This window comes from Tateyamaria sp. LSS28 (genome assembly GCF_059611725.1).
This window is the reverse complement of record NZ_JCAPFI010000005.1, coordinates 169,144-226,365: the sequence shown is the minus strand read 5'-3', so window position 1 is coordinate 226,365 and position 57,222 is coordinate 169,144. Positions and strand designations below refer to the sequence as shown.

Annotated in this window: 56 protein-coding genes (2 of these 56 cut by a window edge); 22 read left to right on the top strand and 34 right to left on the bottom strand. The window is 58.9% G+C overall.

Annotation, left to right across the window (positions count from 1 at the left end):
- The 3 genes from AC53L6_RS16760 to AC53L6_RS16750 all read right to left on the bottom strand — a co-directional run.
- Positions 1-273, bottom strand: partial view of a biotin transporter BioY gene (locus AC53L6_RS16760; RefSeq protein WP_496908683.1) — the 5' end (the start) only. 327 nt of this gene lie to the left of the window's left edge; only the first 273 of its 600 coding nucleotides appear in the window; the start codon lies at positions 271-273; the stop codon falls past the left edge of the window.
- Between the two features lie 91 nt (positions 274-364).
- A complete protein-coding gene (locus AC53L6_RS16755; RefSeq protein ID WP_496908682.1) occupies positions 365-772 on the bottom strand; it encodes a DUF6314 family protein in 408 nt (135 codons plus the stop codon).
- Complete coding sequence (locus AC53L6_RS16750; protein WP_496908681.1) at positions 762-1,094, bottom strand: hypothetical protein; 333 nt, start codon at positions 1,092-1,094, stop codon at positions 762-764. The genes AC53L6_RS16755 and AC53L6_RS16750 overlap by 11 nt, the downstream gene beginning before the upstream one ends.
- 81 nt (positions 1,095-1,175) lie before the next feature.
- Here AC53L6_RS16750 and purB point away from each other — a divergent pair, with 81 nt between their 5' ends.
- The 6 genes from purB (at position 1,176) to AC53L6_RS16720 (ending at position 6,553) form a co-directional block, all read left to right on the top strand.
- Positions 1,176-2,483 (top strand): adenylosuccinate lyase, encoded by a 1,308-nt coding sequence (gene purB / locus AC53L6_RS16745; RefSeq protein WP_496908680.1) that lies wholly within the window; start codon positions 1,176-1,178, stop codon positions 2,481-2,483.
- A gap of 149 nt (positions 2,484-2,632) precedes the next feature.
- Positions 2,633-2,797 (top strand): carbohydrate-binding module family 14 protein, encoded by a 165-nt coding sequence (locus AC53L6_RS16740; protein WP_299206715.1) that lies wholly within the window; start codon positions 2,633-2,635, stop codon positions 2,795-2,797.
- An 86-nt stretch (positions 2,798-2,883) separates the two neighbouring features.
- Positions 2,884-3,489, top strand: coding sequence for a tetratricopeptide repeat protein (locus AC53L6_RS16735; protein ID WP_496908679.1), 606 nt, complete (start codon positions 2,884-2,886; stop codon positions 3,487-3,489).
- A 71-nt stretch (positions 3,490-3,560) separates the two neighbouring features.
- Positions 3,561-4,640, top strand: coding sequence for a flagellar motor switch protein FliG (locus tag AC53L6_RS16730; protein ID WP_496908678.1), 1,080 nt, complete (start codon positions 3,561-3,563; stop codon positions 4,638-4,640).
- A gap of 133 nt (positions 4,641-4,773) precedes the next feature.
- Positions 4,774-5,631, top strand: a complete 858-nt coding sequence (locus tag AC53L6_RS16725) for a DMT family transporter (RefSeq protein WP_496908677.1) — start codon at positions 4,774-4,776, stop codon at positions 5,629-5,631.
- Positions 5,632-5,656: 25 nt separating this feature from the next.
- Positions 5,657-6,553: a lysophospholipid acyltransferase family protein gene (locus AC53L6_RS16720; protein ID WP_496908676.1), complete on the top strand. Its 897-nt coding sequence runs from the start codon at positions 5,657-5,659 to the stop codon at positions 6,551-6,553.
- A 7-nt stretch (positions 6,554-6,560) separates the two neighbouring features.
- On the opposite strand, the gene AC53L6_RS16715 is transcribed toward AC53L6_RS16720, so the two are convergent.
- Positions 6,561-7,253, bottom strand: coding sequence for a DUF1223 domain-containing protein (locus tag AC53L6_RS16715; protein WP_496908675.1), 693 nt, complete (start codon positions 7,251-7,253; stop codon positions 6,561-6,563).
- A 251-nt stretch (positions 7,254-7,504) separates the two neighbouring features.
- On the opposite strand from AC53L6_RS16715, the gene acnA reads away from it, so the two are divergent.
- The 3 genes from acnA to AC53L6_RS16700 all read left to right on the top strand — a co-directional run bounded on the left by acnA (position 7,505) and on the right by AC53L6_RS16700 (position 11,829).
- Entirely contained in the window at positions 7,505-10,192 is a 2,688-nt protein-coding gene (acnA, locus tag AC53L6_RS16710) for an aconitate hydratase AcnA (RefSeq protein WP_496908674.1), read from the top strand.
- Between the two features lie 63 nt (positions 10,193-10,255).
- Entirely contained in the window at positions 10,256-10,957 is a 702-nt protein-coding gene (locus AC53L6_RS16705; RefSeq protein WP_496908673.1) for an SDR family NAD(P)-dependent oxidoreductase, read from the top strand.
- Between the two features lie 197 nt (positions 10,958-11,154).
- A complete protein-coding gene (locus tag AC53L6_RS16700) occupies positions 11,155-11,829 on the top strand; it encodes a VPLPA-CTERM sorting domain-containing protein (RefSeq protein ID WP_496908672.1) in 675 nt (224 codons plus the stop codon).
- A 59-nt stretch (positions 11,830-11,888) separates the two neighbouring features.
- On the opposite strand, the gene AC53L6_RS16695 is transcribed toward AC53L6_RS16700, so the two are convergent.
- The 10 genes from AC53L6_RS16695 to yajC form a co-directional block, all read right to left on the bottom strand.
- The gene (locus AC53L6_RS16695) at positions 11,889-12,428 is read right to left on the bottom strand and encodes a DsbE family thiol:disulfide interchange protein (protein ID WP_496908671.1); all 540 of its coding nucleotides are present in this window, start codon (positions 12,426-12,428) and stop codon (positions 11,889-11,891) included.
- Positions 12,421-12,576, bottom strand: a complete 156-nt coding sequence (ccmD, locus tag AC53L6_RS16690) for a heme exporter protein CcmD (protein ID WP_496908670.1) — start codon at positions 12,574-12,576, stop codon at positions 12,421-12,423. Before ccmD ends, AC53L6_RS16695 begins: the two co-directional genes overlap by 8 nt.
- Complete coding sequence (locus AC53L6_RS16685; RefSeq protein ID WP_496908669.1) at positions 12,576-13,328, bottom strand: heme ABC transporter permease; 753 nt, start codon at positions 13,326-13,328, stop codon at positions 12,576-12,578. Before AC53L6_RS16685 ends, ccmD begins: the two co-directional genes overlap by 1 nt.
- A gap of 47 nt (positions 13,329-13,375) precedes the next feature.
- Positions 13,376-14,032 carry a heme exporter protein CcmB gene (ccmB, locus tag AC53L6_RS16680; protein WP_496908668.1) on the bottom strand — a complete coding sequence of 219 codons (657 nt, stop codon included), beginning with the start codon at positions 14,030-14,032 and terminating at the stop codon, positions 13,376-13,378.
- Entirely contained in the window at positions 14,029-14,643 is a 615-nt protein-coding gene (ccmA, locus tag AC53L6_RS16675) for a heme ABC exporter ATP-binding protein CcmA (protein ID WP_496908667.1), read from the bottom strand. Before ccmA ends, ccmB begins: the two co-directional genes overlap by 4 nt.
- A 116-nt stretch (positions 14,644-14,759) precedes the next feature.
- Positions 14,760-15,113, bottom strand: a complete 354-nt coding sequence (locus tag AC53L6_RS16670) for an Mth938-like domain-containing protein (RefSeq protein ID WP_496908666.1) — start codon at positions 15,111-15,113, stop codon at positions 14,760-14,762.
- A complete protein-coding gene (locus AC53L6_RS16665; RefSeq protein WP_496908665.1) occupies positions 15,103-15,873 on the bottom strand; it encodes a TSUP family transporter in 771 nt (256 codons plus the stop codon). The genes AC53L6_RS16670 and AC53L6_RS16665 overlap by 11 nt, the downstream gene beginning before the upstream one ends.
- A gap of 70 nt (positions 15,874-15,943) precedes the next feature.
- Positions 15,944-16,912 (bottom strand): protein translocase subunit SecF, encoded by a 969-nt coding sequence (gene secF, locus AC53L6_RS16660; RefSeq protein ID WP_299206744.1) that lies wholly within the window; start codon positions 16,910-16,912, stop codon positions 15,944-15,946.
- A 1-nt stretch (position 16,913) separates the two neighbouring features.
- A complete protein-coding gene (gene secD, locus AC53L6_RS16655; protein ID WP_299206746.1) occupies positions 16,914-18,578 on the bottom strand; it encodes a protein translocase subunit SecD in 1,665 nt (554 codons plus the stop codon).
- A complete protein-coding gene (yajC, locus tag AC53L6_RS16650; protein ID WP_299206748.1) occupies positions 18,578-18,856 on the bottom strand; it encodes a preprotein translocase subunit YajC in 279 nt (92 codons plus the stop codon). Before yajC ends, secD begins: the two co-directional genes overlap by 1 nt.
- 59 nt (positions 18,857-18,915) lie before the next feature.
- On the opposite strand from yajC, the gene AC53L6_RS16645 reads away from it, so the two are divergent.
- The gene (locus AC53L6_RS16645) at positions 18,916-20,502 is read left to right on the top strand and encodes a pentapeptide repeat-containing protein (RefSeq protein ID WP_496908815.1); all 1,587 of its coding nucleotides are present in this window, start codon (positions 18,916-18,918) and stop codon (positions 20,500-20,502) included.
- Positions 20,503-20,807: 305 nt separating this feature from the next.
- Positions 20,808-22,100 (top strand): serine--tRNA ligase, encoded by a 1,293-nt coding sequence (serS, locus tag AC53L6_RS16640; RefSeq protein WP_496908664.1) that lies wholly within the window; start codon positions 20,808-20,810, stop codon positions 22,098-22,100.
- Here the strand turns inward: serS and AC53L6_RS16635 are convergent.
- The gene (locus tag AC53L6_RS16635; RefSeq protein WP_496908663.1) at positions 22,097-23,170 is read right to left on the bottom strand and encodes a T6SS phospholipase effector Tle1-like catalytic domain-containing protein; all 1,074 of its coding nucleotides are present in this window, start codon (positions 23,168-23,170) and stop codon (positions 22,097-22,099) included. The genes serS and AC53L6_RS16635 overlap by 4 nt on opposite strands.
- A gap of 90 nt (positions 23,171-23,260) precedes the next feature.
- On the opposite strand from AC53L6_RS16635, the gene AC53L6_RS16630 reads away from it, so the two are divergent.
- Positions 23,261-23,956: a TspO-related membrane protein gene (locus AC53L6_RS16630; protein ID WP_496908662.1), complete on the top strand. Its 696-nt coding sequence runs from the start codon at positions 23,261-23,263 to the stop codon at positions 23,954-23,956.
- Positions 23,957-24,016: 60 nt separating this feature from the next.
- On the opposite strand, the gene der is transcribed toward AC53L6_RS16630, so the two are convergent.
- From der to AC53L6_RS16615, 3 genes are all read right to left on the bottom strand, one after another.
- A complete protein-coding gene (der, locus tag AC53L6_RS16625; protein WP_299206757.1) occupies positions 24,017-25,474 on the bottom strand; it encodes a ribosome biogenesis GTPase Der in 1,458 nt (485 codons plus the stop codon).
- Positions 25,475-25,548: 74 nt separating this feature from the next.
- Positions 25,549-26,877: an outer membrane protein assembly factor BamB family protein gene (locus AC53L6_RS16620; protein WP_496908661.1), complete on the bottom strand. Its 1,329-nt coding sequence runs from the start codon at positions 26,875-26,877 to the stop codon at positions 25,549-25,551.
- 32 nt (positions 26,878-26,909) lie between these two features.
- Complete coding sequence (locus AC53L6_RS16615) at positions 26,910-27,581, bottom strand: hypothetical protein (RefSeq protein ID WP_496908660.1); 672 nt, start codon at positions 27,579-27,581, stop codon at positions 26,910-26,912.
- A 246-nt stretch (positions 27,582-27,827) separates the two neighbouring features.
- Between AC53L6_RS16615 and AC53L6_RS16610 the strand changes: the two genes are divergently transcribed.
- From AC53L6_RS16610 to AC53L6_RS16600, 3 genes are all read left to right on the top strand, one after another.
- Positions 27,828-29,129: an efflux RND transporter periplasmic adaptor subunit gene (locus AC53L6_RS16610; RefSeq protein ID WP_299206763.1), complete on the top strand. Its 1,302-nt coding sequence runs from the start codon at positions 27,828-27,830 to the stop codon at positions 29,127-29,129.
- Entirely contained in the window at positions 29,126-33,016 is a 3,891-nt protein-coding gene (locus AC53L6_RS16605; RefSeq protein ID WP_496908659.1) for an efflux RND transporter permease subunit, read from the top strand. The genes AC53L6_RS16610 and AC53L6_RS16605 overlap by 4 nt, the downstream gene beginning before the upstream one ends.
- A gap of 161 nt (positions 33,017-33,177) precedes the next feature.
- Positions 33,178-33,393, top strand: coding sequence for a hypothetical protein (locus tag AC53L6_RS16600; protein ID WP_496908658.1), 216 nt, complete (start codon positions 33,178-33,180; stop codon positions 33,391-33,393).
- Positions 33,394-33,401: 8 nt separating this feature from the next.
- On the opposite strand, the gene AC53L6_RS16595 is transcribed toward AC53L6_RS16600, so the two are convergent.
- Positions 33,402-35,261 carry an ABCB family ABC transporter ATP-binding protein/permease gene (locus AC53L6_RS16595; RefSeq protein WP_496908657.1) on the bottom strand — a complete coding sequence of 620 codons (1,860 nt, stop codon included), beginning with the start codon at positions 35,259-35,261 and terminating at the stop codon, positions 33,402-33,404.
- An 81-nt stretch (positions 35,262-35,342) separates the two neighbouring features.
- Positions 35,343-36,680 (bottom strand): LysM peptidoglycan-binding domain-containing protein, encoded by a 1,338-nt coding sequence (locus tag AC53L6_RS16590; RefSeq protein ID WP_496908656.1) that lies wholly within the window; start codon positions 36,678-36,680, stop codon positions 35,343-35,345.
- A gap of 126 nt (positions 36,681-36,806) precedes the next feature.
- On the opposite strand from AC53L6_RS16590, the gene AC53L6_RS16585 reads away from it, so the two are divergent.
- Positions 36,807-37,358 (top strand): LOG family protein, encoded by a 552-nt coding sequence (locus AC53L6_RS16585; protein WP_496908655.1) that lies wholly within the window; start codon positions 36,807-36,809, stop codon positions 37,356-37,358.
- Positions 37,359-37,413: 55 nt separating this feature from the next.
- On the opposite strand, the gene AC53L6_RS16580 is transcribed toward AC53L6_RS16585, so the two are convergent.
- The 6 genes from AC53L6_RS16580 to AC53L6_RS16555 form a co-directional block, all read right to left on the bottom strand.
- Positions 37,414-38,013, bottom strand: coding sequence for a superoxide dismutase (locus AC53L6_RS16580; protein WP_299603264.1), 600 nt, complete (start codon positions 38,011-38,013; stop codon positions 37,414-37,416).
- Positions 38,014-38,113: 100 nt separating this feature from the next.
- Positions 38,114-38,521, bottom strand: coding sequence for a hypothetical protein (locus tag AC53L6_RS16575; protein WP_496908654.1), 408 nt, complete (start codon positions 38,519-38,521; stop codon positions 38,114-38,116).
- A gap of 73 nt (positions 38,522-38,594) precedes the next feature.
- Positions 38,595-39,164 carry a sarcosine oxidase subunit gamma gene (locus AC53L6_RS16570; RefSeq protein WP_299748247.1) on the bottom strand — a complete coding sequence of 190 codons (570 nt, stop codon included), beginning with the start codon at positions 39,162-39,164 and terminating at the stop codon, positions 38,595-38,597.
- Complete coding sequence (locus AC53L6_RS16565) at positions 39,157-42,171, bottom strand: sarcosine oxidase subunit alpha family protein (protein WP_496908653.1); 3,015 nt, start codon at positions 42,169-42,171, stop codon at positions 39,157-39,159. Before AC53L6_RS16565 ends, AC53L6_RS16570 begins: the two co-directional genes overlap by 8 nt.
- Before the next feature lie 70 nt (positions 42,172-42,241).
- Positions 42,242-42,571 carry a sarcosine oxidase subunit delta gene (locus AC53L6_RS16560; protein ID WP_496908652.1) on the bottom strand — a complete coding sequence of 110 codons (330 nt, stop codon included), beginning with the start codon at positions 42,569-42,571 and terminating at the stop codon, positions 42,242-42,244.
- An 87-nt stretch (positions 42,572-42,658) separates the two neighbouring features.
- Positions 42,659-42,877: a hypothetical protein gene (locus AC53L6_RS16555; protein WP_299206782.1), complete on the bottom strand. Its 219-nt coding sequence runs from the start codon at positions 42,875-42,877 to the stop codon at positions 42,659-42,661.
- A 200-nt stretch (positions 42,878-43,077) separates the two neighbouring features.
- Between AC53L6_RS16555 and AC53L6_RS16550 the strand changes: the two genes are divergently transcribed.
- Complete coding sequence (locus AC53L6_RS16550; protein WP_299206784.1) at positions 43,078-43,263, top strand: hypothetical protein; 186 nt, start codon at positions 43,078-43,080, stop codon at positions 43,261-43,263.
- A 65-nt stretch (positions 43,264-43,328) separates the two neighbouring features.
- On the opposite strand, the gene AC53L6_RS16545 is transcribed toward AC53L6_RS16550, so the two are convergent.
- The gene (locus tag AC53L6_RS16545) at positions 43,329-44,573 is read right to left on the bottom strand and encodes a sarcosine oxidase subunit beta family protein (protein ID WP_496908651.1); all 1,245 of its coding nucleotides are present in this window, start codon (positions 44,571-44,573) and stop codon (positions 43,329-43,331) included.
- Between the two features lie 205 nt (positions 44,574-44,778).
- Between AC53L6_RS16545 and ccmI the strand changes: the two genes are divergently transcribed.
- From ccmI to AC53L6_RS16530, 3 genes are read left to right on the top strand one after another with little or no spacing between them, the layout of a single operon-like run.
- Positions 44,779-45,996, top strand: a complete 1,218-nt coding sequence (gene ccmI, locus AC53L6_RS16540) for a c-type cytochrome biogenesis protein CcmI (protein WP_496908650.1) — start codon at positions 44,779-44,781, stop codon at positions 45,994-45,996.
- Entirely contained in the window at positions 45,993-46,469 is a 477-nt protein-coding gene (gene ruvX, locus AC53L6_RS16535; RefSeq protein ID WP_496908649.1) for a Holliday junction resolvase RuvX, read from the top strand. Before ccmI ends, ruvX begins: the two co-directional genes overlap by 4 nt.
- Entirely contained in the window at positions 46,466-46,708 is a 243-nt protein-coding gene (locus tag AC53L6_RS16530) for a DUF1289 domain-containing protein (protein ID WP_299206792.1), read from the top strand. The genes ruvX and AC53L6_RS16530 overlap by 4 nt, the downstream gene beginning before the upstream one ends.
- Before the next feature lie 82 nt (positions 46,709-46,790).
- Here the strand turns inward: AC53L6_RS16530 and AC53L6_RS16525 are convergent, their stop codons facing one another.
- From AC53L6_RS16525 to AC53L6_RS16500, 6 genes are all read right to left on the bottom strand, one after another.
- Positions 46,791-47,522, bottom strand: a complete 732-nt coding sequence (locus tag AC53L6_RS16525; protein WP_496908648.1) for a hypothetical protein — start codon at positions 47,520-47,522, stop codon at positions 46,791-46,793.
- Positions 47,519-48,340 (bottom strand): sulfite exporter TauE/SafE family protein, encoded by an 822-nt coding sequence (locus AC53L6_RS16520; RefSeq protein WP_496908647.1) that lies wholly within the window; start codon positions 48,338-48,340, stop codon positions 47,519-47,521. Before AC53L6_RS16520 ends, AC53L6_RS16525 begins: the two co-directional genes overlap by 4 nt.
- A 29-nt stretch (positions 48,341-48,369) precedes the next feature.
- Positions 48,370-49,383 (bottom strand): tRNA dihydrouridine(20/20a) synthase DusA, encoded by a 1,014-nt coding sequence (dusA, locus tag AC53L6_RS16515; RefSeq protein WP_496908646.1) that lies wholly within the window; start codon positions 49,381-49,383, stop codon positions 48,370-48,372.
- Positions 49,384-49,488: 105 nt separating this feature from the next.
- Positions 49,489-50,886 carry a TRAP transporter large permease gene (locus AC53L6_RS16510; RefSeq protein ID WP_496908645.1) on the bottom strand — a complete coding sequence of 466 codons (1,398 nt, stop codon included), beginning with the start codon at positions 50,884-50,886 and terminating at the stop codon, positions 49,489-49,491.
- Positions 50,886-51,515, bottom strand: coding sequence for a TRAP transporter small permease subunit (locus AC53L6_RS16505; RefSeq protein ID WP_299209182.1), 630 nt, complete (start codon positions 51,513-51,515; stop codon positions 50,886-50,888). The genes AC53L6_RS16510 and AC53L6_RS16505 overlap by 1 nt, the downstream gene beginning before the upstream one ends.
- A 57-nt stretch (positions 51,516-51,572) precedes the next feature.
- A complete protein-coding gene (locus AC53L6_RS16500) occupies positions 51,573-52,589 on the bottom strand; it encodes a C4-dicarboxylate TRAP transporter substrate-binding protein (protein WP_299209179.1) in 1,017 nt (338 codons plus the stop codon).
- Positions 52,590-53,025: 436 nt separating this feature from the next.
- Between AC53L6_RS16500 and acs the strand changes: the two genes are divergently transcribed.
- A complete protein-coding gene (gene acs, locus AC53L6_RS16495; RefSeq protein WP_496908644.1) occupies positions 53,026-54,978 on the top strand; it encodes an acetate--CoA ligase in 1,953 nt (650 codons plus the stop codon).
- Between the two features lie 111 nt (positions 54,979-55,089).
- Positions 55,090-56,097 carry an AraC family transcriptional regulator gene (locus tag AC53L6_RS16490; protein WP_496908643.1) on the top strand — a complete coding sequence of 336 codons (1,008 nt, stop codon included), beginning with the start codon at positions 55,090-55,092 and terminating at the stop codon, positions 56,095-56,097.
- Here the strand turns inward: AC53L6_RS16490 and AC53L6_RS16485 are convergent.
- On the bottom strand, positions 56,094-57,222 hold the 3' portion of the coding sequence (locus AC53L6_RS16485) for an FAD-dependent monooxygenase (RefSeq protein ID WP_496908642.1). Its footprint extends 47 nt past the window's final position; only the last 1,129 of its 1,176 coding nucleotides appear in the window; its start codon lies beyond the right edge, outside the window — the gene reads right to left on this strand; the stop codon is at positions 56,094-56,096. The genes AC53L6_RS16490 and AC53L6_RS16485 overlap by 4 nt on opposite strands.

Below are 57,222 nucleotides of genomic sequence, written 5' to 3'. Positions count from 1 at the left end.
TCCGGCAAAGACGTCAAAGCCAAGCGCGCCGACAATCATGTAGCCAATGATCGTGACCAGACCCAGGCGCGCGCCATAGGCCGCGCCAATGGTCAGAACGGCAAAGGTCCCCATCGTGATCGGAACGGGCCACATTGGCACCTTGATTTTTGCTGCAACTGCAAGAAATGCAATGCCCAGCACCACTAGGGCCGCCTGCTTGATGCGCAGCGCCGTGCCCTCTGTCGCGCCGAACATATCGCTCAGCACCTTGTTATTCCACGTCGATTCCATGAAGCCTCACCTGTCAGGACAAAAAGAAGTGGGCGTGTTGTGCCAAGGCCGGACATTTTCTGCAAGCGCAAAGCCGATGTTTGCCATCACGTCAGACTTTCCTGCTGAATCGCGTCACACTGATGTAGCCCTTGCGCGGTCCACTCACGTTCCACGTCACATTGAATGAAGGCCAGGCCGTGAAATCATAGGTTCCGACATAAGTGTCCGGATCACAAAAGTGCTCGGTCCGACCGCCCGAGCACGGCACCCTGTGAAAGAAACGCCCATCGCCAAAGAATACGGACAGATCTTTTTTCCAGTGGTACTTGCGCTCCGCCTGCATCGGGGCGGCACCTTCCATCTGCAAGACACCTCTTTCGAAATAGTCCAACCCATCTGACACAGGCACCCATCGGGCTGTTCCTTCAAAGCGGGCCGCAGGCCCGACCGTGGGCGTGATCGTGCGTTCGATGGCCCACTCACCGGCAAAATCTGCCAACTTACGATCAGTCGGCATAGCTGGCTTCCGTGATATCTCCGTCCTGCCCAACAAAGCGCAACATGTCATTCTTGCGATCCATCGTGTAGCAGGACCACATGTCATTCGGCGGCCATTGACTGCAGTACCGATCATCTTCGATGCGCCAATATCCCCAGCTTTCACGCCCCTTGAATATATAAAGGGTCCGACCTGACATGCGAAAATCCTGCGTGGTGTCAGGATAGGCCAGCGTGCGCCCGGTCAGGGCGTCGCGAATCTGCTCGCCCGTCATCGCCTCCCAATCCTCGGCAGCAGCAGGACTGCCCATCAGGGTCAAGATCAGGGCAAAGCGTCTCATATGGGGGCCTTCGTCTTGTCGTTCGTCGGGCCTCAGTCTAAGGACGCGGCACGATATCCGACAGTCACAAAAAGGTGCCCCATGATCCCACGTTATTCCCGCCCCGACATGGTTGCGATCTGGGACCCGGCCACCAAGTTCCGCATCTGGTACGAGATCGAGGCCCACGCCTGTGACGCCATGGCCGATCTGGGCGTGATCCCCCGCGAAAATGCCGAAGCCGTGTGGAAAGCCAAGGATGTCGAGTTCGACGTCGCCCGCATTGACGAGATCGAAGCGGTGACCAAGCACGACGTGATCGCCTTCCTCACGCACCTGGCCGAACATGTGGGCAGTGATGAAGCGCGGTTCGTCCACCAGGGCATGACCAGCTCGGACGTACTTGATACCTGTTTCAACGTCCAACTCACTCGTGCCGCCGACGTTCTGATTGCCGATCTCGAAGGGTTGCTCGCCGCCCTCAAACGCCGCGCGTTCGAGCACAAGGATACCCCCCGCATCGGACGCAGCCACGGCATCCACGCCGAGCCGACGACAATGGGCCTGACCTTTGCCCGCTTCTATGCCGAAATGGACCGCAACCTGTCCCGGGTGCGCGATGCGCGGGCCGAGATTGCAACGGGCGCCATCAGCGGTGCCGTTGGCACCTTTGCCAATATCGACCCTGCTGTCGAAGAACATGTGTGCGACAAGCTGGGTCTCGTCCCCGAACCGATCAGCACGCAAGTCATCCCCCGTGACCGTCACGCCGCGTTCTTCGCAACTTTGGGCGTTGTTGCCTCCTCCATCGAGAACGTCGCCGTCGAAATCCGCCATATGCAGCGGACCGAGGTGCTGGAAGGGGCCGAGTTCTTCTCGATGGGCCAAAAGGGTTCATCAGCCATGCCGCACAAGAAGAACCCGGTTCTGACGGAAAACCTGACGGGCCTCGCCCGCATGGTCCGCTCTGCCGTGATCCCGGCGATGGAAAACGTGGCCCTTTGGCACGAGCGCGACATCAGCCATTCGTCGGTGGAACGGATGATCGGCCCAGATGCCACCATCACGCTCGACTTTGCCCTTGCCCGCCTGACCAGCGTTGTCGACAAGATGCTGATCTTCCCCGAGAACATGCTGGACAACATGAACAAGTTCCCCGGCCTGATGATGAGCCAGCGTGTGCTGCTTGCCCTGACCCAAGCCGGTGTCAGCCGCGAGGATGCCTATACCCTGGTGCAGCGCAACGCGTTGAAGGTCTGGGAACATCGTACAGATTTCAAAGAGGAATTGCTGGGCGATGCCGACGTGACGGCCGCGCTGAGCCCCGAAGAGATCGAGGAAAAGTTCGACCTTGGCTATCACACCAAGCATGTCGACACGATCTTTGCCCGGGTGTTTGCCGAAGGTTGACCTGCGGGGCGGACGACACGTCCGCCTTACTCATTTTTGATCACACAGCATGCAATAAGGCGCATCAGGATGCGCCTTACCTCGTTTTTGTTTTGCGGAACGGCATCTGTGCCCTACCCTTTGTCCACCCAAGATAAAGGAGAGGACAGATGAAGACCAAGACCCTTGTGGTGGCACTGGCGTTCACCCTCGCCCCCACGCTCACACTCGCCATGGGCTGCAACTATGGCAAACACGAACAGCAAGCGATGTCCTGCGCGTCTGGCACTGTCTACGATGCGGACACCAACAGCTGCGTGGCCACGACCGGATAACGCTCACGATTTCGTGATCGCATAAAAATCGGAGGCGCCGGGTTGTCTCTGCATCATACCCGACGCATCCAATACGGAGACTTCCCATGCTGCGCACCTTGATCCTGACCACGGCCATCGCCCTTCCGCTGGCCTTGCCCACAAGCAGCTTTGCCGCCGGCGGCAACGACAATGCAAAGCCCAAGAAAACCGAAACCACACAGAACTGTCTGCAGGTGCGCCAATGGGATCCCGACAAGAAAGCCTATGTTCGCTTTTCGCAGCCCGTGAACGGTGTGTGGGACGCGGCGATCGGCAAATGCGTGCGCCCCGACAAGACATCCTATCTGGATGCGGATGAGCTCTACAAAGCTGTGCGTGAACTGGCCTATGCGGGGCGCTACAACGAAGCCAACACCGTGCTCGACCAGATGCCCGACCAAGCGGAAGACCGGGTGCTGACCTATCGCGGCTTCACGGCGCGCAAAACCGGCCAGCTTGAACTGGCGAACGTCTACTACCAGCAAGCCATCGACGCGAACCCCGACAACATCCTGGCCCGGTCCTATATGGGCCAAGGCAAGGTCGTCGAAGGGGACAAGGTTGCCGCCCTGACCCAATTGCGCGAAATCCAGGCGCGCGGCGGTGCCGGCACCTGGGCCGAGCAAAGCCTGCGCGACGCCATCGAAAGCGGGACAACCTACAACTACTGATCCCGGGTCGGGGTTGAGGGATTCTCAACCTTTGCCTGCCACAACGACATCAAATCGTTTCGAGGCAGGACATGACTGATCTGGTACCCGTGTCCGCCACCCCTGCCCCGGTGCAGCAGGGTGGCGGTTTCTCTTCTACCCGCACGCCCCCCTCGCTGTCTCGTCGGGCCAAGGCTGCCATCGTGGTGCGCCTGCTTCTGAACGAAGGCGCGGATATCCCTCTCGAAGAACTGCCAGAAGACCTGCAGGCCCACCTGACCAAAGCGATGGGGTCCATGCGTGTGGTCGATCGCGACACGTTGCAGCTGGTGGCGGCCGAATTTGCCGAAGAGGTTGAGCGGATTGGCCTCAGCCTGCCGGGCAGCATGGCGGGCGCGCTGGATGCGCTCGATGGCAAGATCAGCGCACAAACAGCGGCACGCCTGCGCAAGGAGGCTGGTGTGAAACGCGGCGGCGATCCCTGGCAGCGCATCCGCGAGATGGGGCCAGACACGTTGTTGCCTGTGCTGGAAGAAGAAGCCGTCGAAATCGCAGCTGTCATGCTGTCGAAGCTGGATGTGACCAAGGCGGCGCAGCTTCTGGGTCTTCTGCCCGGTCCGCGCGCACGCCAGATTACCTACGCCGTGTCACAGACCGGGGCAGTGACGCCTGAGGCGGTAGAACGGATCGGCCTGTCGCTGGCCACGCAAATGGAGGCACAGCCGCTACGCGCCTTTGACAACGGGCCCGTCGAACGTGTCGGCGCGATCCTGAACTCCTCGACCTCGACCACACGGGACGAGATGCTGGCCGGGCTGGAGGAAACGGATGAAGGTTTCGCGACAGCCGTTCGCAAGGCCATCTTCACCTTCGAAAACATCCCGACCCGGATTGAGCCGCGCGATGTGCCGCGCATCCTGCGCAATGTGGAACAGGATGATCTGATCATGGCCTTTGCCGGCGCACCTGCCATGGGGCTCGACACATCGGTCGAGTTTGTCCTGACCAACATGTCTGCCCGCATGGCAGATCAGATGCGCGAAGAAGTGGAGGAAGCAGGTACGCCAAAACCGGCAGATGTCGAAACGGCCATGGGCAATGTTGTCAAAGCGATCCGCGATATGGAAGCAAGCGGCGACCTGATGCTGATCACCCAAGAGGAAGAAGATTAAGGTCAACACCCGTCTCCCTCATCTCGCCTCAGCACCACCACGCAAAACCGCCCGACGCAATGTTCGGCCCGCGCCAACTTTGCCGCGCAGTCACGCACTCGACACCGATTACGGCACCGCGTAAGCGGCACGGATGCAATCGCCAAATCCATCCCGTGCAATCCTCCTAACCATCACCGCCATCATCTGCTTTGGGATAATGGACGTGGCGGTGAAGGCGGTCTCCCCCGCCACAGGCACCCTACCCGCCTTGTGGGCGCGCTATGCCGGGCAAATGCTGATTGTGCTGATACTGATCGCGCCCCGTTTGCGACGGGTGGTGCGCAGCCGGTATCCCAAGTTGCAAATCGCGCGGTCCGTCCTGCTGATGCTGGCCACGTTCTTTTTCTTTTCGGCCCTCGGCCATATCGGTCTGGCCGAAGCGACCGCAGTCATGGCCCTGAACCCGGTGTTGATCACGCTCGGCGGGGCGCTGTTTCTGGGTGAAACGCTGGGACCACGCCGCATCGGCGCCATTGTGGCCGCACTTGTCGGCGCACTGATCATCATTCGGCCCGGAACGGACGTATTTCAACCCGCCGCCCTTCTTCCGCTTGTCGCCGCCTTCTGCTTTGCCAGCTACACGCTGATCACGCGACGTGTCGGCCCGGATGAAGATGTCTGGACCTCCCTGTTCTATACTGGGCTGATCGGGTCGGTGATTATCAGCGGTCTTGTCCCCTTTCACATGACCGTGCCGACCCTTAACTCCATCGCGCTGCTCGGGGTGATCGGCATCTTTGGAACGATGGGACAGTTGATGCTGATCCGCGCCCTGTCGCAGGCCGAGGCCGGACTGCTGGCACCATTCAACTACGTTGGCCTGATCACAGCGGTGATCTGGGGAATGCTCCTGTTCGATGAGTGGCCTGACGCGCCGACGCTTATTGGCGCGCTTGTGATCGCGGGGGCCGGGATTTATGTCTGGCATCGGGAAACGCGGGCCAACTGACGGCACGCCCAGAACACGGACCTCAATGCGATACGATCCCGAAGACCTGCCCTGGCGCGTCAAGCTTGCCTACCTCGCCACCAACGCGGTGGCGCGCACGTGTATCGGCGCGGCTCTGGCATTGCCCTATCGCTGGCGCGTGCCCTTCATGGGATGGATCATGTCGCGCGTGGTGGGACCTCCGGCAGGTTTCAATCGGCGTGCTTTTGAACATGTTGCATTTGCGATGCCGCATCTCTCACCTGCCGAACAACGGCGTATTGCACGCGACAGCCTTGAAAATGTCGGGCGCACCCTGATCGAAAACTATTCGACGCGCATCCTACTGGAACGTCAGAAAGACACTCCCATAACCGGCTCTGGATTTGACGCGATGGTCCAAGCCGCTGAAACAGGACAGCCCGTTATCCTCGTCACGGGACATTTCGGAAATTACGAAGCGCTACGCGCATCGCTTGTCGGGCGCGGGTTTAAAGTGGGCGGGCTCTACCGCGACATGTCGAACCCATATTTCAACGCTCACTATGTACGCACCATGCAAGCCTTTGGCGGGCCGGTCTTTCCGCAAGGACGCAAGGGTACGGCAGGGTTCGTCCGCCATCTGAAAGCAGGCGGCCAACTGGTTCTTCTCTTCGACCAGCACGTGTTTCAGGCACCAGTCCTGGATTTTCTCGGACACCCGGCCCACACAGCAGTTTCAGCGGCGGAACTGGCCCTTCGCTACAACGCATTGCTGATCCCGTTTTATGGTATTCGGAATGCGGACGGGTTGACCTTTGATTGCGTGATGGAGAGCCCAATTCCACACTCTGATCCGACAACAATGACGCAAGCCATGAACGACAGTATCAGCGCCCAGATCCAAGCGCATCCTGACCAATGGCTTTGGGTTGCACGCCGCTGGCGTGTCAAAATCCGCTGAACTGTGACTATCTGAGTTGTGCCGCCGCCAGAATGGGACCACTCAGCCCCTTCTGAACCATGACGACCAGTGGCTTTTCGCCGGGCGCATCCGCTTTGATGCTCAGGTCGGTAATGCCATCCCATTCCTGCAGAATTTTCCAATCCTCGGTCACATTGGCATAGGAAATGGTGTGGCCCGCGTTCTCACCCCGCGTGATGCGCGCCGTCCGTTCCGGCGTATAGCGCAGCATCTGCACAACCAGTGGACCGTTTGACGCGCTGCTCTGGGCGACGATCTGCACGCTTTCGCCATCGCGGGTAACTTCCAATGAAACGGGCGTCGACTTTTCCGCATATTCCATAATCAAACGCGACAATTCCATGGGGCGTGCGCCAACGATATCGGTCTGACCGTTGATGATCATCTGCGGGGTGTAGACAGACCGGCGCCCTGCCTCAACAGCGTAACCGCGCTGACGCTTGGCATAAGCCGGGTCCGCAAACTCGTCCTTCCAGCCGATGTAGTCCCAGTAGTCCACGTGCAGCGCCAGGGCGATGACATCGTCCCGCTTGGCCAGCTCATGCATCAGCTTGTCAGCCGGGGGGCATGACGAACACCCCTGCGAGGTGAACAGTTCGACCACCACGGGCGACTGCGCTGCCGCGGGACTGATCAGACTTGCAAATGCCGCGAGGGCAACGGGGATCAAACGATGCATCAAGGGGGCGCACTACCTGTTTGGTTCGGTTTTGAACTGTACCGCCTAATTATGAAAGACTTTCACGATTCACCAATCAAGGTTTGTTGAGCGTATGTGACAGCTGGATCACGACAATGCGCACAGAAACTGTATGCAATGGTATACAAAATCGTTGCACACCCCCTAAATGCAGTTGATCGCAGACATCGTTTCAGGGCATGACAAACCCAAGTCATTGCCCCATCCGTTTCAGGAAAGGAAGATAGCCCATGCCCATCACCGTAGGTCAAGACACCGCAAAGACGCGCAAGACGCTGACCGTTGGCGATCAATCCATCGACTATTATTCGATCCCCGCAGCCACGGACGCGGGTCTGGGAGACTTTGCGAACCTGCCTGCCGCGCTCAAGGTAGTGCTGGAAAACATGCTGCGGTTTGAGGACGGCAAGACCGTCAGCGTCGATGACATCAAGGCGTTCGCCGAATGGGGTGCCAAGGGCGGCAAGAACCCCCGCGAGATTGCCTACCGCCCGGCCCGCGTGCTGATGCAGGACTTTACCGGCGTGCCCGCCGTTGTGGACCTTGCCGCCATGCGCGACGGCCTTGTGGCCCTCGGTGGTGATCCGGAAAAGATCAACCCGCTGAACCCCGTCGACCTGGTCATCGACCACTCGGTCATGATCGACGAATTCGGCAACCCTCGCGCCTTCCAAATGAACGTGGACCGCGAATACGAGCGCAACATGGAGCGGTACACCTTCCTCAAATGGGGCCAGTCGGCGTTCAACAACTTCCGCGTCGTGCCGCCCGGCACCGGCATCTGCCACCAGGTGAACCTTGAATATCTGGCGCAAACCGTCTGGACCGACACCGACCAAGACGGCAACGAAGTGGCCTACCCTGACACGCTGGTCGGCACCGACAGCCACACCACCATGGTCAACGGCGCCGCCGTTCTGGGCTGGGGCGTCGGCGGGATCGAAGCCGAGGCCGCCATGCTGGGTCAACCGATCTCAATGCTCATCCCCGAAGTGATCGGATTTGAACTGACAGGCTCCATGGTCGAGGGCACCACAGGCACTGATCTCGTGCTCAAGGTGGTCGAAATGCTGCGTGCCAAGGGCGTCGTAGGCAAATTCGTCGAATTCTACGGCGAAGGCCTGAACCGCCTGCCGCTGGCCGACCGGGCCACGATCGCAAACATGGCCCCCGAGTACGGTGCCACCTGCGGATTTTTCCCAATCGACAACGAAACCCTGCGCTACCTGCGCAACACGGGCCGGGACGAGGCGCGCATCGCGCTGGTCGAAGCCTATGCCAAGGAAAACGGGTTCTGGCGCGGCGATGACTACGCCCCGATTTACACCGACACCCTGCACCTCGACATGGGCACAATCGTGCCTGCCATCTCGGGGCCAAAACGCCCGCAGGATTACGTGGCACTGACGGACGCCAAAACCGCCTTCCACAAGGAAATGGAAGAGACCTTCAAGCGCCCCATGGGCAAAGAAGTCGCCGTGGACGGCGAAGACTACACCATGGAATCAGGCAAGGTCGTGATCGCCTCGATCACCTCCTGCACCAACACGTCGAACCCCTATGTGATGATCGGTGCGGGCCTTGTGGCACGCAAGGCGGCGGCGCTGGGTCTGGACCGCAAACCATGGGTCAAAACCTCACTCGCGCCGGGGTCACAGGTTGTGTCGGCCTATCTTGAGGCTGCGGGTCTCCAAGAAGACCTCGACAAGATCGGTTTCAACCTCGTGGGCTATGGATGCACCACCTGTATCGGCAATTCCGGCCCCATCCAGGCCGAACTCAGCAAAGCCATTGCAGACGGCGATCTGGTCGCCACCTCGGTCCTGTCGGGCAATCGCAACTTCGAAGGGCGCATTTCGCCCGACGTGCGCGCCAACTACCTCGCCTCCCCGCCCCTCGTAGTGGCCTATGCACTGGCAGGCACGCTAGACATAGATCTGACATCGGAACCGCTGGGACAGGACAAGGACGGCAACGATGTCTTCCTCAAAGACATCTGGCCCTCCAGCCAGGAAATCGCCGAACTGGTCGAAGCGACGGTCACGCGCGAGGCATTCCTGACCAAATACGCAGACGTCTTCAAAGGGGACGAGAAATGGCAGGACGTGGAAACGACCGATCAGAAAACCTATGATTGGCCCCCGACGTCCACCTATGTCCAGAACCCACCCTACTTCCAGAACATGTCACCCGAACCGGGTGTGATCACCAACATCGAAGGGGCCAAGGTTCTGGCCGTCCTCGGTGACATGATCACCACTGACCACATCTCGCCTGCTGGATCGTTCAAGGAAAGCACGCCCGCGGGCCGCTACCTGACCGACCGCCAGGTCGCCCCGCGCGAGTTCAACTCGTACGGTAGCCGTCGCGGCAACCACGAGATCATGATGCGCGGCACCTTCGCGAACATCCGCATAAAGAACGAGATGCTGGATGGCGTCGAAGGCGGCTATACCAAGGGCCCCGATGGCGAACAGACCTCGATCTTCGATGCGTCCATGGCGCACCAGGAAAACGGCACTCCGCTGGTGATCTTCGGTGGCGAACAATACGGCGCAGGCAGCTCACGCGACTGGGCGGCTAAGGGCACAGCCCTGCTGGGCGTCAAGGCAGTCATCGCGGAAAGCTTCGAACGTATCCATCGCTCAAACCTCGTTGGCATGGGCGTGATCCCGTTCGAATTCACAAACGGTGACACCCGCAAAACGCTGGGCCTAACCGGTGACGAAACGGTCAGCATCTCAGGTCTCGACACGATCCAACCCTTGCAAGAGGTGCCCTGCACCATCACCAAAGCGGACGGCACAGTGCACGAGATCATGCTGAAATGCCGGATCGATACCGCGATCGAGATCGAATACATCGAACATGGCGGCGTTCTGCACTACGTACTGCGCAACCTTGCATCTGCCGCGTAAGCCGGATTTTATACTACCAGAACGGGCGTCCCTCGGGGCGCCCTTTTTCGTTGGGAGACCGCTATGAAGACCGCACTTGTCACCGGCGCCGCACGCGGGCTGGGCCGTGCCATCGCCGCCGACCTCGCACAAGATCATCATGTCGCCGTCACATGGCGCGGCACCAATCCGGCGAGTCTACTGGCCGACCATCCCGACATTGCCGCCTTCCAAGTGGACCTTGCAGACCCCGGTGCCACAGCAGCCCTGCCCCGGAAAGTCATCGACCGGTTCGGTCACCTCGACCTGATCGTGAACAATGCGGGCAGCATCCTGACCGATGATGCGGAAAACTACGACGCCAAAACGGTCGAAACCAACTTCAATGTCAACGTGAACGCCCCCATGGGGCTGGTCGCGGCGGCCCGCGACCACCTGCAACCCGGTGCCGCCATCGTCAACATCTCTTCGCAAAACGCCCGCATGCCTGCAATGATCGCGCACAGCTATTCCGCCAGCAAAGCCGCCGTCGACACCTGGACCAGGATCGCAGCCAAGACCCTGGGCCCGAAAGGTATTCGCGTGAACGCGGTCGCCCCGGGTGCCGTCAACACACCCGAAGCGACCAGACCAGAGGACGTGACCGAAATGATCGCAAAGGACACAGCACTCGGCCGACTTGCCACACCCGAGGATATCGCCGCCGCCGTCCGCTTCCTCGCCTCCGACTCCGCAGCAGGCATCACGGGCGTCATCCTCGACGTCAACGCAGGCTACCGTCTCTGACACACACCCGTCGTTTTCATCGTTGCTGATCGCCCGTTGCGGATACGCACATCAATTGGGCAAAAAACAACAACCCAAAATAGAATTTCAAAGCACTGAATTGACCTGAAATACAAATCATTGCGAAAAACCCGGAATCAATTTAATAATTAAGTATAAAAAGACGTATTTTTTACTTTTTTTGACTGGGGAAGGTTATGAAAAAGCTATTTGCGACTGCTCTTTTCTGCACTGTTTTTGCAAGTGCAGCATCAGCAGTTACCATCAACTTCGACGACTTTGACGAAGGCGACGTACTTGGTATCGGTACGAACCTTGGTGGTGGTGTTCTTGCCGACGTCACAGCAATCGGGGGCATCGCACAAGCGGTTGTGTTCGACACTGACAGGGGGACCGTCAGCACCGGAAATGACCCGGACTTGACGTCGCCCTTCACCAATGCCGAGGACAGCAGCGATCGGCGCGGCTTTGGAAATGCGCTAATCGTTCAGGAAAACGCAACCGGTGGCCCGGACGATGTTGTCGGTGGCTCGCTGGTCTTCAATTTCGACGCGCTGTGGTCTTTCGCGTCGCTGTTCCTGCTTGACGCTGAAGTGGGCACAAGTGCGACCCTCTTCAACGGAAGAGACGAAGTGGCATCGTTCACGTTGGACAGAAGCAACGAGTCCGAAACCGGCGGCAATCCAAACAACAACGAATTCACGTTGCTTGGCTTCGCCGGGGCTGTCGGAGACACGCTTCGCATCGACTTCGCCGGGTCAGGCGCCCTTGGTGAGTTCGAAGTCAGCGCTGTGCCGCTTCCGGCAACGTTGTCGCTGCTTCTCGCTGGGCTCGGCGGGCTTGTAGTGTTGCGGCGGCGCCAAACGGCCTAGACAAACTCGGAATACAAACGAAAAACACCGCAGCATCGTCTGCGGTGTTTTGTTTTGCGCTATTTACCTTGGGCCGCCTCAAGCGCAGGGAGGAACCGGTTTTCGTAATCGGACCCCACGAGCGGCCCCTGGTAGCGGAACAGCACTGTCCCCTCACCGTCCAGGATGAAGGTCTCGGGCGGGGCCGTGACCCCCCAGTCAATGGCCGACCGCGCCGCCGGATCAAATGCGACAGCGACAAAAGGATTGCCATCCTCATCCAGATACTGGGAGGCCGGCCCCTCGGTATCGCGGAAATTCACCCCGATGATCGGAATACCATCCGCCGCCATCTCCAACAGCTTCGGGTGCTCGGCCCGGCATGGCGGACACCAAGAGGCCCAGAAATTCACCAGCGTCACCTCACCCCGCGCCAGATCCCCTTCGGCAACAGGTGTGAAATCGGCCAATTGCGCATCCGTCAGCGGCGGCGCAAGTGCGCCCACACGAGTGGACGGCAATTTGTCCGGGTTGTCCCGAAACATACCCACCGCGGCCAGGGCCACGAAGCCCGCAAAAATCCCGATTGGCGCCAACATGAGCGGAGAGATTTTAGCCATCCCGCCCGCTCCGCTTTTCCACAGCATCCATCTCGGCCCGCACCCGACGGCCGCGCCACAGGGTCAGCACTACAATGCCCACCAAGAGCAGGATCGACACAGCATAGGCCGACAGCACGGCATCCGCGTATTTCCCAAGATCAGGCATCACGCACCCTCCGCATGCAGCCCGGCGCTGCGCGCCTCCCGTGCGATCAACGCCCGCGTCCGACGCAGTCGAATTTCGGTCCCCGTGCGGTACAGGACCAGCGCCAAAAACAGCAGGACAAAGCCCCCGATGCAAACCAGCAGCGGGAAATAGAATACGTCAGCCACGTTCTCTTCCTTGTCCAACGACAGCGACGCCCCTTGGTGCAAACCTTGGTTCCAGAACAGCACCGCATAGCGGCTCAATACGGCAAAGACGGTGCCCACCAGGCACAGGATCGAGGTCAGGTCAGCCGCCGTATCGGGGTCCTCGATCGCCTCCCACAAAGCCACGTAGCCAAGATAAAACAGGAACAGGATCAGAAAGGATGTCAGGCGCGGGTCCCACGCCCACCATGTCCCCCACATCGGCTGCCCCCAGATCGCGCCGGTGAACAGTGCAATCAACGTCATCACGATGCCCACCGGGGCCGCAGCTTTGGCGGCCAGGGCCGACACATGATGTCGCCGGATAATCCAGATCAGCGACGCCACCAGCATCATGAACCAGGCATTGATTGCCATCAGCGCTGCAGGCACATGCAGATAGATGATCTTGACGGTTGATCCCTGCCGGAAGTCATCCGGCGTGAAAAAGAACCCCCAGACCAGCCCGACAGCCAGGCATATTGCGGCCCCGGCCCACAGCCACGGCATAACCCGCTCGCTCAGGCGCAAAAACTTGACCGGATTGGCATATTCCCAAAGTGACATGGCTTGTTCCTAAACCCTCGCTTGTCCCTTCTCAATCGACATCAACGTTACCGCAGGTTCACCCGCAGCACAGCCCCTGCGGCAAATGGCATCGCCGCAAGCACGGCCAGAGTGATCCCGGCCAAAAGAAACAGCGGCGTATTGGGATCAAGGCCTTGCGCCGCCCGCCGCGCCGCCTCGGCCCCAAAGATCAACGTCGGCACATAAAGCGGCAACACTAAGAGCGACAACAGCAGCCCGCCTCGCTTGATCCCCACGGTCAATGCCGCACCAAAGGCCCCGATCATCGACAAGGCAGGCGTGCCAAGGGCTAGGCTCAACACCAAAACTCCATAGCCCGAAGGCGCAAGGTTGAGAAGCACACCCAACACGGGCGCGGCCAGAACCAACGGCAACCCGGTTGTCACCCAATGCGCTGCCGCTTTCACCGCGATGATGCCCTCCAACGGCAAGGGCGACGTCGCAAGCAAATCCAGTGCCCCGTCCTCCCAATCCACGGCCAACAACCGGTCCAAGGACAACAGGCAGGCCAAGAGAGCCCCCAACCACAACACTCCCGGCGCAATCTGGGTCAGCAGCGCAGATTGCGGCCCCACGCTGAACGGCACCAACACGACAACAATCAGGAAGAACGCGAGCCCCAGGCCAAAGCCGCCCCCGGCACGCAGTGCCAGCGCCAGATCACGGAAAAACAGCGCCCTCACAGAAACGCCTCGTCGGCCGACGCCACATGCGCCGCCGCCGCGCGAAAGCTCGACACATCCAACGTCTCGGCCTCGATCCTCAGATCGATATGCGTCGCCATCAACGCCGACCCGCCACGCGCCAAATGCCCTCGCACCGCATCAGCAAACAGCGCAACCGAAGCGGCATCCAAGGACACCGTCGGCTCATCCAGAACCCACACATCACGGCCCGTCACCATCAACCGCGCAAGACCCAAACGCCGCTTCTGCCCCGCCGACAACTGTCCAGCCCGGCGCTCCACCAAATCCTCCAGATCAAAGGCAGCCAAGGCAGGCGCAATATCCGATTGCCCAAACACAGACGCCCAAAACCGCAGGTTCTCGGCCACCGTCAATGCTGCCTTCAACCCATCCGCATGGGCGGCATAGGCGATCCTGTCTTCGGCCCCATGCACCTGCCCGGCCATCGGCACCTGCAAACCAGCCACGGTGCGCAACAACGTGGTCTTGCCCGACCCGTTCGGCCCCCGCAACACCAGCGCCTGTCCCCCCGGCAGGGAAAAAGACACACCAGCCAGCACCGGCACACCGCCACGGCCCACGGCCAGATCAGTGACTTTCAATTCCATGCCACAGCCGTAACCTATTGCGCGCAAGCACAAAACCCCGCGCGGTCCTTCCCTGTTTCAAAAAAATCCTCGGGGGGATGCGTCAGCATCGGGGGCAGACAGCCCCCTCTCCGCTCTCAAACAGGCAGAACGGCCAGCGCAATGCGCCGTCCTTCACTCAAAAGCATGTTATAGGTCCGTGCCGCCGACGGGGATGACATCACCTCGACCCCCAGACCGGCCCCCTCCAATTGGGACCGCAGCTCAGACGGAATATGCGCAATCTCTGCCCCGGTGCCCATAAACAGGACATCCACCTGCCCGGCCAGGTCAAGCAGCGGCTCAAGGTCATCATACCCACCCCAACCGCCGGTCCCGGTCGGCGCAGTCAACAAACCACCCTCTACGACCTTTCCGCCAATGCGGAAAAAGCCGGGGCCATAGCCCTCGACAGGCTGGGCGTCGGTATACGTGATCTCGTTAAGGCGCATGCCCCATCTCCCAAATCGGCAGGCCAAGAATAGCGGAAGCCGCAATGACGATATAGGCCACGGTGCGAAAAAGTCGCTCGGCCTTCGGGTCAAACAGCCACGCGCCCGCAACATTGGCGACCATGTAAAGCGGCACTAGCACCAGCCCGATCAGCACGGCCTGCGCGTCCAGCAATCCGAACACCACGAAGATGCCCAGCATCATCACGTCGATGCCCAGAAGGTACAAAAGAAAGTTGGCGCGGATGACAGCGATGGACTTGGCCGACGCCATGTACAGCAGGATGACCGGCGGCCCCGGAATACCGGCCAAACCACCCAGAAACCCGCCAAAGGTGCCGACCCCCGCAATCATGCGCGGCCCCATAGGCCCGGAATAGCGCCAGCCCGACAGCAAAGCGCCCAGCAGGATCAAAATGGCGACCGACACGCCCCAGCCGAACATCTCCGGCTCGACAAAGGACAAGGTCCACAGCCCAACAGGCAAACCGACAGCCACGCCCAGCAACAAGAATTTCGCTTCGTTCAGATCTCCGTCGCGCCACGCGGCGCGCAGGTTGGGCAACGGTCCCCACAGCTCGACCACGACAAGAAACGCAAGGGCGGCAAAGGGCGACAGAACCGAACTGGCCGCTGCCATGATGATCATGCCCGACCCGAACCCGGCAAAGCCGCGCACCAGTCCCGCCGCAATGATCGCCACCACCAGCCACCATAGACCGGGCAACGCCAGTGTTTCCGTGATCAGTTGCGCCATCATACCCTACGCTCGCAGCGTTGCGCGCTTGGGCCTAGGGCCAGTTTGGGAACGTGACTAAGCCAGGGAGGCTTCAAGCGTCCACATTCGCAAACTGGTTTCCCGCATTGGCATCCGGTTTGGACCAATCCCGCTTGACGCCCAACCACAACAGTATGGTCGATGCGACAAAGACGGAGCTATAGGTCCCCACGATCACACCCCAGATCATCGCAAACACGAACCCACGGATCACGTCACCACCGAGCACGTACAGCGAAATCAGTGCCAGAAGTGTGGTGACCGACGTCATAACCGTCCGGCTCAGCGTCTCGTTGATCGAGATGTTTAACACCTCGTTCAGCGGCTTCTTCTTGTACTTGCGCAGGTTCTCCCGCACCCGGTCAAAGACCACGACCGTGTCGTTCAGCGAATAGCCCACGATGGTCAGAAGAGCCGCGATAATGGCGAGGTCAAATTTGATCTGCAGCTCCGAAAAGACACCGATGGTAAGTATCACGTCATGCACCAGCGCGGCCACGGCCCCCAATGCAAATTGCCATTCAAAGCGCAGCCAGATGTAAATCAGAACCGCCCCGATGGCGAGGATCACGGCAATCGCCGCTGTCTGGATCAACTCACCCGACACTTTCGGGCCCACGGATTCCACCGACACAAATTTGATATCGGGCACTGCAGCAGACAGCGCGGCCTGCACGTCACGAATGGTCTCAGGCGTTACCGCCTCTTGACCTTCTTGCGCCTGGATACGGATCATCGCCACGTTCTGATCGGCGTCAAAGGTCGGGTCAAACACCTCGGTGATTGAAATATCTCCCAGCTCCAGCACAGCCATCGCGTCGCGGTACACACCGATGTCGACCGGTTGCGTGCTTTCGGTCCGCACCGTGGTGCCCCCCCGAAAGTCGATGCCAAAGTTCAAACCCTGAATGGCAAAGGACGCAAAGCCCACCACCATCATCAACGCCGAAATACCCAGCCACAGCTTCCACCGGCTAAAGAAATCGAAATTGGTGCCCTGTTTGACCAGCTTCAGTCGCATCTTACACCTCGATTGTCTTGGGGCGGCGGCGTTCAAACCACATCACCACCATCAGCCGCGTCACGAAGATCGCGGTAAACACGGACGTCAAAATGCCCAGACCCAGCGTGATCGCAAAGCCGCGCACCGGCCCAGAGCCCATGGCAAACAGGATCACGGCCGTGATGAAGGTCGTTATGTTGGCATCCAGAATGGCCGACAGCGCCTTCTCGTACCCAAGCTCAATCGCCCGCGCAGGCCCCCGCGCCGACTTCAACTCTTCGCGTATCCGCTCGAACACCAGCACGTTGGCGTCCACTGCCATACCGACGGTCAACACGATGCCCGCAATCCCCGGCAAGGTCAGCGTGGCCCCAATCATGCTCAAAAGGCCAAAGATCAAACCAATGTTGATGATCAGCGCGATATTGGCAAACAGCCCAAACAGACCATAGCTCAGCCCCATGAACACCAGCACCGCGGCAAAGGCGATCATGGTCGCGATCTTGCCCGCATCAATGCTGTCCTGCCCCAGTTCCGGCCCAATGGTCCGTTCCTCAAGGAAGGTCAGCTCTGCAGGCAAAGCCCCCGCACGCAACAGAATGGCAAGGTTCGTCGATTCCTCGACATTGAAGTTGCCGGTGATGATCCCCGACCCACCCGGAATATGGCTCTGGATCACAGGGGCGCTCACCACCTCATCATCCAGCACAATGGCAAAGGGCGACCCAATATTCTCGGCCGTGTAGTCCCCAAACCGACGCGCACCCGTGGTGTTGAATCGGAACGACACCGCGGGGCTGCCATTCTGGTCAAAGCTCGGCTGCGCATCCACCAGATCCTCGCCCGTCACAACAGGCGCGCTCTCGATGACATAAAACAGACCCGGCTCGTCCAGCGACGGCACCAGCTTGTTACCAATGCCCGGCGCGGCATTCTCGTCCGAGGTCCGGTTCACAACCGGGTTGAACGTCAGCTGGGCCGTGGTGCCAATGATCTCTTTCAACTCGGCGGCTGATCCGATGCCCGGCACCTGGATCAAAATCCGCTGCGATCCCTGCCGTTGGATGGTCGGCTCCCGCGTGCCGACCTCGTCAATCCGTCGGCGCACAATCTCCAGCGATTGCTGCACCGTCCGCTCGTCGCTTGCCAGCTTTTCCTCGTCGCTCAAGCTGACAACAATCACGTCTGCCCCATCGGCACGGACCACAATGTCATTCGCGCCCACACCGGTCAGGGTTTGCACCGGCTGCGCCAACGTCCGCACCACCTGCAAGGCACGCTGCAAGCCCGCAGGCTCGCCAATGCGAATGCGCAGCTCGTCAGATGCCGAAGGCTGCAATCGGATGGTGCCAATGGTCGCCCGCTCAGGGCGCAGAATATCCCGGATCTCGGGCCAGCTCGCCTCCATGCGGCTTGCATAGACATCCTCGACCTGCACCTCGGCCAGCAAATGCGCCCCGCCCCGCAGGTCCAAACCAAGGTTCACCAGCGCCGACGGCATAAAGCCCGGCCACTGCGCCAGTATCTCCTGGTTCTCGGGCGTATCAGCGCCCAACTCGATGGCCTGCGCGGCATCATTGTGCTGCTCAACCCGGGTATAAAACCCGTTCGGCAGGGCCAGGATCAGGCCAAGCGCACACAGCGCCCAGATCAGAACCCGTTTCCAGCTCTCGATCTGAAGCATTACTTCGCGGGCTCGGTCTTGTTCAGAACCTGCGCGATGGTGGATTTGACGACGCGCACTTTCACGCCCTCGGCCAGCTCCACCTCGACCTCATTGTCTTCCTTGACCTTGGACACTTTGCCGATCAGGCCACCTTGGGTGACGATCTGATCACCCCGGCGCAGTTGCTCCACCATGGCGGCATGCTCTTTGACTTTCTTTTGCTGAGGGCGGATCAGCAAGAAATACATGATCGCAAAGATCAGGATCAGGGGAATAAACTGGCCGATGGCTTCCATGGGAATTGTCCTTGGTCTTGGGGCGGATTCTAGGCCCGCTTCAGAGTTTGGCAGAACCTATGGGCGGGGGCGGGTCAGCGCAAGGCACAAAGGGGTTTTCAGGGGCGACAGATCATCCCGACAATGTCAAAAGTCTTTTGCCCGACGCACATTCGCGTCAGAATGGTGGGATGGAGACGACCACGCTGACTATTCCTATGCCCCCATCACTGTTCTGGGGCTTCATTTCTCTCGCATCCATCGCCGGAGCGTCATGGCTTGTTTTTTCGATCTTGCCGGGACAGCAACGCGACCTGCCTTTCCTGACATATTTGCGCGAAAGGCTGGGTGTCCGAAGCATGCCTGTGTGGTCATTTATTCTTGGCACAGTCTTGTGGGTGGGAGTTGTAACGATCCTGACTGCCGGTCTTTTGGGTTTGATAATCGACGTTCTTTCAAACGCTGTCCCGCGTCGACAGGTGCCAAACGGCGTTTGGGAATTTCGATTCAAACTCGTGCAGCTGACGGCCCTGACAACTGTTATCGGTGCAGCGATCGCACTGCCGCTCACCATGGCACGCCTCAGATTGACGCGGCGCACAAACAAAACGGCTGAGGATGCATTGTTCAATGACAAGATCAATGAGGCGACCAAGGGGCTCTACGCCCGCAGGCAAGTGAGCAAGCCAAACGCAAATGGCACCTATCAAGACCTTTGGGAAGACGACATAGTCCAACGCAATGCGGCAATAGATCGGCTTGAAGGGCTGGCGAAGGAAGACCCAAAAGAAGTTTCCCGCATCGCCCGCTTGCTTTCTGTATATGTCCGCGAACTCAGCAAAGAGTTTCCGCCCAAAATTCGAGACGACGAGCAAACGGACAACCCAAAAGTAAATTGGGCCAGAAACCTGTCTCCGGTTCGGGCAGACATGGAAAAGTCGGTGCAAACACTTGGCAGGCTAAGCCGAATATCAGACACGCCACTGCGAGATGGCGAGTTCGACTTGCGGGGGTGCAACTTGCAAGCCTTTGACCTCACAGGGGCGCAGCTTGAGCACTGCCTTTTGTCCGGGTCGAGCCTTCAGGGCGCAAAATTGGTCGAGGCGCAGCTGCATGGATCGGACCTGTCATTCGCCCAGCTTGAAGCGGCGTATCTTGTGGACGCTGACTTATCGGAAGCCAATCTGTTCATGGCAGATTTAAGGGTCGCCGCCCTGAACGATGCCAACCTGCAAAACAGCCATTGCTTCAGAACGGGTTTCGACGGGACCAATCTGTCTGGCGCTCTATTTCAACACAGCTCGCTTCAAGGCGCATCTTTCCACGGCGCCATTGTGAAGGAAACTTGGTTCCAAGGGGCGAAGATGGACAGCATCAAACTCTACGACATGTTTTTGCGTCACCCGAGTCAGGTCTTTGATCGCTCAAATCAAATATCCGGAGCAGCGTTGCGGAACATTGATATGCCTAAACAGCAGATTTCTGAGTTACCAACTGATCTAGTGTTCGGAGACGCCTCTGTCGTTCTCCCATCCGGTGTTTGCCCTGGTGACGACGGTTGGCCACCGCACTGGCCGGACCAAAAGCTAAAGGGTGATGCGTTTGAAAGACAATGGCGCGCTTGGCAAGAAACCTTGCCCGTAGGATGGCAACAAGGGAATGCATAAAACCCAAACACCAAACCTTTCCTAGTCCCTAACACCCCTCCCCAAACCTTAACGCCCCCCAAAAGTTAACCAAACTCGCCAACCCACCACCTACCGAAACACGCACTTTCCCCCGCAAAACGTGCGGTTTCCCCAATCCTTACTCAAAACCCCACATATCCACCCCATCAAAACACGCAGTTTCACCCCCAAACATCGCAGTTTGCCCGCAACTCCCCCACCGTACACTACCTTAACCTCTTGGCCCCCGCCCCCTGATCGGGCATAGGGGCGGCACCGTAAATTCTGTTCAAAGGATCAGACCAATGCACGACATTCGCGCCATTCGCGAGAATCCCGCCGCCTTCGACGCCGCTCTTGCGCGCCGTGGGGACGCTGCGATGTCGTCGTCTCTGCTCGCGCTGGACGAGGCCCGCCGGGCCAAGATCCTCGCCGCCGAAACCGCGCAGGCCGAACAGAATAAAGCATCCAAGGAAGTGGGCGCCGCCAAGGGTCGTGGGGACGAGGACGAGTTCCAGCGCCTCCGCGCCTTAGTATCTGAAAAGAAAGCGGAAATCGCGCAGATGCAAGAGGAGGCCAAGGCGCTCGACGCCCAGCTGACCGACGCATTGGCGCGCATTGCCAACCTGCCTGCAAGCGACGTACCGGACGGCGCGGACGAGGATGACAACGTCGAAATCCACCGTTGGGGCAACCCGCAAAACTTTGATTTCGACTCAAAAGAGCATTTCGATATCGCGGGCGTTACGGCCTCGATGGACTTTGAAACCGCCGCCAAGACCTCCGGCAGCCGCTTCGTTATGCTCAAAGGATCGGTCGCCCGCATCCACCGCGCGCTGGCGCAATTCATGGTCGACACCCATGTCGACAAGAATGGCCTAACCGAGGTGAACAGTCCCGTACTCGTCCGCGACGATGCCATGTATGGTACTGATAAACTTCCAAAATTTGGCGAAGACAGCTACCGGACCGAGGACGGCATGTGGCTCGTTCCAACCTCCGAAGTGCCCCTGACCTACACGGTCGCCGGCGACATTCTGGACGAGGCCGCCCTGCCCATCCGCATGACCGCGCACACCCTCTGCTTCCGCTCCGAAGCGGGCAGTGCGGGTCGTGACACGGCAGGCATGTTGCGTCAGCACCAGTTCGAAAAGGTCGAGATGGTGTCGATCACCCATCCCGACGCCTCCGAAGATGAGCAGAAGCGCATGCTAGGCTGTGCCCAAGGTATCCTCGAAGCCCTTGAAATCCCTTACAGAACCGTCGTTCTCTGCACGGGTGACATGGGTTTTGGCGCACGCCGCACCTACGACATCGAAGCGTGGTTGCCCGGCCAGAACACCTATCGCGAGATCAGCTCGGTCTCGACCACCGGCGACTTCCAGGCCCGCCGCATGAACGCCCGGTTCAAGCCTGCAGATGGCGGAAAACCACAGTTCGTTCATACACTTAACGGCTCTGGCCTTGCCGTGGGTCGCTGCCTGATCGCCGTGCTGGAAAACGGACAGCAGGCCGATGGTTCGGTTTCTCTGCCTGTGGCGCTGACCCCCTATCTGGGCGGCAAGTCAACGCTGTCAGCAGACGGAACGCTGACCTAAATCTTCAAGGAGCCGGGGCGGTAATCGCCCCGCTTCTGCCTGCGTTCGTCGACCGAAGCATGAATTTCCCATTTAGAAAGAGGGCCTTGGCGCCACTTCTTCAACAAGGACCATCCCGTGTCGATATCCGCGTCCGCCAGTGGATCAGGGTCGCTGGGTGGAAACCTTGTGCCCGGTTCAAGCGTCAAACGCCCGGCCCCCTGCACCACCCAATCCAGCGCAATCATCGACAATGGTTGGGCCGCACCCGATCCACCCACGATGCTATGATCGCCCACGAACCAAATCTGCTGATAAGGGCGCAGCGGCCCGGTATCCCCGTGGTTCAGGCCTTTGTCTCCGTCCAGGTTGTCCCACTTCGCAGGCCTGTACATCATCCGCCGTTCGTCCAGCGCCAGGGCATGTCGGGCCGATTGCACAAGGCTGGACAGCGCCATGTCATGGAACTTGTACTGCCTGTTCCACATGGACGCGATTGGCCCCAGCAGTGACGGGGGAATGCCCCGCGCGCCCACAGTATCCCAGACGCCAAGGTATGAAATCTCGACCAATCGGGAGGTATCGTTGCGCCATGCCAAGTCGCTGACAGACGTACCAAATTTCGGCGACATCGCGCGCCGTGCTTCGCGGATATGAGGGGTGTCGGGGTGATTGCGCTTACCCCGTTTGCGATAAAGGTCGAATGCGGCATTCACACCCTCGGTGCTTGTATCGGTAATGATCCCGCACTTGCGGATCATCCCCGCGACCGACCGCGCTGTGAATGCGCCCCTTGAAAAGCCGAACAAATAAATTTCGTCCCCTGCCTGATAGGCTTGAGCCAGAAACTGATAGGCCTGCTTGACCTTGGCATCGAGACCCCAGCCGAACGCCCCGCCGCCCCACCTGTTCAGGAACTTCTTGACCGGGCCATCGAACCGACGGTCAGTGCCAATCCCGGCAAAATAGGCGGCCACTTGTTCCTTGCTCGGATCGTTGACAAGCGCGCGTTTGAGTTTGTGCACGCTGGTGGGTTCTTGCATATCGGGAGAGTTCCATGTCCCATCACAAAAGATCGCAATGCGTGTCATATCTATTCAAGTCCTTGAAATACAGTCGAAAGCACTAATGTATGACGACAAGGTTACTGGCCTTGTGAAATTTGTAAACGGTGGAAAACCATGCCTGTGGTTGTGCTGATCCTTGCCCTGGCCTTTGCAGCGTCCCCATTTTGGGTGCCGGGGTTCGGGGGGTTTGACGCCGATCAGTTCCCGATCCCGCAGGTTGATCCGCCGGTACAACCCGAAGGGTACGCGTTTGCCATTTGGGGCGTGATCTATCTCTGGCTCATCATTGGCGCGGCCTTTGGCGCCCTGCGCCGCTGGACTGCGCCGGACTGGGCGGAGATGCGCATCCCTCTTGCCGTGTCGCTGGCGGTTGGCAGCATTTGGTTGCCTGTGGCTGTGCGTAGCCCTGTCTGGGCGACCATATTGATTTGGGTGATGTTGGTCAGTGCGTTGATCGCGCTTTGGCGCAGTCCTCGGCTTGACCCTTGGGCGGCCGCCTGGCCTGTTGGGCTTTATGCAGGGTGGCTAAGCGCAGCCAGTTGCGTCGCTTTGGGCTTGCTGCTGGCAGGGTACGGATTGACATCCCAGCAAACGGCTGCGTGGCTGATGGTGGCTACTGCGGTCGCTCTGGCATTCATAGTCCAAAACGCGCTGGGTCGTGCGCCAACTTATGGCATTGCCGTGATCTGGGCCTTGGTGGCCGTGACCGTTCAGAACGGGTTTGACCTGCGGTCTGTGGGCGCACTGGCGCTGCTTGGGTCCATCATCATGGTGTACCCGGTGATCCAGTCTACGACACAGAAAACATAGTATCCCCGCGGGGACAGCTTTGTTTTCAACACCTTAGGTGCTTTAAACTTGGTTAACGCACTAGCTGCGTCGCCCTTCGGTGTGTTTGCGCAGCTTTGACGGCCCTGCCTTCTTGCGCCCCTTGTACGGGTTTGCATCATTTTGCCCGCGCATGAACAAACGGATCGGCGTACCGGGCATGTCAAAGTCCAGTCGCAAGCCATTCACGAGGTAGCGATTGTAGCTTTCGGGCACCTTGTCGGGGTGCGAACACATGACGACAAACCCCGGCGGCCGGGTCTTGGCCTGCGTCATGTAGCGCAGCTTGATCCGCTTGCCCTGCGGCGCGGGTGGCGGGTGTTGTTCCAACATGCCCGTCAGCCAGCGGTTCAGTGCCGCCGTAGGCACACGGCGGTTCCAGACGTCGTAGGCACGCATGATGGCGCCATGCAGCCGATCCAATCCACGTCCAGTTTTGGCCGAGACGGTAACAAGCGGTGCACCTTTGAGTTGCGGCAACAGCCGTTCGAAGCTCTCTTTCAGCTCTTTCAGCTTGGCTTGTTTGTCGTCCTCGATATCCCACTTGTTAATGGCGACAACGACGGCCCGCCCCTCACGCTCAGCCAGATCGGCAATGCGTAGGTCCTGCTGTTCAAAGGGAATGGCCGCATCAAGCAAGACCACCACTACTTCGGCAAACTTCACGGCGCGGAGACCGTCGCTGACAGACAGTTTTTCCAGCTTTTCCTGCACCTTGGCCCGCTTGCGCATGCCTGCGGTATCGAAGATGCGCATGGGCGTGCCATCCCAATCCGTGCGCAAACTGATCGCATCGCGGGTGATCCCCGCTTCCGGGCCCGTCAACAGGCGATCTTCGCCAACGATCTGGTTGATCAAGGTGGACTTGCCCGCGTTCGGTCGCCCCACAACGGCAACCTGCAGGGGCTTGGCGTTGGTGGGCTGCGGGACGTAATCGGGATCATCTTCATCCTCGTCCACGGTTACATCTGTTTCCGGGGCCTCTTGGGCGTTCTTTTCTTCGTGGAGATCCGCCAAGGGTTGCAGTTGGGCATAGAGATCGTTCAGCCCTTCACCGTGTTCGGCAGACAGGCGGATTGGTTCCCCAAGCCCGAGCGAGAACGCCTCAAGCACCCCTGCATCTGCGGCGGATCCCTCTCCTTTGTTCGCAGCCAGCAGCACGTGGTCCGCCCGCTTGCGCAGGATGTCAGCAAAGACTTCGTCCGTGGGTGTCACACCTGCCCGTGCGTCGATCATGAACAGGCACACATCGGCCATGTCCACGGCGCGCTCGGTCAGCCTGCGCATGCGGCCCTGCAGGCTGTCGTCGGTCGCTTCCTCAAGCCCGGCCGTATCAATGACGGTAAAGCGCAGGTCAGCCAGCCGCCCGGCCCCTTCGCGCAGGTCGCGGGTCACACCGGGCTGATCGTCAACCAAGGCAAGGCGTTTGCCCACAAGGCGGTTGAACAGCGTGGACTTGCCCACATTGGGACGTCCGACAATGGCGAGGGTCAAGGTCATGAGGTTTGTATCCGAAAGATCAGATCGCGCACATAGACCATTCGCGCGCTCACTTAAAGGGGGGCGGTTTTGACTTAGCGATAAGCCAGCAATTGGCCCTTGCGGGACACGACGTACAGGGTTTGGCCTGCCACCACGGGGGCTGTGGTCGCCCCGCCGGGAATTTCCGTCCGACCTGTAAGCCCGCCCGACACCGGATCGAAGCTGCGCAGTGTTTCGTCCGAGGATGCAACCAGCAGTCGACCACCCGCCAGAACCGGGCCGTGATGTGCAAACACTTCGGATTGACGCAAAGGGCGATCCTTTACGAAGTTTGGCAGGCGCGTGCCCCAGACACGGGTTCCGTCCTCGGCGTTCAGGCGCACAAGCTCGTTCCGGTCGGAAATCAGGAAAACGCTTCCTGCCACTGGCAACACGGTATCAATTGCCCCTTCGGCGCTGGTCCAGATTGGTGCGCCGGACCCGGCATTCACTGCAACCGTACGACCGGATTGGTTGCCCGCATAGATAACGCCATCCTTGGCAATGGGGCGACCAGTGACATCGTCGACCTTGGCCAGCGCACGGCCCTGCCGTTCACCCAGCACCGATGCATCCCAGCGGCGCAGGCCACCCTGACGGAACACCGCCTGCATTTCGCCTGAGCCAAAAGAGAATACCGCCAGACCATCCGTCACGATGGGCGCAGGCCCACCCAAGACGTTTGTGCGGGTCTCAGAACTGCTGACCTGCCACGCGATGCGGCCACTGTCTTTCTCCAAAGCCCAGCCAGTGTCGTCCCCGGCCATAACATAGACGAGATTTTCAAAGGCGGTTGGGCGCCCAACGCCGATGGCTTCCAGTTCCTGTTCCCAAATCGTGCCGCCCGTTTCGACATCAAGGGCGGTCAGCGTGCCCAGGCCGCTTGAGACAAACAAGACATTGCCATCAACGGCAAGACCACCGCCCGTTCCTTCGCCACTGTTGGCGCGATCCGTCAGGATGTCCCGTTGCCACAGGACCTGGCCAGACGTGGAAACCGCCGTAACCGTCGTTTCGGCATCAAGAGTGAACACACGTCCACCCGAGACGACCGGGTCGGCAACGATGCGGTGTTTGCGGCTATCGCCCTCGCCGATATCAACGGACCAGATCGGCGTCAGCGTCTGTCCCAGTTGCGGATGATCGGTTCGAAATGCAGGTGTGCCAAAGCTTTGTGCCGCATCGGTGTTTGCGACTTGTGGCGGAAGGGCGATGTCACGCGCGGCTTCAGTCAACGCCTCAGCCTCGGCAGTGTCGGCCGTCAAGACGGCGGACACAGGTTCGCGTTTGCCCGGCAGAATGATCTCCCGCTCGGAACAGGCCGCAACAATCGTCAGCGCCACGGTTGCCAACAGGATACGTTTACGGGTGTTCCAAACCATACCCAAATCCCCCATCGTCCGGCCCATCTTGCTTATTCTCCAGCGGTCTCTGTGGCTTCTGGCGCGCCGCCCAGCGCCACCATTGCCTGTAGGGCACGACGTTGCAAGCCCGGGGTCGCCTCGGCATCATTCATGATGGACTGGAAGCGGGCGATGGCCGCATCTCGGTTGCCGGTTTCGATATCGATCAATGCAAGCTGTTCTTCGGCCAGAAGGCGCATACGAACGCCCGGAACGGCCAATGCCTCGAACCCCTGACGGCGCGTATCTGCATCCTGCGTTTCACTTTGCAACATCAGCGATTTGAAAGTGGCGATCTGGCGATAGATCAGCGGCAGCTCGGGCGATTGTGCAATAGGTTGCAAGGTCTGGATCGCATCGTCCGCGCGACCTGCTTGCGACTGCGCACCTGCTGTCATGAATGCGAGGACCGCGGCGCCTTCCGCCGTGTCGGCCGTAACCCCGGTCAGTGCGTCGGCGCGCGCGTCATCTTCGTTTGATGCCAATGCGGCCAGCATTGCGTCACCCAGCGCTTGTGCGTTGGATTCTGCCTGCGCCCGGCGGTATTCATTGAAACCCGCAGCACCAACGATGCCCACAATCACGATGGCTGCAATCCAGCCATAGCGACGCACATAGCCATACAATCGGTCGCGACGCACCTCTTCGGTGACTTCGTCAATAAAGCTGTCGGTATCACTCACGCCCGCGCTCCCAATATCGTGGCGGATTGGCTCCGCCTCACCCTTGTTTTCCGAGCCGTCTTACAGGGATGCCGCGCCCAAGCCAAGAGCATGCATCCGCTGCTTGCACTGCGTCAATTGGGCATCATTGCGATGCCGCTTCAAAAAAAGTAATCTGAACTGGTTAGTTTAGACGTATGAAACTCTATATAGCACCCGACCCGCCGTCACGTTTTGGGTCATTGGTCTACCAAGGAAGAACACAAGATGCGGATTGTTTCGATGATCTTGGCCATTGCAGTTGGCGCAGGATTGTATTTTTGGGTCATTGAACGTGAGTCGACTCTTGCCTTTATTGCCGAATTGACCGGCGGGGCGGAAACAGAAGTCGAGGAAGTCGCAGAGGAATTGGCCCCTGCGGAAACTGAGGATGCGGCTCAGGATACCGACGCGTTGATCAAGGTCGTTGTGCGCAAATCTCTTGCGCGCGAAATCGACAACGCGGTCACATTGCGTGGCCAGACACAAGCCGCCCGCGAAGTTGAAGTACGGGCCGAAACGTCATCCACCGTCATCTCTCCACCGCTGCGCAAGGGCGCGTTCGTCGAAGCGGGTGAATTGATGTGTCAACTTGATCCCGGGACCCGTGCATCCAGCCTTGCAGAGGCGCGGGCGCGTTTGGCCGAGGCCATCGCCAGCAAGGCCGAGGCCGAAAGCCGCGTGCCCGAAGCCGAATCGCGGGTGATCGAAGCGCAGGCGCGCATTGATGAGGCAGTGGTAAACCAGAACGCGGCCCGCAGGCTGAGCGAGGGTGGCTTTGCTGCTGAGACGCGTGTGAAAAACGCCGAAGCAGCCCTGGCCGCCGCCGAAGCAAGCTTTGAAGGGGCCAAGGCCAGTGTAGTTGCCGCCAAATCCGGGCTTCAAAGTGCCGACGCCGCGATCGAAAGCGCGGCTGCATCCATCGCCACGGCAGAGAAGGAATTGGAACGGCTCGACATCCGTGCGCCTTTCGCGGGTTTGCTGGAAAGCGACACGGCAGAGTTGGGTACGCTGCTGCAACCGGGATCGCTTTGCGCCACGGTTATTCAACTTGATCCTATCAAGCTGGTTGCGTTTGCCCCCGAGACCGAAGTCGCGCGCGTCGCCGTCGGTGCCGCCGCTGGCGCGCGCCTTGCGGCTGGCGGCAGAGAGGTCACTGGCAAAGTTACATTCCTAAGCCGTTCTGCTGACGAAACCACCAGAACCTTCCGGGTTGAGATCGAGGTTCCGAACGCCGATCTGAGCATCCGTGACGGGCAGACGGCAGAAATCGCCATCTCAGGCGCAGGCACCAACGCGCATTTGCTGCCCCCATCTGCGCTGACCTTGAGTGAAGATGGCGTGTTGGGCTTGCGGACGGTTGATGACGCTGGCCTTGTTGCTTTCAACCCGGTCAATGTCGTGCGCGATACCGCACAAGGTATCTGGCTGACCGGATTGGCTGATGAGGTCAATGTGATCGTCGTTGGACAGGAATTCGTGACGGCGGGCGTGACAGTCGCGCCCACTTATCAGGAGCAGACCCAATGACCGGTATAGTCGACTGGGCCGCGTCACGAGCGCGAATGGTTGTAGCCTTTATCTTCCTGTCCATTCTTGCAGGCGGCTTGGCCTATGTCGTGCTGCCCAAGGAGGGTGAACCAGATATTGAAATCCCAACTTTGGTGATTTCACTGCCCTTCCCCGGCATCTCTGCAGCGGATTCGGAACAGTTGCTGATTCAGCCCATGGAAACCGAGTTGTCCGACCTTGACGGTTTGGATCGAATGACGTCCACGGCGGCCGAAGGCTACGCCAACATCGTGCTGGAGTTCGAGTTTGGTTGGGACAAGACCAAGGTTCTGGCTGACGTTCGTGATGCCATGGACAAGGCCGAAGCGGATTTCCCGGATGGGTTCGAACAATACACGGTCGATGAATTCAACTTCTCCGAATTCCCGATCATCATCATCAACCTGTCCGGCCCTGTCCCTGAACGCACAATCGCGCGGGTCGCAAAAGATTTGCAGGACGACATCGAGGGGCTTGATGCTGTTCTGGAAGCCAACCTTGTAGGCAACCGCGACGAGATGGTCGAAGTCCTGATCGACCCGCTGCGGCTTGAAGCCTACAATGTGACGGCTGGCGAATTGATCAATGTGGTTCAGAACAACAACCAGCTGATTGCAGCTGGCGAGATTGAAACTGCGCAAGGCGCATTTGCCGTCAAAATCCCGTCGTCCTTCGACGAGGCGCGCGACATTTATGAACTGCCGGTCAAGACGAACGGCGACCGCGTCGTAACGCTGGGCGATCTGGCCCAGATCAACCTGACATTCGAGGACCGCGACTCAACAGCCCGCTTCAACGGAAGCGACACCGTGGCCCTGCAAGTGGTCAAGCGGAAGGGTTTCAACCTGATTGACACCGCGAGCGAAGTGAAGGTGCTGGTTGATGAAAAGGCCGCTGAATGGCCAGAAGGATTGATTGCCGCCGTCGAGGTTGGCACGTCCAACGACATGAGCCGAGAGGTCGCGTCGATGGTCGGTCAGCTTGAAGGGTCCGTCCTGACTGCGATTGCGTTGGTCATGATTGTCTCTCTTGCTTTCCTTGGACCGCGCGCCGCGACGCTTGTGGGCTTTGCCATTCCGACGTCGTTCCTGCTGTGCTTTGTGCTGCTGGCAATCATGGGGATTTCGATTTCGAACATCGTGATGTTCGGTCTGATCCTCGCCGTAGGTATGCTGGTCGACGGCGCCATCGTTGTTGTCGAGTACGCTGACAAGCGGCAGCAGGCCGGTGTCGGTCCGATGCGATCCTATGTCGAGGCTGCGAAACGGATGTTCTGGCCTGTTGTTTCATCTACAGCGACGACGCTTTGTGCGTTCCTGCCCATGCTGTTCTGGCCCGGCGTGCCAGGGGAATTCATGGGCATGCTGCCTGTAACGCTGATCTTTGTTCTGTCAGCATCACTGATCGTTGCTCTTGTGTATCTGCCTGTTATGGGCGGTGTTCTGGGTCGCATCATCCAGGCACTCGGTAATGCAAACATCAGTATCGCAGGCATGCCAATTTTGGCCCATCTGCTGTTTTTCTGTGTGGCGGCCGCAATGATGGCCGGTCTCACCGCCATTCCGCTACTGCTTGAAGGTGCGGGCACCGCATTTGCCATGATGGACCAGCAAGAGATTTGGCGCTCCGTGCTGCCCACATTCCTTGATGTCTTCATGTTCGGGTTGGGCATGCTGATATTGGCCGCTCTGGGCTTTGCCGGCGCGATCATGGCGCTCCTGTCCGTCACGGCCTTGTTCCTGCGCTTGGGATTGGGTGTGAACTCGGGCGTTCGCAAGGTCTTTGGCACGCGTAACCGCAAAGTGCACGCGGGCTATCAGCGGTCGACGTTCGGTTATGTCATTCAAGGCATTGTCGGAAACCCGGTGATGCCGCTTGTGATGATTGGCGTTGTGTTTGTCTTTGTCGGCACCACGCTGATCTATTTCATCAACAACAACCGCGGCGTCGAGTTTTTCGTCGAGACGGAACCAGAGCAAGCCATTGTCTACGTACTGGCGCGCGGGAACATGTCACTGGACGAAAAGGACGCGCTGCTGACGCAGGCCGAAGAGATTGTGCTGGGCCACCCAGGCATCAAGAGCGCCTTTGCCTTTGCGGGTGCGGGCGGGTTGAACGCCAATACCGGCGGAGCGCAGTCGCCCCGTGACACTGTTGGTCAGATCCAGCTTGAAACCATAGCGTGGGAAGACCGCCCTGACGCCTCCGAACCCTGGTTTACCATCCCGTTCACTGACTACACGGTGATGCGCGAGATCAAGGCAGAGGATTTTGACGGCAACACCGTGCTGGACGAGTTGTCGGTTGAATTGGCACAGATACCGGGCATCCGGGCAGAGGTTTTTCCACTGTCACAAGGGCCGGCCTCGGCCAAGCCTGTGCATCTCAGGATCAAGGGGGACAATTGGGAGGACCTGGTGCAAGCCGCAGGTGCGGCGCGCGCGCAGTTCGATACGCTGCCCGGGCTGACGCGCATCGAAGATACACGCCCCCTGCCCGGCATCGACTGGCAGATCGACGTGGATGTTCAAAAGGCGGGTCGCTACGGGGCCGATGTGGCAACCGTGGGCGCAATGGTACAGTTGGTGACCCGTGGCCTGTTGCTGGACACGATGCGTGTCGACACGTCTGACGAAGAGATCGAGATCCGTGTCCGCTTGCCCGAGGATGATCGGGTGCTGTCCACGCTGGACACGCTGAAAGTGCGTACTGCGGATGGACTTGTTCCCCTTGCCAACTTCATCACCCGCACCCCCGTGGCCGAACTGGCGCAGATCAGCCGTGTGGATCAAAAGCGCTATTTTGACGTGAAGGCGGATGTGCTGGACGGTCTGCAGAAAGTTGTGCGAACAGTGGATCAGGATGGCGCACAGGTTGAACAGATCGTTGCAACCGTTCGACCGTCAAGCGTCGCGGACCTGACGGCAAATGGTCTGGACTACGGGATCTTTGCGGCAACGCCTGAAGGCCGGTCACTGGATCTGCAGGCTGGTCTGAATGCAGGTGAGTTCCGCCTGATCCCGGTCAATCCCAACGAGCGTATTGCAGAGTTGACCAAGTGGATCGACACCGCCCCCTTCCCGATCGGTATCGACAGCGAATGGACAGGTGACCAAGAAGATCAGGAGGAATCGGGTGCCTTCCTGATGCAGGCCTTTGCCGGTGCGCTGTTCTTGATGTTCATCATCCTGCTGGCGCAATTCAACTCGATCTACAACGCGCTGCTTGTTCTGGGCGCTGTGGTTCTTTCCACGGCAGGGGTGCTGATCGGTATGCTGGTGATGAACCAGCCGTTCTCGATCATCATGACCGGCACGGGCATCGTCGCGCTTGCGGGGATCGTGGTGAACAACAACATCGTGCTGATCGACACCTATCAGGAGTACGAGAAGTACATGCCGCGGATCGAGGCCATCATCCGCACGGCGCAGGACCGTATCCGACCAGTGCTGCTGACAACGGTCACTACTATGGCTGGTCTTGCCCCGATGATGTTCGGCCTGTCGCTCGACTTTGGTGGCGGCGGCTATACAATCGACAGCCCCACTGCGCTGTGGTGGAAGCAGTTGGCCACGGCAGTTGTCTTCGGCCTTGGCATTGCGACGGTGCTGACCTTGGTTGTCACCCCCTCACTGCTCGCAATTCGGGTCTGGATCGTCACATATGTGCGTTGGATCAGCCAATTGCTGGCCAAACTGTCAATGGGCCGCGCCAGCCGGGCTGCACGGGACTGGGCGTTGACAAGGGACACGCGCACGGTCGGCAACCACGAACTGGTCTGGGATTTCGGCGATGAACCAAGCCACGCCGAGGCGAGGCTGTCACAGTCGTCCCTTGGGACCACGTCTCTGAAGGCGGCAGAGTAAGTTCAAAAAACTGTCGGTGGCATGCGCTCGAATGCCACCGGCACGCCGTTTTTTGCCGGAGTCGTGATCCTTATTGCCCGCATCACGTGTGGGAGTATTTTCATGTTCCGATTGATCTACCGATAACGACTTTGCCATCTGTTTGGTGCTTTTTTGCTGCGTTGACAGCTCCCAGCTTTGCCGTTCAGCCGATCACTGACACAGATCGCTGCGAGATCACGCTGACACGTCGCTCCCCACTGACCCGTGAAGGGATACTTATGTGGTTTGATGACGCGCTGGATGATCAGGCAGACCACATGCGCGCCAAATGGAATGACTGCTGGGATTGGAGCATGGCGGGCAAGTTCCGACGTCAGGCCGTAGCCTTGTCATAGTCCACTGGTCAGGCGGGTGCCTCATCCGCCTGTTGGCGATACCAAAGCTGGGCATATCGACCATCACTCGCAAGCAATTCGTCATGCGTGCCGGTTTCGACGATCTCACCCTGCTCCAGCACGATGATCCGATCTGCCTCCGCAATAGTGCTGAGGCGATGGGCGATGGTCAGCACCGTGCGCCCCTGCCCTGCCGCATGCAACGCGTCCTTGATATCCTGCTCCGTCTCGGTGTCGAGCGCGCTTGTCGCTTCGTCCAGCAGCAGGATGGGCGGGTTCTTGAGCAGAGTCCGGGCAATGCCGACACGCTGCTTTTCGCCGCCAGATAGCTTCAGGCCCCGTTCGCCCACGGTCGTGTCATAACCTTCGGGCAGTGCATGAATGAAATCGTGGATCTGGGCGGCTTTGGCAGCGGCTTCGATCTCGTCGTGGGTGGCGTTGTCGCGCCCGTAGGCGATGTTGTATCGGATCGTGTCGTTGAACAGCACGGTGTCCTGCGGCACGACACCAATGGCTGCATGCAGGCTGTCTTGCGTGACATCGCGCACGTCCTGTCCGTCGATCCGAAGTGCCCCGGCACCCACATCATAGAAACGGAACAAGAGCCGACCGATGGTCGACTTGCCCGAGCCGGTCGAGCCCACGATTGCCACTTGCTGCCCTGGCTCCGCCGCAACGGACACACCTTTCAAGATGGGTCGCGCCGGATCGTAACCGAAATGCACATCATCCAATTCAATACGCCCACCCGTGACGTTGAGGGCCTTGGCGTTTGGAGCATCCACGACCTCGGCAGGTTGTTCCAACAGATCGAACATCTCACCCATATCCACAAGCGCCTGCCTGATCTCGCGGTAGACCGTACCAAGGAAGTTGAGCGGCATGGTGATCTGGATCATGTAGGCGTTCACCATGACGAAATCGCCGACAGTCAGCGTGCCATTCTGAACACCGATGGCTGCCATGACCATCACACCGACAAGGCCGGATGTAATAATGACGGACTGACCGAAATTGAGAAACGCGAGCGAATAGCTGGTCTTGAGCGCCGCAGTCTCGTACCCTTCCATTGCCTTGTCGTAGCGGCCAGCTTCGCGTGCTTCGGCGCCAAAATACTTGACCGTTTCGAAGTTGAGCAGACTATCGATAGCTTTTTGGTTGGCGTCGGTATCTTGCTCGTTCATGACCCGCCGCAGCTTCACCCGCCACTCGGTCACCGCAAATGTGAACCAGACATAGAGGCCAATAGTCACGGCTACGACGACCAGATACCAAATATCGAACAGGATGGTCAGCACGACCCCGATCAGCAGAAGCTCCAGGATCAGCGGCCCGATTGAGAATAGAAGGAAGCGTAGTAGAAATTCGACCCCCTTTACGCCCCGTTCGATGATGCGGCTTAGCCCGCCGGTCTTGCGTGTGATGTGATAACGCATCGACAAGCGGTGGATGTGCTGGAATGTCTCCAGCGCCAACATGCGCAAGGCACGTTGGGCCACGCGAGCAAAGATGGCGTCCCGTAGCTGCTGAAAGCCAACGTTCATCAGGCGCGCCACGCCATAGGCCACGGTCAAACCGATGGCACCCAGCGCAAGATCGGAAACGCCTTCGCCCCCCAGCACGTTCACGGCATCGCGGTAGAGGATGGGCGTGTAAACCGACACCAATTTGGACAGCACCAAGGCCAGCATCGCGAGTACAACACGTTGCTTTACCCAAGGCTTGTCATCTGGCCAAAGGTACGGTGCGACCTTGCGGATCGTGCGCATCCCCGAGCTACGCTCGGCCTGGCTCACATCCTTGTTCGGGTCATTGGTCGGGGTTGTCGGATCAGCGGGTGCAGCCGAAGCCGATGTGTCTGCGGGCATAGAGAGAAGTTCCTGACGTTCAGGTTTAACTATCTAAGACACGGACGCCCGACTTGCCAGCGCCAGCACGCGAATGCCGTATTAATTGGGGAGCGCAAAGACCTGACCTGGGAAAATCAGGTCGGGGTTGCGGATGCGGTCGCGATTGGCCTCGAACACCTGCACATAAAGCGTACCCTCGCCATAGCGATCACGCGCAATCGCCCATAGCGTGTTGCCCGCTTGAACGGTAATCTGCGTCGCTGGTGCGTCCTCACCGTCAGCTTCCGCCAAAACCTCGGGATCTTCGCGTCGAAACGGCGTTTCAACCCGGCTTGTCACCTGTCCGGCGTCATTCAGCTCGTCCACGCGCAGCGTGTACGTGCCCTTGTCGATCTCAGGCAGTTCACCTTTCCATCTGCCATCTTCGCTGACGTCGATATCGGCAACAGGCGTGTTGTTGACATAGACCCTTACAGCCTCTGCCTCGGACTGCGCACGCCCGGCAAGTTCCACATCGCCGGTGTCAGAATAGCTGATGCTGTCCAGCGCGATGTTGTCCAGCGCCTCAGGCGCAACGTTGCCCAAAACCTCCACACCTTCGGCGGTCGATTTGAGAACGGTCACTTGGGTCTCAGGTTCCGAAGCGCTTGCGCCTGTCTCCGCTGAAACGGAGGGTACCGCGTTGCTGTCATCGGGCGCCACCTCATCGGATACCGGTACCTGCGGTTCCTGAACAGGTTCAACCTGAGCAATGTCTTCGCTGGGCGCTGCGGTGGATGCCGGTGCTGTGATCGCTCCTGCGACATCGGCCTCAACAGATGTCTGCTCGGCCACCGAAAACGTTGACTGGTCTGTGGGTTCGGCTGCAATCACGTCCTCGGTCTGAGGTTGCTCCGGCGCGCTTTCGGCTTCGGCCAAAGCTTCGGGTGCCGCAGGTTCTGCTGATTTGGGCGTGGGTTGCGCTTGCGGGGCGAGGATCACCTCGTCCACCGATGCGATCTCATCCTGACCAACACGTTGGACGACCGTCAACACTTGCGTCTTCGGGCTTGGTGGAAGGATGGTGATTGCTGCAAAGCTGCCGCCATCATCTGTTGTGGTTTCCGTGTTTTCTGTCCCATCCAAAAACACAGCCACCTTGCTTCCAGGGGCCGCACGACCAGCGATCACCATCAGCCCGTCTGGTTCGACCCTCACCTCGTCAATAGAAGGTGGATCGGGTTGCAAAAGCTCCTTTGGTTCTGGAGCGACCGCCGGCTGCACTTCGGTTGTTTGTTCGACCTCAGTCGTTTCAGTGACACCGGTCTGCGGTGCTTGAACCGTGTCAGATCGGTTCGCGTTGATGTACAGCCCAGCACCGACTGCCGCCGCAACGACGACAATCACAGTACCCGCCAAGGCGCCGTTCGATCCGGCAAATGCCGACCATTTGGACATGTTCACCCTTTCCACCGCACCGGTTGGCCCGGTTTCGTTGCGCTTGCATAACAGGCAGCGCTATAGCGGTCAAAAGAACGGCGTCACAAAACCATCACTTTCGCGCGCCCGTTACAGGAGCACCACATGTCCCCATTTTCCGTCTGCGTCTACTGTGGCTCGCGCCCTGGCAATACCCCCCACTACACAACCGAAGCCGAAGCCCTTGGCGCCGGGATTGCTGAACGAGGATGGCAGCTTGTGTATGGCGCGGGCGATGTGGGGCTGATGGGATCGGTTGCGCGCGCCGCACAGGCGGGCGGCGCTGATACGTTTGGCGTCATCCCTCGCCATCTGGTCGATTGGGAGGTCGGCAAGACCGACCTGACCCGATACGTCGTGACCGAAACGATGCACGAGCGCAAAAAGGTCATGTTCATGAACTGTGATGCCGTCGTTGTGCTGCCCGGAGGCGCGGGGTCGCTGGACGAGCTGTTTGAAGTGCTGACGTGGCGACAACTTGGGTTGCATGAAAAGCCGGTCGTGCTGGTCAACGTGGGCGGCTATTGGGATCCGCTGATTGCGCTGCTGGATCATGTCGTCGCTGGCGGGTTCGCCGATGCGTCGCTTCTTGACTATTTCGAAGTGACCGACAGTGCGGCAAGCACATTATCTGCACTCACCAAGACGTTAAATTAAAAAAGAAAAGGCCGATCGGAAGATCGGCCTTTTGCTACTTCAAAACCGTACCAGCTCACATCCGGCTGGCGACATTTTCCCAGTTCACCAGGTTGTCCAGGAAGTTGGTCAGGTAGGCCGGCCGTTTGTTGCGGAAGTCGATGTAGTATGAGTGCTCCCACACATCGCAGCCCAGAAGCGCTGTCTGACCAAAGCACAATGGGTTCACACCGTTTTCGGTTTTTGTGATCGCCAGACTGCCGTCTTTTTCTTTGACAAGCCACGCCCAGCCCGAGCCGAACTGCCCGGCACCAGCTGCAGAAAACTGTTCTTTAAACCCATCTACCGAGCCAAAGTTTTCAGTCAGCGCTTTTTCCAACTCGCCGGGCATCGCACTGTCGCCGGGACCCATCATCTCCCAGAACTGGTTATGGTTCCAAAGCTGGCTAATGTTGTTGAATATGCCGTTCTGTGCAACGGCGTTTGCGTCGTAAGTACCGACTATGATCTCTTCGAGAGACTTGCCTGCCCACTCGGTGCCCTCAATGGCCTTGTTGCCGTTCACGACATAGGCGTTGTGGTGCAAGTCGTGGTGATACTCCAGCGTTTCCTTGGACATGCCCTTGGATGCAAGTGCGTCGTGAGCATAGGGAAGGTCGGGAAGTTCAAAAGCCATGGGGGCCCCCTTTTGTAGTATTGCAAGGTTGTGCCTGACAGATTGTGCGCGGACGAGCAAGTTCAAGCACCAACCACAAAATACAATTCGAAATGGTGAGTTACTTGTTCTTCAATTGCCCTACTTCGCATGAGCCATTGCCGTTGAACGAGTTTGTGACTCCGGGCATGGAACCACGCATGATAACTCTTTTGGTGTTCGTGTCGAGTTCGATACGATACCCGATCCGCGCGGGTCGAGGGTTGGCCGGTATGTTGTTCACCCGGTACGTGAAACGAAATTTACCGTTGCCGCGATCTTTGAGCTTCACAGAGATTGGTTCGCCATGAACAGCATGAATGATTGCATCGTACACGATTGCTGTCTTCGCTGACGGTTCAAATTGCAGTGCAAGTACGGGTGAAATAAATCCATCGCCGGTATCACGCACCTTGCAGACATAATCCAATGCCGCTGCTGGTGTCGCCATCATCGTCACCGCACACATAATTCCGCACAAAGAACGCATAACTTTCTCCCTAAAGTGTAGTGACGTTAATTGACGTCACTACAAGAGAAACTCAATGTGAAAAACGGTTCTCTTAGAAAACATCTACTGCGCTGCCGCGTTGGCTTGCGACCGTTAGCAAGTCAAACACATACTGTGCCTGACTGCGGAAACAGATGATGCGGAAGCTGTCGTTGTCATGCAGCCAGAACGCAGCTGGAACCTGCGCCATCCGCGTACGCCGGAACATGCCGACCGTGAACTGATCCGGCGCAAGATCCACGGGCACCAGCTTGGCCAACACCTCACGTGCGTTGTCACCAGACAAGTCAAACACTGCACGCGCGTCAGACACGTTGACGCAAAGGCTGTGCACGTCGCCCAAGACCCCCTGCATTTGCTTCAAGTTGGTGGATACCGCATCGTAAGGGCAAAGGACCAACAGCTCATCAGGTGACATCCAGCAGATACCGCGATCGTCGACACAGTTGGCCTGCCCGTGCCCGGGCATCTCCAAAGAGGTCGCGCTCATTGCGGCCTTTTTGACCTTCGCATCGGTCAGTTGTCCGCGCAGCGTGATCATCCCCTGCAATGGTACCTCGGTAACGGTCGCGATACCTTGGGTCCATGTAACGCCATTCAATGCACTGACAGCATTAGACATTCTGCTTCTCCCCATCCGGGTCATAGAAGACCGGGCTTACAATCCTGACCCTGTAGGTCGTGCCATCCGTGCCCGGGAAATCTATCACTTCACCCATACGGTCCGGTCCATGTAGGACAAGGCCCATGGCGATCCCCTTGTTCAGGTTCGGCGAATGGTACGACGATGTGACTCGCCCTTGCATGTTGCGCTGGCCGTTGTCGTTGGTGCCCTCCGCAACCGCATAGGCGCCATCGGGCAAAACAGAGCTATCCAATGTTTCTAGGCCCACCAGTTTCCAGCGTTCAGGACCAATCATATGAGTGCGTTCTTGCGCGCGCTTTCCAAGATAGTCCTCTTTCTTCTTCGAAAGTGCCCAATGCAAACCAAGGTCCTGCGGGATGACCGTTCCGTCTGTCTCATCGCCGATCATTATGAAACCCTTTTCGGCCCGCAGAATGTGCAGCGCCTCGGTGCCGTAAGGCATGACGCCCAGATCGGCGCCAACGGCCATAAGCGCATTCCAGAACGCCTGCCCTTTCGAGGTATGTACCGCGATCTCATAGCTGAGTTCGCCGGAAAAGGAGATGCGGTAGGCGCGCACGTCGAAGCCACCCAGCGCACCATCCGCCCATTCCATAAAGCCAAGACTTTCGGCCGAGACATCCATTCCCCCGAGCGCCTCAAGCGCCTTGCGCGCGTTCGGGCCGACCACTGCAACCTGCGCGTATTGCTCGGTCACATTGGCGACATAGACCTGCATGTCCCACCACTCGGTCTGCAGCCACTCCTCCATATGCCCGTGGATACGTTCGGCCCCGCCGGTCGTGGTGTGACAGAGGAAGGTATCCTCATCGATCCGAGCCACAACGCCGTCGTCAATGAGGAAACCGTTTTCGCTGCACATCAGCCCATAGCGACATTTGCCGGGTTTCAGCGTGCTCATCATGTTGGTGTAGAGCATGTCGAGGAATTTGCCCGCATCGGGCCCTTTGACAATAAGCTTACCAAGCGTTGATGCATCAAGAAGCCCGAGATTTTCTCTCACATTCCGCGTCTCGCGCATGACGGCATCATGCACGGTTTCCCCGTTGCGAACATAAGCGTACGGGCGGCGCCAGTGGCCTACCGGTTCCCAATCAGCCCCATTTTTATCGTGCCATTCATGCATCGGTGTGCGGCGTATGGGCTGGAATACTGTGCCCCGCGCTTCCCCTGCAATCGCACCCATTGAAATTGGTGTATATGGCGGCCGGAAGGTGGTTGTACCTGTCTGGGGAATGGGTTGATTCAGAGCATCAGAAAGGATCGCAAGGCCATTGATGTTACTCAGTTTTCCCTGATCCGTTGCCATGCCCAGTGTTGTGTATCTCTTGGCATGTTCGACGCTTTCAAATCCTTCCTGCGCCGCCAGTTGCACGTCCGAGACTTTGACATCGTTTTGATAATCAAGCCATGCTTTCCCTCGTAGGGCTGCACCTGCGCCTTGGGGCATCAGCCATACGGGTGCCATGGCGGCCTCTTCCACACTGCTTGCGTCCGGTGCCGAGACCTTTCCTGGCTTTTGCCCTGTGGCACGCGCCGCCGCATGCCCCATCGCATGGGCGTCACCAACCAGCTCAGCCAATCCGAAGTGTCCGTTTGCTGACCCAGCCGGGCTGACAAACGCGCTACCCTCCGCGCCCGTCGGTGCTTTATCCACATCCGGACGGAACATGGAGAAATCGTTGTCCCAGAGCAGTTTGCCACCGCAGTGCGACCACAGGTGGACAACGGGTGACCAGCCGCCCGACATAGCGACTGCGTCGCACGCGATTTCTTCCAGTACCGCGCCCTCTCCCGCCTGCGAACACACGGCAATACCGGTGACCCGTTTGCCGCCAAGAACCTTGGATACGCCGTGGCCCATCAAGACACGGATTCCAGCCGCTTTTGCCTCGGCAATCAGCGGGCTGTCGACCGGCAGCACCCGCGCGTCAAGAATGGCGGGAACGTCCAATCCAGCGGCTTTCAAAGCGCTTGCGGTGCGATATGCGTCATCATTGTTGGTCACGATGACGGTCCGGTCGCCCGGGCTGACACCGTAATTCACGACATAATCCCGCACCGCTGATGCCAGCATCACACCGGGGATGTCGTTGCCAGCAAATGACAGCGGGCGTTCAATTGCGCCGGTGGCTGTAACCACGTGCCCCGCCCTTATGCGCCACAGCCGATGACGTGGGCCATCCAAGTCAGGAGTATGGTCGTTCAACCGCTCGTAACCCAGCACATATCCGTGGTCATAGACCCCTGCCCCCATCAGGCGTGTGCGCATCGTGACATTTGGCATGGACTTCAACTCAGACACGAGTTCGTCCACCACGTTATCCACAGGCTTGTCGTTAACTTCACCACCATCCACTGGCGCGCGACCACCCCAATGCGCGGTTTGCTCGACAAGCAGGACGCGCGCACCGGCCTTGGCCGCCGAACGTGCAGCGATCAGACCTGCAATTCCACCGCCTACGACAAGCACATCACAAAACGCATGAAAGTGCTCATAGGTGTCCTGATCACGACCTTTGGGGGCCTGCCCAAGTCCAGCGGCCTGACGGATGAATGGCTCGTAGACGTGCTTCCACAGCGGACGCGGATGGATGAACATCTTGTAGTAAAAACCGGCCGGCATGAAGCGCGACAGCTTGGCGTTGATCGCGCCCACATCGAATTCCAAGCTCGGCCAATGGTTTTGCGACGTGGCAAGCAACCCTTCGAATAGCTCCGTTGTCGTGGCACGCTGGTTCGGCTCGAACTTGCCCTCGACACCAAGGTTGACCAGCGCATTCGGTTCTTCCGGTCCGGCGGCGACAATACCGCGCGGACGGTGGTACTTGAAAGATCGGCCAACCAGCATCTGGTCATTGGCCAGAAGGGCGGAGGCAAGCGTATCGCCCTCGAACCCGCGCATCTGCTGCCCGTTGAAGGTGAAGCGAACGGCCTTGTCCTTGTTCAGAAGGCGACCGCCTGTGGCGAGACGTATGCTCATGTGTTGGCCTCATCGCGGCGGCAGGCGTCAAAGCCTCCGGCGGTGGTATTTTCAGTCAGAAGAAACAGGGTCAAGAAAACGCCCTCCATGACCAGTCGGGGCGCTTTTTGCTAATCTTGTCGCAGATCTCTTTCGGAGGTTCGGTGACTTGCGCGGAATAGGTGCCAAAGACTTCGAGAGTTGTCGTGCATCGGGCAGCGTGGAACCATTTGCCACAGCCATAGGCATGGCGCCAGCGCTCGAAATGCACGCCCTTGGGGTTCTCGCGCATGAACAGATACTCTTCGAAATCACCATCCGATGACCCGGGGCCGAAACGTTTCAGGTGCGCCTCACCTCCGGCATGGAATTCGGTTTCTTCTCCGGTCTGGCCACAATTGGGGCAGGTCAGGATCAGCATTGGCGCACTCCGATCATTGGAGCGGACACGCAAAAGGCGGACGTCCGAAGACGCCCGCCTGATGCGGTCCGAATAGTTTGGGAGGGGTTATTCGGTTGGCACCGCCGTGCCTGTTGTGCCGGTCGTTTCGGTTGCCGCCGGTGTGATGGCATTTTGTGTTGGGCCGCCTTCACCACCGCCCGAGCCGATGGAGCCAAGCAGTGCAAGAAGTGCCACAACAGCGACAATGACCGCGAATGAGATAAGGAGCCCGCGGCCTGACACGCCGTCGCCACGATGGATGTTCGGGTTTGGATAGTCTGACATGTGTAAGCCTCCGTTCTATGGGCTTCCATGTCATCACGTGGATACGCTGGCGCAATACCTGGGACCTTGGGTACGGAAAACGGGCTGAGCACAGCCGGTTTGCCCCCAATAGAACGGCTGCATCCCGCCTGTTTTGCGATTTTTCGTGACGCAGCGGTCGTTTCTGTGCAAGTGTCAACTAAAGTTGACAGGAGGTCATTATGGATCACACGACGGGCGCCATCCTGGTCTTTGGCGCGATTGCTGCGGGCGCAATCATCATGTTTGTTCTCGAGCGGCGTGCGGCCGCCAAACGGCTGGAAGCGCGCGGCGGAAGAGAGATTGATGTCGCCAACCTGATCGCCTTCGGGTCGGCCGCAGGCGAAGGGAAGAAGACGCACGAATGATGTGCAAGACGGATTGAGCAAGTCTCGCCAAAAATCTGCTAGGGATTTTTGCATTACTTGCTGCATCAGTGCGCCACCCCGGCGGCCACGCTCTCGTCAATGAACCGCCCCTCACGGAACCGGTTCAGTCCAAACTCATCGGTCAGCGGTGATCGTCCTTTGGCAATCAGTTCGGCCATAGCCCAGCCTGACCCCGGGATCGCCTTGAACCCGCCCGTGCCCCAGCCGCAATTGATGAACATACCATCCACTGGCGTTTTCGACAGGATGGGAGAACGGTCGCCCGTCACGTCCACGATGCCGCCCCACTGACGCAACATCTTGAGACGCGAAATCATGGGGAATGTTTCGATCAGCGCGCGCACCGTTTCCTCGATATGGTGGAACGAACCACGCTGCGTGTAGTTGTTGTATCCGTCGGTACCACCGCCGATCACCATCTCGCCCTTGTCGGACTGGCTCATGTAGCCATGAACCGTGTTGGCCATGACCACCACGTCCATACAGGGTTTGATCGGTTCGGACACCAAAGCCTGAAGTGCCACGGATTCTATGGGCAGACGGAAGCCCGCCATGTCGGCCAGATGCCCGGAATGCCCTGCAACGACGACACCCAACTTGTCGCAATCAATAGCGCCCTTGGATGTATCGACGCCAACGACCTTACCACCCTCTCGCCGGATCGCCGTTACTTCGCATTTTTGGATCACGTCCATGCCCATGTCCGAACAGGCACGGGCATAGCCCCAAGCTACGGCATCATGGCGGGCCGTGCCACCGCGTGCTTGCCAGAGGCCACCCATGACGGGGTAACGCGGGCCATCGAGATGGATAATCGGCACCAGTTCCTTGACCTTTTCGGGACCGATGAACTCAGTCTTCACGCCCTGCAAGGCATTGGCATGGGCCGTGCGCTGATAACCACGCACCTCATGATGGGTCTGGGCCAGCATGATGACGCCGCGCGGGCTGAACATGACGTTGTAGTTCAGATCCTGGCTCATCGTCTCGTAAAGGCTGCGCGCCTTTTCGTAGATCGCAGCCGACGGATCCTGCAGGTAGTTCGAACGGATGATCGTTGTGTTTCGCCCGGTGTTGCCGCCCCCAAGCCAACCTTTTTCAAGGATAGCAACGTTCGTGATCCCGAAATTCTTTCCGAGGTAGTAAGCTGTCGCCAGACCGTGCCCACCTGCCCCAACGATGATCACATCGTACTTCTTCTTTGGCTCGGGCGCGCGCCACGCGCGCTCCCACCCGGTGTGGTAACGCGCGGCCTCTCGGGCAATGGCAAAAGCAGAGTATCGTTTCATGGGCAGCCGTCCGGACCGTGGAATCGCAAAGCGTATACGTGCGGTTTTAATCGCCTTTGTGTCCGAAGAAAGGGGCCGCGCTGGCGGCGTTTTTTGACGGATTTGCGACACATGTCCCTGCCTGCGACATCACGGGTGTGCCATGGACCCTTTTGCTGGTCCTGCGCAGGGGTTAAATGACGACGAACGAACAAGTGTGGTGCGCATGTTATTCTGGATAATCACGGCCCTGTTGACGCTCGCGGTCCTCGCAACATTGGCCCGCGCAATGCTGCGTGGCTCTGTCGGAGATCGCCCGCCCGCAGCCTATGATTTGGATGTCTACCGGGACCAGTTGCGTGAAGTGGACCGTGACCTGGCACGTGGCGTGGTGTCAGAAGCAGATGCGGATCGGATCCGCACGGAAGTGTCACGCCGCATTCTTGCCGCTGACGCAGCCTTGCAAGAACAAGAACAAAGCGCCGGGAAGTCCGGCGGGCTGACAAGCCTTGGCCTGACCCTCGCCGTTACTATTGTAGGGTCTTATGCCATCTACACCCAATTGGGCGCACCGGGTTACGGCGATCTTGCGCTGGCCAGTCGGATCGAGGCCGCCGAGATCCTTCGCGAAGAACGACCCAGCCAGGAAACGGCTGAAGCCAGCCTTGATGAACCGTCCGCGCCGCCAAATGTCGATCCCGATTACGTGGTCCTTGTCGAACGTCTGCGGCAGGCAGTTGTGACCCGCCCTGATGACGTGCAAGGCCACGAATTGCTAAGCCGCGCCGAGGGGCGTCTTGGAAACTATGCGGCAGCGCATACCGCAAAAGCGCAAGTTCTCGCGCTTAAAGGGGACAAGGCCACCGCAACTGACTTCTCGGAATATGCGGATCTGTTGATCCTGGCCGCTGGTGGATACGTCTCGCCCGAAGCTGAAGGCGTTCTTGAACGAACGCTTTCCATGAATCCGGCAGATGGGCCTGCGCGCTACTACTTTGGGCTGATGATGTCGCAAACCGGGCGACCGGACACGGCTTTGCGCGTCTGGGATCAACTGTTGCGTGAAGGGCCTGCCGATGCACCTTGGATTGCGCCAGTGTCGTCACAGATCGAGGAAATGGCCTTTCGCGCGGGTGTGAACTACGCCATGCCAGCGATCGGTACAGGGCGCGGACCTTCCCCAGATCAGATTGAAGCAGCGCAGGGCCTGAGCCCTGCAGAGCGGATGGAGATGATCCAGGGGATGGTCACTGGCCTGTCCGACCGTCTTGCGACCGAGGGCGGTCCCGTCGAGGATTGGGCGCAGTTGATTTCCGCTTTGGGGGTTTTGGGCCAGATGAATCAGGCCAATGCGATCCTGATCAATGCGCGCGAAGTGTTTGGCGACGATCCCCGCGCCGCAGATATCCTGAGCCGCACCGCTGACCGCGTGGGCTTGGAATGATAACGGACGATACCGATGCGTTTTTGGCCGGACTGCCCCCAATGCAGGCCCTCATGGGCCTCGATCTGGGCGACAAAACCATTGGTGTAGCGGTTTCAGACACATTCTGGTCCGTCGCAACACCGCTTGAAACGGTACGACGCAAAAAGTTCGGTTTGGATGCCGCACGCCTGCAGACCCTCATAGCTGAGCGCAACGTCGGTGGTCTTGTGTTGGGCCTGCCCCGCAACATGGATGGAACCGAGGGGCCGCGGTGCCAGTCCACTCGTGCCTTTGCACGCAACTTTGAAAGGCTTTGGGATGGTCCCATCACCTTTTGGGACGAACGATTGAGCACCGTGGCCGCCGAAAAAGCGCTGCTTGAGGCGGATACGACACGTAAACGTCGCGCCGAGGTGATTGATCACGTCGCTGCCGGATATATCTTGCAAGGACTGTTGGACAGGCTGGCAGCAATAAAGAGGCAGGCATGACAGACGTTCCCCGTTCCCTTGTGTGGAAGCGCGACGAGATCGAAAGCCCCTGCGTGCAGATCTGCGTCATTCATCCCGAGACGCGGCTGTGCACTGGCTGCGCCCGCTCTATCGACGAAATCGGTGGTTGGAGCCGAATGAGCACCGATGAACGGCGCATCATCATGGCTGAACTGCCAACGCGAGAAGCCGCACCGAAGGGTCGGCGTGGCGGACGTGCGGCCCGGCTCAAACGGTAGCGAAATCTGACGCAGTCCCTCGTGGTCCTACGACGAACGAACAATCTGGCGCATCGTTAGCAAAGCGATCTTTGCGTCAAGGTTAGTTGAGCCAATCCATCGGGTCCGGGAATTCAGGTCGAAAGAATGCGATCATGCGACGCCCGTCTTCGGGGCCCTTCCACGGTTCAGTGCCATGCAGGGCAAAACGGTGGATCAGGAACGACTGGCCGGGTCTTGCACGTATCTGCACCGCCTCACAGCTGCTGAAGACGATGCGCCGCGCGGCATGGTAGGCGTCGGTCACATCCACCTCGCGCGGATTATGGTCGACGATGGCCTCTCTAAGTGCCTTCTGCATGATCCGATGGCTGCCTTTCCAAACAATGGTTGGAGCGGCAGATACATCATTGAGCGGTAGTCCCAGAATATATGCGTGAAATTCGCGGGCAAAGCGCTGTCGATCCGGCCCTTCGGGCAACAGACCATCCACATGCGCGGCCATGCGCGTGATCCGAAACCGATGATTGGCTTCACTTTGATCTGCGTCGCGCTTGGGATAACCGGGATAGACAATTGATACTTGACCGGAGTGCATCGGCAAGTCTGGCACATGGCTTTGCCAAGGTCCGGCAAGGGGCACACCCATCACGCTGCCATCTGTTTTGTTTGGCAAAACATCGACACCTACGAACCATGTTTTGCCGTGCCGCAGATTGTGCAGCCTCGTTTCAGGATCATCAGCGGCCCTTGCCGCTGCTTTTTCTGCCGCTGCGGCCCATCGCACCGTCCGATCATCATAGTCAAAAACCACGAAGCCGTCTGGGTCGATCATCCCCACAGCGCCTTGCGCAGCATGTTGAGCGCGACAAGCACAAGGAAAACCGCAAACACCCGCTTGAGCGGACCGGGATCCATCACATGTGCCAACCTGACGCCCCAGGGCGCGGTCACAAGGGTCATCGCAATAATGACTGCAAAGGCAACTAGGTTCACGGCCCCCACCGTAAATGGCGGCACCGGCCCATCAAGCGAAACCATCAAAAAGCCGATGACCGATGGAACAGCGATCAGCACACCGAAGCCCGCCGCCGTCGCGACGGCGCGGTGAATCGGAACTGAAAACAGGCTCATCAGCGGCACACCAAAGCTACCCCCACCGATCCCCATCAGGACCGAAAGAAATCCCATGCCCGGTGACAGGGCAGCCCTGCCCGCACCGGTCGGCATTGCAGGGCCCAGCCGCCAGCTCGCGCGGCCAAACCCCATGTAAAGCCCTACGATCAAGGCAAGAATGCCAAATATGGCCTGCAGGGTGGTCGTGCGTAGCTGTGCCACCAGCAGCATGCCCAATACCGCTCCGATCACGATGCCAGGCGCCCAGCCGCGCAGGATGTCCCAGTCAACCGCACCTTTCTTGTTGTGACTCATCACGGACCGGACCGAGGTTACGATGATCGTTGCAAGAGAGGTGGCCAAACACATCTGCATCAGATCTGGCCCACCATATCCAAGCGTTTGGAATGCATAGAAAAATGCTGGCACTAGAACGATGCCTCCGCCAACCCCCAAAAGGCCGGCCAGTACGCCGGCGAAGGCTCCGATCACGGCCAGCACGATCAGCATCTGGATCAGAAGAAATGTGTCCGGCATCGCCAGCTCCCGCGTGAAGTCGCGTGGTGCTACACTGCTTTGGCGTCGGGGGCCAGTGCCGTGACATGGCGCAAGGCAGCCTCGACCAATTCCGGTCCTGCACCGTCGCGTGTCGCACCTTCGCTCAGAGTACGGCGCCAGCCACGCGCGCCGGGGCGCCCGGCAAAAAGGCCAAGCATATGGCGGGTGATCTGATGTAGACGGCCACCAGCGGAAAGATGCGCTTCGATATATGGCAGCATGTTTGCAACTGCCTGTTCGGCAGTGCTGTCACGTCCCGTCCCGAAAATACGCCTGTCAGCCTGCGCCAAAACATCCGTGGGTTGATGATACGCCGCGCGGCCTACCATCACACCATCAAGCCCACCGTCGAGCAACATTTCGACCTGATCCAATGTGGCGACGCCACCGTTGATCGAGATATGCAGGTTTGGAAACAGTCCCTTCATCCGGTGCACCAGATCATAGTCCAGCGGCGGGATATCCCGGTTCTCTTTTGGGCTTAACCCTTTGAGCCAGGCCTTGCGCGCATGGATCGTTACCCGTTCGCATCCAGCGGCAACGATCCGAGACAAAAATTCCGGCAGAACCTCCTCCGGGTCCTGCTCGTCCACACCGATGCGACATTTGACCGTCACCGGCACATCAACCGCATCACGCATGGCCGCCACGCATTCGGCAACCCTGCCAGGCTCCCGCATCAGGACAGCTCCGAAGGTGCCGGATTGCACGCGATCCGACGGGCAACCGCAATTCAGGTTTATCTCGTCGTAACCCGCTTGCGCGCCCAATTGCGCGGCTTGCGCGAGCTCTCGGGCATCAGCCCCGCCGAGTTGCAAGGCGACAGGATGCTCTGCCGGGTGGTGATCCAGCAGATGCAAAGCACCCCCGCGCACAAGCGCCGGAGCTGTCACCATCTCGGTGTACAAAAGCGCTTGCCCGCTCAATTGCCGATGCAGATAGCGGCAATGCCGGTCCGTCCAATCCATCATCGGCGCGACGGAAAGACGAGCGGCGCGGGTTATGTCAGCATTTGTGTGCATGGCGCGCGACATAAGGTGTGCGGTACCTTTTGCCAAGAAGAACGGTGCGTGGCACGAGCCTCATGGCGTGCTGTCAGATGCAGAGGCAGTGCAAGTCCACAAAGGCTAGGCCAAGGATGGAAGCCACAAAACAATTGCCGGGAACGCGACCAGCAACGCAATTGTAATCGCATCGGCAATGAAGAAAGGGGTAACGCCCTTGAACACGTCCTGCACGCTCAGATCATCGCGCACGCCCGCAACCACAAAGCAGTTGAGACCGATGGGCGGCGTGATCAGACAAAACTCGGCCATCTTGACCACCAGAATGCCAAACCATATCGCACACATTGGTCCGGACATGCCGAAGGTGCTATCCTCAGCACTTACGAATTCGCCACCGTTGAGCGCCATCACGGCCGGATAGACCACAGGCAGGGTCAAGAGCAGCATCCCAATTGCGTCCATGAACATGCCCAGCACGGCATACGCCAAAAGAATGCAAACCAGGATCAACATGGGCGACACGGTCAGCGAAGTGATCCAGTCCGAGAATGCACCCGGCAGGTCAGCGAACCCCAAGAAGCGAACATAGATCAGGACGCCCCAGATGATGGTAAAGATCATCACCGTCAGTTTGGCCGTCTCGATCAACGCGTCCTTCAGCTCAGTCAAGCGCATGCCTCGGTACACCGCCATGAGGAATACAATGAACGCGCCCACTGCCCCGCCTTCCGTCGGCGTCCCCCATGCGTCGCCAAAGGGGTTGTAGACAAAGAAGATGATGATCACGACAACCGCTACGATGGGCAGCGCAGGTGGTAGAGCCAGCAAACGTTCTTTCCATGTGAAACCGGTAACGGGCGGGCCAACGGTTTTGAAAATGACCGCGATACCGATGATCAGAATGGCGTAGACAAAGGCGGAAAATGCACCGGGAATGAAACCGGCCAACAGCAGTTTACCCACATCCTGCTCGACGATGATTGCATAGATCACAAGGATGGCTGACGGCGGGATCAACGACGCCAGCGTGCCACCGGCTGCGACAACACCAGCCGCGAATTGCTTGTTATAGCCGATCTTAAGCATCTCTGGAATCGCAATGCGGGCAAACACGGCTGCTGTCGCCACCGAGGCGCCCGAAACAGCGGCAAAGCCGGCGGTCGAGAACACGGTGGACACGGCCAAGCCCCCCGGAACCCAGGCAATCCACTTTTTGGCGGCATCGAAGAGGGCGGTAGTGAGTTTGGCGTAGTAGGCCAAATAGCCAATCAGAATGAAGGTTGGGATCAGGCTCAGCGCGTGTGCAGATACCTTTGAGTGAGGTACCTGGCCCGCAACCTTGACGCTGATTTCCAGCGCTTTTCCAAAGCGTTCCGGCGCGTAATCAAAGCCGTTCCAGCGCAACCAGACCAAGCCGACGAAGCCAGCCAAACCAGCCGCAAACGCAACACGCATTCCCAGAAAAACAAGGCACAGCATGCCGCCTGTAACCCACAGGCCAATTGTGATCGGGTCCATCAGTCTGCTCCGTCCAGGGCTTCGGCTTCTGCACGCGCTTGCGCGGCGACACTCTGGATCAACGGCACTGCAACTGGGCGCTCAAGGTTCAGCCAGAAGGCACGCGCATAGCCGACGGCTTGCAGCACAAGTCGGGCGCACAGCACGGCAAAGGCAATGGGCACCAGCAGCTTCGATGGCCAGATCGGCAGCGAGATATCGATGGAACTGTCCCGGCTGCAAAACGGCCGTGCGCAGTCAAAGGAACGGTCGAAATGGGCCCATGCCCCCCAAACCAAAGCAATCATGAGGACAAGGATCAAAACCACCATGATCAGCTCGACCAGCCACAGCAGGCGTCCCCGCATGGCACCGATAATGATGTCCATACGAATGTGCCCACCGTTTCGCTGAACATAGGACACACCCATAATGGCGATCAGAGGCATCAGCATTTCGATCAGGTCTACGTAACCCATGAGCGGTGCTTCGAAAAACTCCCGGCCTGCGACCGAATAAGCGGCAAGGAACATGAGGGAAAAGGCGGCCAGTCCGCTTAACAAGGCCATGACCTGCTCAATTGGCAATAGCGCCCTATCCAAACGGCTTAGAACACTGGAGTCTTCCAGCACTGTGGATGCACCTGCCATCCCTGCCCCCTGTTTTTATGTGTTTAGGGCGGGCCATGTGACCCGCCCCTTTAAGGCTTAGCTTCCGCCTTTGGCGTCAGCGAGTGTTTTGACGACCAGGTCATACAGTTCCTGACCGGGCAAGCCCTGCCCTTCCATGTCCGCGATCCACGCGTCACGTGCGGGATCAGCTGCAATCGACCGGAACTCGGCAATCACTGCGTCGTCTATCTCGACCTTTTGCACGCCCTTCTCTTCAAGAACACTGTCCCAACGCTCGAGCAATTCGGCATAGTTGGCCAGGTAGTGATCAATCGCCTCGGAAACCGAGCTTTCGAGCGCTGCCTTGTGCTCGTCCGACAAGCTGTCATACGCGTCGATGTTCACAACCACCGGGCAGTTCACGGTGCCGGGGTTCAGGTTGGCCGTCCACCAGTCAGCCTGGTTGATCGTACCAAACGACAGGTGTGCGTGCTGGGCAAATGCCACCGTGTCCACAACACCGGATTCCATTGCCTGGTAGGCCTCGGTTGCCGTCACGGATGTTGGAACGCCACCGACGCTTTCAAAGGCCTTGCCCAGACCGCCCGTTGCGCGCACGCGCATACCTTCAAAGTCTGACAGCGTTGTCTTAGGTTCACCCGTCCCGACCAAGTTGTACTGCGGCATCGGCGAGGTCATCAGAAGGCGTGCGTTCCACTGCTCCATCTCCTCGACGGCAGCTGGGTGTTGGTAGACGGCAGTCGCCACCGCCACTTCTTGCTCCAGGTTCTCGACCCCGAGGAACGGCAATTCCAAAACGGTGATCACCCGGTTCTTGTCCCGGTGATAGCCTGCGCAGAACTGTGCCATTTCGAACGCACCGATCGAGATGCCATCAAGGTTCTCGCGGTTCTTGGACAAGCCACCATAGCTGATGTTCATGGTGAATTCGCCGTTTGTCTTTTCAGACACGAGCTCGGCCAGTTTTTCGACATGCTCGGTAAAGGCACGGCGCTTGCCCCAGACCGACACGTTCCATTCCGTGGCCGCGGCTTCGAGCGCAAATGTACATGATACAGCGGCAACAACGCCGCCCAACGCGAATTTGTTCATGATGTTTCTCCCTTGATGCGGGACCTGACGGCCCGCTTAGAGTGGAAGCTAGCGTGGCGGCCTCGCGCTGCCAAGGGGCTGCAAACTGGCCAAATGCCAGCTTGATTCTCGAACAACCGCCGTCGCTGCAATGCAGCAGGTGTTTTATCGCGGCTTTTCAAGTGCGTGGCGCGAAGATGCAGCGGGCCACCCTTCAAGGGATTTCGACAAAAAGGATGTGTAAGTCATTGTAATTTATGAGATTTATTATCTCATCCGTCACATCACACGGCTTTGGCCCGACCTATACAACCAACGTCCCATTTATTTCCTTCTGCTCTGCATTGCGTATTATCACCAACAGAGGGAGGAGGCCGCGCGCACGGTTGCGTCATCATGGAGGATGGCACGTAAATCTTGCGCACCTCCAACAAGAATAGGACGACCCGGAGGAACCATGCCCGAAACCAAAACACACGCGCCACATCCCGATCTGGCCGCCAATGCACATGTGAATGCGGCCCGCTATGACGAGATGTATGCGGCATCCATGAGCGACCCGGCGGCCTTTTGGGGTGAGCAAGGGAAACGGGTGGACTGGATGACGCCCTATAGCCAGGTCAAGGACGTGTCCTATGACTTCGGCAACGTGTCGATCAATTGGTATGCGGACGGCACACTGAACGTCTCCGCCAACTGCATCGACCGGCATCTTGCAAAACGTGGCGATCAGACGGCCATCATCTGGGAACCCGACGATCCCAATGATACCGCTAAGCACGTCACCTATGCAAAGTTGCATGCAGAGACGTGCAAAATGGCCAATGTGCTCAAGGGGCTGGGCGTTAGCAAAGGTGATCGGGTGGTGATTTACATGCCGATGATCCCCGAAGCCGCCTATGCCATGCTGGCTTGCGCACGTATCGGTGCGATTCATTCCATTGTATTTGCGGGGTTTTCGCCCGACGCGCTGGCAGCGCGCGTATCAGGCTGCGATGCCAAGGTGGTCATCACCGCCGACGCCGCCCCCCGCGGGGGCCGCGTGACCAACCTCAAGGACAATGTGAACCAAGCGCTGATCAACGTGATCAACGATACCAAGTGCCTGGTGGTGCAACGCACGGGACAGCAAATTGCATGGCGCGACGGGCTGGACTATTGGCTGCACGAAGAAGCGGCCAATGTCCCGGCAGAGTGTCCACCGGAAGAGATGGGCGCAGAGGACCCTCTGTTCATTCTTTATACGTCTGGTTCGACGGGACAGCCCAAGGGTGTCGTCCACACCACCGGCGGCTACCTTGTCTATGCATCGCTCACGCACGAGATCACCTTCGACTACAAGGATGGTGAGATTTACTGGTGCACAGCAGATGTAGGTTGGGTGACCGGTCACAGCTACATCGTCTACGGCCCGCTGGCGAACGGGGCCACAACCCTGATGTTCGAAGGGGTGCCGACCTACCCCGATGCCAGCCGCTTCTGGCAGGTCTGCGAAAAGCACCAAGTGGCACAGTTCTATACTGCGCCTACGGCCATTCGTGCCCTCATGGGCCAAGGCAATGATTACGTGACCAAGTGCGATCTGAGCAGCCTTCGCATACTGGGTACGGTTGGCGAACCAATCAATCCGGAAGCCTGGAATTGGTACAATGACGTGATCGGCGGCGGGCGATGCCCCGTTGTAGACACGTGGTGGCAAACCGAAACAGGTGGCCATCTGATGACGCCCCTGCCCGGTGCCCATGCGACCAAGCCGGGCGCGGCGATGAAACCGTTCTTCGGGATCAAGCCATTGGTTCTGGAGCCTGCCACCGGCGACGTCATTGAAGGCAATGGTGTTGAAGGGGTGCTGGTCATCGCAGACAGTTGGCCGGGCCAGATGCGCACAGTCTGGGGCGATCACGAGCGCTTCGAGAAAACCTATTTCTCTGACTACAAAGGCTACTACTTCACCGGCGATGGATGTCGCCGGGACGAAGATGGCGACTACTGGATCACCGGCCGCGTGGATGACGTGATCAATGTCTCAGGGCACCGGATGGGCACGGCCGAGGTGGAAAGCGCACTTGTCGCGCACGCAAAAGTGGCCGAGGCTGCAGTGGTCGGCTATCCCCACGACATCAAAGGTCAGGGCATCTATTGCTATGTCACCTTGATGAACAACGAGGAACCGACCGAAGAATTGCGCAAGGAGTTGCGCACATGGGTCCGGTCCGAGATTGGCCCCATCGCCTCCCCCGATCTGATCCAGTGGGCGCCAGGCCTGCCCAAGACACGATCAGGCAAGATCATGCGCCGCATTCTGCGCAAGATTGCCGAGGATGATTTTGGCGCATTGGGCGATACATCAACCCTCGCCGATCCGTCCGTGGTTGAGGACCTGATCGAAAACCGGATGAACAAAAGCTGACCAAGCGGGGCCGCTTCACGCGGCCCCATGCGGCAACCCGATCACGCCAAATGACTTGCATATTCCGCCAAGCCGCTGGCTTGGTCGGCGAAAAGTGGTCACACTGGCACCATGACCGCGCCGCAAGAAACCTATTACAAGATTGCCCGGACGACCGAACAGTTGTGTGGGCTGTTGCAAGTGGATCCGACCGCCGTGATGCGGCGCATGCGGTTTCCGCCGGACTTTCTGCAAAACGAAGGGCGCGGCGTGTCCGCGGCGGACTACTTTGCGGGATGGAATGCAATCCTTGCCGAAGCAGATCGCGAAGACACCCCGCTCATGCTGGGTCGCGCCTATGCCCGCGGGCCGTTCAACCCCGCATTCTTTGCCTTTACGTGCAGCCCCAACGTGGCCGTTGGACTTGAGCGACTGTCACTGTTCAAACCCCTGACCGGTCCACTCGTTCTCAGACTCAAGCGCTCGCCATCGCAGGCTCTTGAGATCCACAAATCTTCGAACCAACCCACCCTGCCCTTACCCGCAACCTTTGCAGCAACCGAGCTTGTCTTTCTGACCGAGGCCATCCGCGCGTGCACCGGTCATCACATGACACCGCAGGCCGCCCGCCTGCCTGAACGGCTGGCCTGCCATGATGCATTGGAAGAGTTCATCGGCATTCCCATTGAAACGGGAGGACCGAATATGATGATGCTTGCGCCCGAGGATGCCGACCGCAAGTTACTGTCGGCTGATCCGGCGCAATGGGCGCAGCTTGAACCTGGGTTCAAACGTCAGATGCAATTGCAGACCTCGGAACAGGCGATAACGGCACGGTTGCGCACAACACTGGCGGAAATGCTACCCGCTGGCGAAGCCACCATCGACGCCGCAGCGCGACGCATGCGGTTGAGCACCCGTAGCCTGCAAAGGCATCTGCGCGACGAAGGCACACGATTTCAACAGGTCCTCGACACCACACGCGCAGATCTGGCGCGCGACTACCTGACCTCAACCGAATTGAACGTGGCCGAAATCAGCTACTTGCTTGCCTATCGTGACCCAAACTCCTTCTACCGCGCCTTCAACACGTGGACAGGCCAAACACCTCAATCCGTACGCGCCGCTGCCAATACCTAGATGGCCTGTGTCACATCGTGGCGATAGACCCAATCCTGGCGCGCATGTATCAGTCCGGGGGCGATGCGTGCTCCAAGTGCCATTGGTCCATAGAACCCGATACTGCCAAGCGGTGTCGCCTTATGAAACATGCGTGCATTGGCGGCTGACCCGGTCTGGATCCGTGCTGTACGCTCAATGCGCAAGTCAAAATAACGCTGCAATCCGACCTCAACCGATGCGGCATCTTCGAGCACTGCCGCGAGCGTCCATGCATCCTCCAACGCCTGCACCGCCCCTTGTGCCATGGACGGCAACATCGGATGAGCCGCGTCACCCAAAAGGGTGACCTGCCCCTCGTGCCAGCGGGGTAAAGGCGTCCGATCAAACAGGGCCCAGCGGTTCAATACCGGTGCTTTTGCAATCAGCCCCGCGACAATTGGATGCCATCCGTCAAAAGCCGCCATCGCGTCATCTCGGCTCCCTTCGATCCGCCAGCCTTCAGGCGCAGGCTCAGATTCTTCAACCATGCCGACGAAGTTCGCCAATGTACCAGCGCGCAACCGCGTGGTGACGGCGTGGCGCTTGTCGCCCGCCCAGACACATGCCGTTGGCGGGGGCGGACGATCCAGTTCATCGACTGGCACCACCGCGCGCCAGGCAATATTGCCTGTGTATCGTGGCTTGTCCGGACCCAGCATTTGCTGACGGACCGCCGAATGCAGCCCATCGGCCCCAACAACCAGATCACCCGAGGCGCGGCTGCCATCAGTAAAAACAACGGCACCGTCCGGATCATACCCAGAAACACCAAGGCCGGTCTGCACGGCATCCGGTAACAACTCGTTCAAACGCTCCACCAACGCATCCACCAAGTCGACGCGATGGATATGTATGTATGGTGCGCCCCAGCGCTGGGCCGCATACCCTTTCATAGGAAGTGAAAACACCTGACGACCTGATACGCCCAGGCGCATCTCGATTGCTTCCGGTTCGAAGAGCGTCCGCGTCATGTGCGCAGACACGCCCAGCGCCTGAAGCACATGCCAGCCGTTAGGTGAGATTTGCAGCCCCGCACCCACTTCGGTCAACGCCGGGGCCTGCTCGAACACGGACACATCCCAGCCTCGCAAGCGCAAGGCAATC

Coding starts and splice junctions, on each gene's coding strand:
- ccmD (WP_496908670.1), bottom strand. CDS start 12,576: ATGCCTGATCTTGGGAAATACGCGGATGCCGTGCTGTCGGCCTATGCT.
- AC53L6_RS16555 (WP_299206782.1), bottom strand. CDS start 42,877: ATGTCAGACTATCCAAACCCGAACATCCATCGTGGCGACGGCGTGTCA.
- AC53L6_RS16570 (WP_299748247.1), bottom strand. CDS start 39,164: ATGTCTAATGCTGTCAGTGCATTGAATGGCGTTACATGGACCCAAGGT.
- der (WP_299206757.1), bottom strand. CDS start 25,474: ATGACCTTGACCCTCGCCATTGTCGGACGTCCCAATGTGGGCAAGTCC.
- ccmA (WP_496908667.1), bottom strand. CDS start 14,643: ATGGAATTGAAAGTCACTGATCTGGCCGTGGGCCGTGGCGGTGTGCCG.
- AC53L6_RS16730 (WP_496908678.1), top strand. CDS start 3,561: ATGACTGATCTGGTACCCGTGTCCGCCACCCCTGCCCCGGTGCAGCAG.
- AC53L6_RS16750 (WP_496908681.1), bottom strand. CDS start 1,094: ATGAGACGCTTTGCCCTGATCTTGACCCTGATGGGCAGTCCTGCTGCT.
- AC53L6_RS16500 (WP_299209179.1), bottom strand. CDS start 52,589: ATGAACAAATTCGCGTTGGGCGGCGTTGTTGCCGCTGTATCATGTACA.
- AC53L6_RS16550 (WP_299206784.1), top strand. CDS start 43,078: ATGGATCACACGACGGGCGCCATCCTGGTCTTTGGCGCGATTGCTGCG.
- AC53L6_RS16610 (WP_299206763.1), top strand. CDS start 27,828: ATGCGGATTGTTTCGATGATCTTGGCCATTGCAGTTGGCGCAGGATTG.
- serS (WP_496908664.1), top strand. CDS start 20,808: ATGCACGACATTCGCGCCATTCGCGAGAATCCCGCCGCCTTCGACGCC.
- AC53L6_RS16590 (WP_496908656.1), bottom strand. CDS start 36,680: ATGTCCAAATGGTCGGCATTTGCCGGATCGAACGGCGCCTTGGCGGGT.
- AC53L6_RS16565 (WP_496908653.1), bottom strand. CDS start 42,171: ATGAGCATACGTCTCGCCACAGGCGGTCGCCTTCTGAACAAGGACAAG.
- AC53L6_RS16725 (WP_496908677.1), top strand. CDS start 4,774: ATGCAATCGCCAAATCCATCCCGTGCAATCCTCCTAACCATCACCGCC.
- secD (WP_299206746.1), bottom strand. CDS start 18,578: ATGCTTCAGATCGAGAGCTGGAAACGGGTTCTGATCTGGGCGCTGTGT.
- AC53L6_RS16490 (WP_496908643.1), top strand. CDS start 55,090: ATGACCGCGCCGCAAGAAACCTATTACAAGATTGCCCGGACGACCGAA.
- AC53L6_RS16700 (WP_496908672.1), top strand. CDS start 11,155: ATGAAAAAGCTATTTGCGACTGCTCTTTTCTGCACTGTTTTTGCAAGT.
- AC53L6_RS16520 (WP_496908647.1), bottom strand. CDS start 48,340: ATGCCGGACACATTTCTTCTGATCCAGATGCTGATCGTGCTGGCCGTG.
- acnA (WP_496908674.1), top strand. CDS start 7,505: ATGCCCATCACCGTAGGTCAAGACACCGCAAAGACGCGCAAGACGCTG.
- AC53L6_RS16580 (WP_299603264.1), bottom strand. CDS start 38,013: ATGGCTTTTGAACTTCCCGACCTTCCCTATGCTCACGACGCACTTGCA.
- yajC (WP_299206748.1), bottom strand. CDS start 18,856: ATGGAAGCCATCGGCCAGTTTATTCCCCTGATCCTGATCTTTGCGATC.
- AC53L6_RS16685 (WP_496908669.1), bottom strand. CDS start 13,328: ATGTCACTTTGGGAATATGCCAATCCGGTCAAGTTTTTGCGCCTGAGC.
- AC53L6_RS16645 (WP_496908815.1), top strand. CDS start 18,916: ATGGGCGGGGGCGGGTCAGCGCAAGGCACAAAGGGGTTTTCAGGGGCG.
- ruvX (WP_496908649.1), top strand. CDS start 45,993: ATGATAACGGACGATACCGATGCGTTTTTGGCCGGACTGCCCCCAATG.
- AC53L6_RS16585 (WP_496908655.1), top strand. CDS start 36,807: ATGTCCCCATTTTCCGTCTGCGTCTACTGTGGCTCGCGCCCTGGCAAT.
- AC53L6_RS16505 (WP_299209182.1), bottom strand. CDS start 51,515: ATGGCAGGTGCATCCACAGTGCTGGAAGACTCCAGTGTTCTAAGCCGT.
- AC53L6_RS16670 (WP_496908666.1), bottom strand. CDS start 15,113: ATGCGCCTTAACGAGATCACGTATACCGACGCCCAGCCTGTCGAGGGC.
- ccmI (WP_496908650.1), top strand. CDS start 44,779: ATGTTATTCTGGATAATCACGGCCCTGTTGACGCTCGCGGTCCTCGCA.
- AC53L6_RS16605 (WP_496908659.1), top strand. CDS start 29,126: ATGACCGGTATAGTCGACTGGGCCGCGTCACGAGCGCGAATGGTTGTA.
- AC53L6_RS16635 (WP_496908663.1), bottom strand. CDS start 23,170: ATGACACGCATTGCGATCTTTTGTGATGGGACATGGAACTCTCCCGAT.
- AC53L6_RS16630 (WP_496908662.1), top strand. CDS start 23,261: ATGCCTGTGGTTGTGCTGATCCTTGCCCTGGCCTTTGCAGCGTCCCCA.
- acs (WP_496908644.1), top strand. CDS start 53,026: ATGCCCGAAACCAAAACACACGCGCCACATCCCGATCTGGCCGCCAAT.
- AC53L6_RS16720 (WP_496908676.1), top strand. CDS start 5,657: ATGCGATACGATCCCGAAGACCTGCCCTGGCGCGTCAAGCTTGCCTAC.
- AC53L6_RS16705 (WP_496908673.1), top strand. CDS start 10,256: ATGAAGACCGCACTTGTCACCGGCGCCGCACGCGGGCTGGGCCGTGCC.
- AC53L6_RS16530 (WP_299206792.1), top strand. CDS start 46,466: ATGACAGACGTTCCCCGTTCCCTTGTGTGGAAGCGCGACGAGATCGAA.
- AC53L6_RS16620 (WP_496908661.1), bottom strand. CDS start 26,877: ATGGTTTGGAACACCCGTAAACGTATCCTGTTGGCAACCGTGGCGCTG.
- secF (WP_299206744.1), bottom strand. CDS start 16,912: ATGCGACTGAAGCTGGTCAAACAGGGCACCAATTTCGATTTCTTTAGC.
- dusA (WP_496908646.1), bottom strand. CDS start 49,383: ATGCACACAAATGCTGACATAACCCGCGCCGCTCGTCTTTCCGTCGCG.
- AC53L6_RS16715 (WP_496908675.1), bottom strand. CDS start 7,253: ATGCATCGTTTGATCCCCGTTGCCCTCGCGGCATTTGCAAGTCTGATC.
- AC53L6_RS16735 (WP_496908679.1), top strand. CDS start 2,884: ATGCTGCGCACCTTGATCCTGACCACGGCCATCGCCCTTCCGCTGGCC.
- AC53L6_RS16595 (WP_496908657.1), bottom strand. CDS start 35,261: ATGCCCGCAGACACATCGGCTTCGGCTGCACCCGCTGATCCGACAACC.
- AC53L6_RS16665 (WP_496908665.1), bottom strand. CDS start 15,873: ATGATGGCGCAACTGATCACGGAAACACTGGCGTTGCCCGGTCTATGG.
- AC53L6_RS16740 (WP_299206715.1), top strand. CDS start 2,633: ATGAAGACCAAGACCCTTGTGGTGGCACTGGCGTTCACCCTCGCCCCC.
- AC53L6_RS16560 (WP_496908652.1), bottom strand. CDS start 42,571: ATGCTGATCCTGACCTGCCCCAATTGTGGCCAGACCGGAGAAGAAACC.
- AC53L6_RS16575 (WP_496908654.1), bottom strand. CDS start 38,521: ATGCGTTCTTTGTGCGGAATTATGTGTGCGGTGACGATGATGGCGACA.
- AC53L6_RS16755 (WP_496908682.1), bottom strand. CDS start 772: ATGCCGACTGATCGTAAGTTGGCAGATTTTGCCGGTGAGTGGGCCATC.
- AC53L6_RS16525 (WP_496908648.1), bottom strand. CDS start 47,522: ATGATCGACCCAGACGGCTTCGTGGTTTTTGACTATGATGATCGGACG.
- AC53L6_RS16545 (WP_496908651.1), bottom strand. CDS start 44,573: ATGAAACGATACTCTGCTTTTGCCATTGCCCGAGAGGCCGCGCGTTAC.
- AC53L6_RS16695 (WP_496908671.1), bottom strand. CDS start 12,428: ATGGCTAAAATCTCTCCGCTCATGTTGGCGCCAATCGGGATTTTTGCG.
- AC53L6_RS16510 (WP_496908645.1), bottom strand. CDS start 50,886: ATGGACCCGATCACAATTGGCCTGTGGGTTACAGGCGGCATGCTGTGC.
- purB (WP_496908680.1), top strand. CDS start 1,176: ATGATCCCACGTTATTCCCGCCCCGACATGGTTGCGATCTGGGACCCG.